The 57,671-nt window shown below is 41.4% G+C and carries 46 protein-coding genes, 1 tRNA gene and 1 riboswitch (1 of these 48 running past the window's edge); of the genes, 20 read left to right on the top strand and 27 right to left on the bottom strand.

Annotated features, from left to right (window positions below; translation table 11 throughout):
- The 5 genes from VK664_RS25605 to VK664_RS25585 form a co-directional block, all read right to left on the bottom strand.
- A protein-coding gene (locus VK664_RS25605; RefSeq protein WP_461401566.1) for an ABC transporter permease/M1 family aminopeptidase crosses the window boundary here: on the bottom strand, positions 1–1,016 show its 5' portion. It extends 2,509 nt beyond the left edge of the window; 1,016 of the gene's 3,525 nt are visible here — the first part of the coding sequence; the start codon lies at positions 1,014–1,016; its stop codon lies beyond the left edge, outside the window.
- Positions 1,009–1,905, bottom strand: a complete 897-nt coding sequence (locus VK664_RS25600) for an ABC transporter ATP-binding protein (protein WP_461401565.1) — start codon at positions 1,903–1,905, stop codon at positions 1,009–1,011. The genes VK664_RS25605 and VK664_RS25600 overlap by 8 nt, the downstream gene beginning before the upstream one ends.
- Before the next feature lie 85 nt (positions 1,906–1,990).
- The gene (locus VK664_RS25595; protein ID WP_461401564.1) at positions 1,991–2,197 is read right to left on the bottom strand and encodes a helix-turn-helix domain-containing protein; all 207 of its coding nucleotides are present in this window, start codon (positions 2,195–2,197) and stop codon (positions 1,991–1,993) included.
- Position 2,198: 1 nt separating this feature from the next.
- The gene (locus VK664_RS25590) at positions 2,199–2,729 is read right to left on the bottom strand and encodes a DUF2975 domain-containing protein (protein WP_461401563.1); all 531 of its coding nucleotides are present in this window, start codon (positions 2,727–2,729) and stop codon (positions 2,199–2,201) included.
- Positions 2,730–2,834: 105 nt separating this feature from the next.
- Positions 2,835–3,569, bottom strand: a complete 735-nt coding sequence (locus tag VK664_RS25585) for a DUF6089 family protein (protein WP_461401562.1) — start codon at positions 3,567–3,569, stop codon at positions 2,835–2,837.
- Positions 3,570–3,950: 381 nt separating this feature from the next.
- Between VK664_RS25585 and VK664_RS25580 the strand changes: the two genes are divergently transcribed.
- Complete coding sequence (locus VK664_RS25580) at positions 3,951–4,418, top strand: RDD family protein (protein ID WP_461401561.1); 468 nt, start codon at positions 3,951–3,953, stop codon at positions 4,416–4,418.
- A 23-nt stretch (positions 4,419–4,441) separates the two neighbouring features.
- On the opposite strand, the gene VK664_RS25575 is transcribed toward VK664_RS25580, so the two are convergent.
- The 4 genes from VK664_RS25575 to VK664_RS25560 form a co-directional block, all read right to left on the bottom strand.
- Positions 4,442–5,617: a dipeptidase gene (locus VK664_RS25575; protein WP_461401560.1), complete on the bottom strand. Its 1,176-nt coding sequence runs from the start codon at positions 5,615–5,617 to the stop codon at positions 4,442–4,444.
- A gap of 214 nt (positions 5,618–5,831) precedes the next feature.
- Positions 5,832–6,638, bottom strand: coding sequence for an SDR family NAD(P)-dependent oxidoreductase (locus VK664_RS25570; RefSeq protein ID WP_461401559.1), 807 nt, complete (start codon positions 6,636–6,638; stop codon positions 5,832–5,834).
- Positions 6,639–6,762: 124 nt separating this feature from the next.
- Positions 6,763–7,374 carry a 2'-5' RNA ligase family protein gene (locus tag VK664_RS25565; RefSeq protein ID WP_461401558.1) on the bottom strand — a complete coding sequence of 204 codons (612 nt, stop codon included), beginning with the start codon at positions 7,372–7,374 and terminating at the stop codon, positions 6,763–6,765.
- An 87-nt stretch (positions 7,375–7,461) separates the two neighbouring features.
- The gene (locus tag VK664_RS25560; RefSeq protein ID WP_461401557.1) at positions 7,462–7,749 is read right to left on the bottom strand and encodes a hypothetical protein; all 288 of its coding nucleotides are present in this window, start codon (positions 7,747–7,749) and stop codon (positions 7,462–7,464) included.
- Positions 7,750–7,941: 192 nt separating this feature from the next.
- Between VK664_RS25560 and VK664_RS25555 the strand changes: the two genes are divergently transcribed.
- Positions 7,942–8,715, top strand: a complete 774-nt coding sequence (locus tag VK664_RS25555; protein WP_461401556.1) for a DUF3891 family protein — start codon at positions 7,942–7,944, stop codon at positions 8,713–8,715.
- Positions 8,716–8,877: 162 nt separating this feature from the next.
- A tRNA-Cys gene (locus VK664_RS25550) sits at positions 8,878–8,948 on the top strand.
- A 4-nt stretch (positions 8,949–8,952) separates the two neighbouring features.
- Here VK664_RS25550 and VK664_RS25545 read toward each other — a convergent pair.
- Positions 8,953–9,174, bottom strand: a complete 222-nt coding sequence (locus VK664_RS25545; RefSeq protein ID WP_461401555.1) for an alpha/beta hydrolase — start codon at positions 9,172–9,174, stop codon at positions 8,953–8,955.
- Between the two features lie 284 nt (positions 9,175–9,458).
- The gene (locus VK664_RS25540) at positions 9,459–14,516 is read right to left on the bottom strand and encodes a T9SS type A sorting domain-containing protein (RefSeq protein WP_461401554.1); all 5,058 of its coding nucleotides are present in this window, start codon (positions 14,514–14,516) and stop codon (positions 9,459–9,461) included.
- A 341-nt stretch (positions 14,517–14,857) separates the two neighbouring features.
- Here VK664_RS25540 and VK664_RS25535 point away from each other — a divergent pair, with 341 nt between their 5' ends.
- Entirely contained in the window at positions 14,858–18,262 is a 3,405-nt protein-coding gene (locus tag VK664_RS25535; RefSeq protein ID WP_461401553.1) for a PQQ-dependent sugar dehydrogenase, read from the top strand.
- A 109-nt stretch (positions 18,263–18,371) separates the two neighbouring features.
- On the opposite strand, the gene VK664_RS25530 is transcribed toward VK664_RS25535, so the two are convergent.
- Both VK664_RS25530 and VK664_RS25525 read right to left on the bottom strand, forming a co-directional pair.
- Complete coding sequence (locus VK664_RS25530; protein ID WP_461401552.1) at positions 18,372–18,785, bottom strand: response regulator; 414 nt, start codon at positions 18,783–18,785, stop codon at positions 18,372–18,374.
- A 24-nt stretch (positions 18,786–18,809) separates the two neighbouring features.
- Positions 18,810–20,276 carry a sensor histidine kinase gene (locus VK664_RS25525; protein WP_461401551.1) on the bottom strand — a complete coding sequence of 489 codons (1,467 nt, stop codon included), beginning with the start codon at positions 20,274–20,276 and terminating at the stop codon, positions 18,810–18,812.
- Between the two features lie 204 nt (positions 20,277–20,480).
- Here VK664_RS25525 and VK664_RS25520 point away from each other — a divergent pair, with 204 nt between their 5' ends.
- Positions 20,481–22,208 (top strand): PQQ-dependent sugar dehydrogenase, encoded by a 1,728-nt coding sequence (locus VK664_RS25520; RefSeq protein ID WP_461401550.1) that lies wholly within the window; start codon positions 20,481–20,483, stop codon positions 22,206–22,208.
- Between the two features lie 88 nt (positions 22,209–22,296).
- On the opposite strand, the gene VK664_RS25515 is transcribed toward VK664_RS25520, so the two are convergent.
- The 5 genes from VK664_RS25515 to VK664_RS25495 all read right to left on the bottom strand — a co-directional run bounded on the left by VK664_RS25515 (position 22,297) and on the right by VK664_RS25495 (position 28,425).
- Positions 22,297–25,893, bottom strand: coding sequence for a T9SS type A sorting domain-containing protein (locus VK664_RS25515; protein WP_461401549.1), 3,597 nt, complete (start codon positions 25,891–25,893; stop codon positions 22,297–22,299).
- Between the two features lie 306 nt (positions 25,894–26,199).
- Entirely contained in the window at positions 26,200–27,138 is a 939-nt protein-coding gene (locus VK664_RS25510) for a TIGR01777 family oxidoreductase (protein ID WP_461401548.1), read from the bottom strand.
- A gap of 6 nt (positions 27,139–27,144) precedes the next feature.
- On the bottom strand, positions 27,145–27,546 hold the full coding sequence (locus tag VK664_RS25505; protein ID WP_461401547.1) for a hypothetical protein: 402 nt from the start codon (positions 27,544–27,546) through the stop codon (positions 27,145–27,147).
- 8 nt (positions 27,547–27,554) lie between these two features.
- Entirely contained in the window at positions 27,555–27,917 is a 363-nt protein-coding gene (locus tag VK664_RS25500; protein ID WP_461401546.1) for a hypothetical protein, read from the bottom strand.
- A gap of 1 nt (position 27,918) precedes the next feature.
- A complete protein-coding gene (locus VK664_RS25495; RefSeq protein ID WP_461401545.1) occupies positions 27,919–28,425 on the bottom strand; it encodes a GbsR/MarR family transcriptional regulator in 507 nt (168 codons plus the stop codon).
- Positions 28,426–28,545: 120 nt separating this feature from the next.
- Between VK664_RS25495 and VK664_RS25490 the strand changes: the two genes are divergently transcribed.
- On the top strand, positions 28,546–29,640 hold the full coding sequence (locus tag VK664_RS25490; RefSeq protein WP_461401544.1) for a DKNYY domain-containing protein: 1,095 nt from the start codon (positions 28,546–28,548) through the stop codon (positions 29,638–29,640).
- A gap of 3 nt (positions 29,641–29,643) precedes the next feature.
- Here the strand turns inward: VK664_RS25490 and VK664_RS25485 are convergent, their stop codons facing one another.
- Together VK664_RS25485 and VK664_RS25480 are read right to left on the bottom strand one after the other, a co-directional pair.
- Entirely contained in the window at positions 29,644–30,831 is a 1,188-nt protein-coding gene (locus VK664_RS25485; RefSeq protein ID WP_461401543.1) for an FG-GAP-like repeat-containing protein, read from the bottom strand.
- Between the two features lie 50 nt (positions 30,832–30,881).
- A complete protein-coding gene (locus tag VK664_RS25480; protein ID WP_461401542.1) occupies positions 30,882–31,895 on the bottom strand; it encodes a hypothetical protein in 1,014 nt (337 codons plus the stop codon).
- Positions 31,896–32,267: 372 nt separating this feature from the next.
- Here VK664_RS25480 and VK664_RS25475 point away from each other — a divergent pair, with 372 nt between their 5' ends.
- Entirely contained in the window at positions 32,268–34,649 is a 2,382-nt protein-coding gene (locus VK664_RS25475; protein WP_461401541.1) for an ABC transporter permease, read from the top strand.
- Between the two features lie 197 nt (positions 34,650–34,846).
- Here VK664_RS25475 and VK664_RS25470 read toward each other — a convergent pair whose 3' ends face one another.
- On the bottom strand, positions 34,847–35,752 hold the full coding sequence (locus tag VK664_RS25470) for a Nif3-like dinuclear metal center hexameric protein (protein WP_461401540.1): 906 nt from the start codon (positions 35,750–35,752) through the stop codon (positions 34,847–34,849).
- Positions 35,753–35,848: 96 nt separating this feature from the next.
- Here VK664_RS25470 and VK664_RS25465 point away from each other — a divergent pair, with 96 nt between their 5' ends.
- A complete protein-coding gene (locus VK664_RS25465; protein ID WP_461401539.1) occupies positions 35,849–36,493 on the top strand; it encodes a phosphatase PAP2 family protein in 645 nt (214 codons plus the stop codon).
- A gap of 80 nt (positions 36,494–36,573) precedes the next feature.
- On the opposite strand, the gene VK664_RS25460 is transcribed toward VK664_RS25465, so the two are convergent.
- Complete coding sequence (locus tag VK664_RS25460) at positions 36,574–38,979, bottom strand: sensor histidine kinase (RefSeq protein ID WP_461401538.1); 2,406 nt, start codon at positions 38,977–38,979, stop codon at positions 36,574–36,576.
- Between the two features lie 279 nt (positions 38,980–39,258).
- Positions 39,259–39,359, top strand: a riboswitch (TPP riboswitch).
- 84 nt (positions 39,360–39,443) lie between these two features.
- On the opposite strand from VK664_RS25460, the gene VK664_RS25455 reads away from it, so the two are divergent.
- From VK664_RS25455 to VK664_RS25440, 4 genes are read left to right on the top strand one after another with little or no spacing between them, the layout of a single operon-like run.
- Positions 39,444–40,160 (top strand): class I SAM-dependent methyltransferase, encoded by a 717-nt coding sequence (locus VK664_RS25455; RefSeq protein WP_461401537.1) that lies wholly within the window; start codon positions 39,444–39,446, stop codon positions 40,158–40,160.
- A gap of 13 nt (positions 40,161–40,173) precedes the next feature.
- On the top strand, positions 40,174–41,226 hold the full coding sequence (locus tag VK664_RS25450) for an AIR synthase family protein (RefSeq protein ID WP_461401536.1): 1,053 nt from the start codon (positions 40,174–40,176) through the stop codon (positions 41,224–41,226).
- Positions 41,223–41,867 (top strand): thiamine phosphate synthase, encoded by a 645-nt coding sequence (locus tag VK664_RS25445; RefSeq protein ID WP_461401535.1) that lies wholly within the window; start codon positions 41,223–41,225, stop codon positions 41,865–41,867. The genes VK664_RS25450 and VK664_RS25445 overlap by 4 nt, the downstream gene beginning before the upstream one ends.
- Positions 41,868–41,871: 4 nt before the next feature.
- Entirely contained in the window at positions 41,872–42,102 is a 231-nt protein-coding gene (locus VK664_RS25440; RefSeq protein ID WP_461401534.1) for a Trm112 family protein, read from the top strand.
- Between the two features lie 38 nt (positions 42,103–42,140).
- On the opposite strand, the gene VK664_RS25435 is transcribed toward VK664_RS25440, so the two are convergent.
- Entirely contained in the window at positions 42,141–42,497 is a 357-nt protein-coding gene (locus VK664_RS25435; protein WP_461401533.1) for a VOC family protein, read from the bottom strand.
- Between the two features lie 326 nt (positions 42,498–42,823).
- Here VK664_RS25435 and VK664_RS25430 point away from each other — a divergent pair, with 326 nt between their 5' ends.
- On the top strand, positions 42,824–44,536 hold the full coding sequence (locus VK664_RS25430) for a tetratricopeptide repeat protein (RefSeq protein WP_461401532.1): 1,713 nt from the start codon (positions 42,824–42,826) through the stop codon (positions 44,534–44,536).
- 74 nt (positions 44,537–44,610) lie between these two features.
- On the opposite strand, the gene VK664_RS25425 is transcribed toward VK664_RS25430, so the two are convergent.
- Positions 44,611–46,179, bottom strand: a complete 1,569-nt coding sequence (locus VK664_RS25425) for a CRTAC1 family protein (protein ID WP_461401531.1) — start codon at positions 46,177–46,179, stop codon at positions 44,611–44,613.
- Positions 46,180–46,371: 192 nt separating this feature from the next.
- On the bottom strand, positions 46,372–46,872 hold the full coding sequence (locus VK664_RS25420) for a hypothetical protein (protein ID WP_461401530.1): 501 nt from the start codon (positions 46,870–46,872) through the stop codon (positions 46,372–46,374).
- Between the two features lie 214 nt (positions 46,873–47,086).
- Here VK664_RS25420 and VK664_RS25415 point away from each other — a divergent pair, with 214 nt between their 5' ends.
- On the top strand, positions 47,087–48,190 hold the full coding sequence (locus tag VK664_RS25415) for a DUF2911 domain-containing protein (protein WP_461401529.1): 1,104 nt from the start codon (positions 47,087–47,089) through the stop codon (positions 48,188–48,190).
- A 121-nt stretch (positions 48,191–48,311) separates the two neighbouring features.
- Here VK664_RS25415 and VK664_RS25410 read toward each other — a convergent pair whose 3' ends face one another.
- Positions 48,312–48,875 (bottom strand): PhnA domain-containing protein, encoded by a 564-nt coding sequence (locus VK664_RS25410; RefSeq protein ID WP_461401528.1) that lies wholly within the window; start codon positions 48,873–48,875, stop codon positions 48,312–48,314.
- Between the two features lie 207 nt (positions 48,876–49,082).
- The gene (locus VK664_RS25405) at positions 49,083–49,238 is read right to left on the bottom strand and encodes a hypothetical protein (RefSeq protein ID WP_461401527.1); all 156 of its coding nucleotides are present in this window, start codon (positions 49,236–49,238) and stop codon (positions 49,083–49,085) included.
- 212 nt (positions 49,239–49,450) lie between these two features.
- On the opposite strand from VK664_RS25405, the gene VK664_RS25400 reads away from it, so the two are divergent.
- The 6 genes from VK664_RS25400 (at position 49,451) to VK664_RS25375 (ending at position 57,515) form a co-directional block, all read left to right on the top strand.
- Positions 49,451–50,896, top strand: coding sequence for a hypothetical protein (locus VK664_RS25400; protein WP_461401526.1), 1,446 nt, complete (start codon positions 49,451–49,453; stop codon positions 50,894–50,896).
- A 605-nt stretch (positions 50,897–51,501) separates the two neighbouring features.
- The gene (locus VK664_RS25395; protein ID WP_461401525.1) at positions 51,502–51,765 is read left to right on the top strand and encodes a hypothetical protein; all 264 of its coding nucleotides are present in this window, start codon (positions 51,502–51,504) and stop codon (positions 51,763–51,765) included.
- Between the two features lie 425 nt (positions 51,766–52,190).
- Positions 52,191–52,850, top strand: a complete 660-nt coding sequence (locus VK664_RS25390; RefSeq protein ID WP_461401524.1) for a DUF1579 domain-containing protein — start codon at positions 52,191–52,193, stop codon at positions 52,848–52,850.
- Positions 52,851–53,090: 240 nt separating this feature from the next.
- Positions 53,091–53,327, top strand: coding sequence for a YtxH domain-containing protein (locus VK664_RS25385; RefSeq protein ID WP_461401523.1), 237 nt, complete (start codon positions 53,091–53,093; stop codon positions 53,325–53,327).
- A 227-nt stretch (positions 53,328–53,554) separates the two neighbouring features.
- On the top strand, positions 53,555–55,915 hold the full coding sequence (locus VK664_RS25380) for an outer membrane beta-barrel protein (RefSeq protein WP_461401522.1): 2,361 nt from the start codon (positions 53,555–53,557) through the stop codon (positions 55,913–55,915).
- A gap of 412 nt (positions 55,916–56,327) precedes the next feature.
- Entirely contained in the window at positions 56,328–57,515 is a 1,188-nt protein-coding gene (locus tag VK664_RS25375; protein WP_461401521.1) for an ankyrin repeat domain-containing protein, read from the top strand.
- Positions 57,516–57,671: the final 156 nt, after the last annotated feature.

The raw sequence follows: 57,671 nt of genomic DNA, 5'->3' as shown, positions 1-57,671 counted from the left end.
ACAGATAAAATAAAGGTTAATAATATCAGTATAAGAACAAGAGGAATACCTTTCAATACCGAGCGAAGGTTCAGCTTTAGAGTACTTATGAAAACTGCAATATTGTGCCGGTATGTTTGTGTTTCAATACCTGCTGACCGATAGACAATATCCGGCCTCAAGGCTATCACCTTTGTAGACTTCTTTAACGGTTTGATTGGCTCTGTGATAAAAGAAAATCTTTTGTAGGAAAAAAGAAGCACTAAAAACGAGATAAGGCACCATATAACCCTGTTAAATAAAAAGTTTCCGCTCAATGAAAGTTGTTGTTCATTTCTTTCAACCGCTGTCCAGTATCGTGTTTGTTCAAAGAAAGCTGCCATTCCGAATGGATCCAGTTTGGCAAACAAAGACATTTGTTCAGGTGAAGCCGGGTTTGCACCCGCTATGAGTGGCGAGTTTGCATATATTGAACCAACTATGTAAAAAATATAAATACACAGGCCGGTGATATAAATGACGAGTTTATTTCGCGTTAACCAGGCTGTGCTGCAGATCAGGCTCACACAGAAAATGGCGTTTGGAACCGCAAGAGCCAATAACGGGAACAGGTAGTTAATCAGTTTGTAGCTACCGACTTTGTCTGGTGGCAATGAAGAGATGAGATGACCGACCCACAAACCCAATTCAGCCATTGCAATGCAAAAGCTTATTATGAACACCATCGCAATCACACGGGTAAGGAGATAAACATGTTTCTCAAGAGGCAATGCATATAAAACCGCAGCAAACCGGGAATCCTGTTCGCGCTGAAAAGAATGAGCCACAAGCAGGGTTGTAGCAAAGATCAGGAGTAAAGAAAAAATACCCGTTATATATGTTATCTCATAAGGAGAATTTTTATTGATGTTTGGAAAACCAATGGATGAATTTGAACCGGCTAATAACCCAATAATCAGGAAAATGATCAGATTGACATATAGCACTGGCCGACGCAAGAAAAATGACCCTTCAAATGCAAGCAATTGTTTAAACATAAGATTCGGTTTTATCCTGTTGATCTGATAAGGTGATGAAATATACATCTTCGAGGTCGGCCCTGACTGATTCAAAACCTTCACCTGGAAGGCCGCTGTTCAATACACGGATAATAAGTTTACCTGCATTAAGCCTGGAAGATATTACGCGGTGATTATCACGATACCGGGCCAGTTCAGATTTGTTAATTGTTTTGAGCCAGATTTTATTTTCCAGTTTTTGTAATAAGTCTGATGGATGACCCTTGCTTAATACGCATCCGTCTGCAATTACAGCCATATCTGTGCACAAATCTTTTACATCTTCAACAATATGGGTGGAAAGTATTACGATGATATGTTCGCCGATTTCACTCAGCAGGTTATTGAATCGGTATCTTTCTTCAGGATCGAGGCCTGCTGTGGGTTCATCAACGATGATGATTCGCGGATCACCTAATAGTGCCTGGGCAATACCGAATCGCTGGCGCATGCCACCTGAATAAGTGTTGACTGCCTTATGCTGGTGTTGCTGCAGATTTGTTTGTTCAAGCACTGATATCACCTGCTGTTTTCTTTGTGCTTTATCAACAACTCCTTTCAATACAGCTATATGGTCCAGTAGTACATAAGCAGATATCCGGGGATAAACACCAAACTCCTGCGGAAGGTATCCCAGGTTTTTCCGGATATAAAGCGGATCATCAATGATATTTACACCATTGAATTTGATGCTTCCTTCATCAGGTTTTTGCAAAGCTGCGATGGTTCGCATAAGCGATGATTTACCTGCCCCATTCGGACCCAGCAGACCAAACATGCCATTGCCGATCTCGAGGGTAACATCGTTGATAGCCCTTACCCCATTTGCGTAAGTCTTTTTAAGACCGTTGATTGTTAATATGTTCATTGTAATTTTTTCGCGATGCATTTGGTTAGGACATAGGATACCCGTTCCCGTTAGGGATAAAAAAAAATAGCGATATTGCGGTGTATTATTGTTCCCGGAACTCTATGATATCCCCGGGTTGACATTTAAGTTCCCTGCAGATTGCCTCAAGGGTGGACAACCTGATAGCCTTTATTTTCCCGGTTTTTAAAATGGAAAGGTTTACTGTAGTTAAGCCAATCTTTTCAGCCAGTTCATTCGACTTCATTTTTCTTTTTGCCAGCATTACATCCAGGTTGATTATGATAGGCATGTTATAAAGTTAAATCTTGTTCTTCCTGTAATAAAAGTCCCTGCCTGAACATCGCAGCCATGAAATAAGCAAATATTCCTATGATAAAATGAAGACAGGTGATAACAACAATATCAGCCAGCGACTCACCGATAAAAAAATAAAACAGCAGAATTGACAAAGGCACCACCAGGTTTAGTAAATAGAACCGGCTAAGATCTTTTACTGATTTAGGCGTAAATAATTTTTCCCTGCTGAATGCATAAAAAACTTTTGATAACAACCACAAGAAAATACCATAACCAAATAAAATGGCAAGCATGGTAAACATGTAAATGTTTGTGTCATCACCAATCAGGAATGGAGTTCTTGTGAATGGATAAAAAATATGAAAACTTCCCGGTTCAAATATTTCCAGTGGTACCCAGGCAGAGGGCGACAGTCTATAAGCCATAAATGCCACAAATGCATAAAGGCCGGTGGCCAGGTATAACCAGGCGGCTACCCTTGTGATATAAAATAAAATCCGTCCCAGTCGGCGAGCTGTTCCCATATTCGGTGTTTTTCAACACAAACATAAACAAATTAACGATAAACGATAATTTATTTATGTTTTATTTTTTTTTGGGATGCTGTTAGCGGGCGATTTCGTAAACATTTAAAACCTTACGACCGGGCAGCCATATTGTGATTTATTCCAGAAAGAGTAGGCGAGTCCGATTGAGTATTTGAAATATTTGTCATTCCTGTTTGGAGTACCAGACTTACTGTATCCATCAATGTAGTCGCTTGAAATATATCTGAATGAGGCCTCCGGTATTATTGAGAAACGTTCACTGATTTCGTAACGCATTCCAATACCAACCGGAATAACTGGTATTTGTGCCGGTAACGGTGTTGCAAGGTCTTCTTCAAGATCGGCGGTGACTGATGTCCCGACAAAATACTCGGGATTGTAATTACTGTAGTCACGGGTTACATTTACGAAAACTATGCCTGCACCTGCGAAGACATAAGGCTTCAACCTGCCATTGAACCTGGCTGGTATCCATATCAATGATGCCGCTAACTCATTTATACTGGTCTCAAACGCGAAATTTCTTTGTGAGCGCCATTCGGGTTTAGAAAATTTTGCATCATCTCCCTTTAATCTTCCTGTATTAAACTCTACCCTGGCCGATAGTGATGTTGTGATTTTTCGGGTAACCTGCATTCCGATTGCCAGGCCAGGCGTTTTAAATGATCCGGCATAGGAAGGGGCGAGATCACCCTGGTAAATATAGCTTCCCACATTTATACCAACTTCATATTTAAAAGGATCAACCTGTGCATTGACATCCTTTGTGGAAAAGATAATAAGCGTAGCTATAAAAATTGGGAGCTGGTAATTCATTTTTCTTACAGTTTTACAGTGACAATTGACCATATTGATACAAAAACATAATGCGCGATAATCAAATGTGTAGATGTTTACTGATCAGTAAAATGAATATTGTATTAATGGTGGTTAGATTAAATCAAAAAAGGTGCCTGTTATGGGTGGGGAGATTTTTACAACCCTGGCCCTTTGACTTTCATTGTCCAGGATGGGGTGCCTAAGACTATGTTTCGATGAATCCGGGATTTGTAACCGCGAACGGGTGGCGGGGAATGCAGTGCCGGCAAGTCTTGCTGCCTGGTATAATTAAAAAGTGAATATTACGTTATAATTACGATATCAAAAGCTATAATTGCAGTATCAAGAACTGTGAACCCTGAACCTAATCTTAGTCATATGCAAACCCAATACGAACAGCCAACCCAGGATATTCTCACACCCGAAGACTATCGCACCAGGGCTGACACAGGAAAAAGATTTTTGAATTATCTTATTGATGTGCTTGCCTTTTATGCATTAATTATCGTGGTGGGAATGTTTCTCGCACTCTCTTCACCTGCCATTGCAGAAAGCCTGGCAGAAACGGACACAGATAATTTTGCGCTGATCGACAATTTGTTTACACTTGTTCTATATGGCCTTTATATGTCTGCCGTTGAAGCGATATTTAAAGGAAAATCTTTGGGAAAGTTAATTACCAAAACACGTGCCGTAAATCTCGATGGAAGCCGCATTAGTACAAGTACCGCCTTTGCCCGTGGCTTTAGCCGGGCCGTGCCTTTTTGTGTTTTCAGTGCTTTTGGTTCGCCCTGTAATCCATGGCAGGATAAATGGACCAATACAATTGTGATTGATGAAAAATAAAGGGAGTTTAAAATAATGACAGTTTATTGCACGTTCTTTTGATTTGCTTTCAAAACCCGTAGAAAATTGCCACCCAGAATCTTGTTTATATCGCGTTTGGTGTAACCCCTTTCAACAAGAGCTTTCGTGATCAATGGATAAGTAGTGACATCGTCGAGTTGTTTAGGAGGTGCTTCAATGCCATCAAAATCAGAACCGATACCAACATAGTCGGCACCAACTAATTTTATGATGTATTCGATGTGTTGAATCAACAGGTCGAATGGTGCATGCAAAGATGCTGCTTCTTCTGCATATCTGGAAGCAATATAGTCATCCGCTAAATACTCCGGTTTACCACTTTGTCTCAGAGAATCCCATTCAGCTTTATGCTTTCCCAGGAATTCAGTTTTCTTTTTCATGAAATTACTGTCAAGGAATCCTGAGTAGAAATTAATCTGGATCACACCACCGTTTTTCGCAATAGCCCGGATCTGGTCATCCTTCAGATTTCGTTGGTGAGGGCACAATGCGTAGACGGAACTATGCGAAGCTATGATGGGTTTATTTGTGGTTTGTATCACATCAGCAAAAGTTTTTTCGCCTACATGACTGATGTCAACGATCATTCCCAACTTGTTCATTCGCTGAACAACCTGTTTACCGAGGCCGGTAAGTCCTTTTTGGGTTAAATCTTTTTTGAATGTTTCGTCAAATGCACTGGTGGCCCAGCTGGTAGAATTGTTCCAGGTCAGCGTCATATATCTTACACCACGATTATACAGGCTGTCTAATTTATTAATATCATCTTCGATCATATGACCACCTTCAACACCTGCCATCGCGGCAATTTTGTGTTGTCGTACTATCTTAGACAATTGCCGGCTGTTTGCAACCTTTACAATTTTATCAGGGTTTCTGTTAACTACTGCATCAAGAGTATCCAGCTGACGGTTTGCATATTGATATGGTTCTTTCTTATCCCCATCGCACCAGACTGAAAATAACTGGGCATCTAAACCTCCTTGTTTCCAACGGTTCAGGTCACTGTGCGTTTTGCCTTTAAGATCAGTATCTATGATCACACCCTTTTCGATATTTTGTGTAAGGATGTCATTGTGTGTGTCGATGAAGATTGCTTTCCGATGTATTTTTTGAAATGACTGTGAAGTTGCGTAATGTGATATAAAAATGCAGATCAATAAAGACAATCCTCTCATGGTATAGTTATATTTCTGTTTTGATAAAGACGCTAACGGTTATCTGCAAGTTTACAACTAAAATAGCATAGTGACAGTTAGGCCTGTAGATATCAGGCATCCAGGTTGCCGGACCCTGTAAAGTAACAGGATATATTGTTGGTCCGATTAAGGAACTGACTATGTTGTTGGCAAGTTAAGTAACTGACTATACATTGTAGGATTAAGTAACTGATTATATGGTTGGCGGGTTTTTTACGCGATAATTCAGGCTGGCAGTAGTGCCCGACGTTACGTCGATTGTAACGCCTGTAATGCTGTTAGCCATGCCGGAAGCCAGGAATACAGCAACATTTGTAATGTCTTCCATTGGTGGCAGTTTCTTGAGCATGGTATCGGCTTTCATTTTTTGAAGTACAGGTGCCATTATATCGGGGTGATTTTCTAAAGCCTCTTTGAAAACCCTGGAATCAGGAGAACCTCCTGAGCGTATATTGACAACCCTGATACCATAGATACCCAGCTCCGAAGCAAGGTTCCTGGATAAACTTTCAATAGCGCAACAGGTAGGTGCAAACCCGCCTGTATAAGGATAACCGATTCCTCCTGGAGTAGCTGTAAGGGATAAAATCACACCTGATCGTTGTTTCATCATCACTTTGCCCGCTGCAACCGAGGTAAGAAACCTGGTTTGCATGGAAATTGTTATCGGTTGTATAAAATCGGTGACTGACATGTCGACCAGGGGAATATCCTGGACCACATCGGTTCCGGTAAGATTAAAAGATATATCAACTGTACCTGCCAGTTGTACTACTTTGTTTATATGATCCCGGATAGCTATCTCGTCTGATGCGTCAACTTCGTCTGTTTCTGCCATTCCACCCGATGTCTTAATTTGTTCTGCCACTTTATTGACTGAATCAATATGCCGACCGGCTAAAAATACCCTGGCTCCGGCAGCTGCAAATGCTTTTGCAACTTCACCACCCAATGATCCACCCGCTCCGTAAATAATGGCATTTTTATTTTTTAGGATCATGTTTTTCTTTGGCTTTAGTTAAGTGAGTCGAACAGATATATCCTCAAACTTACGATTGAATATTCAATTAAATGAGTGGTGACTTACACTCACCACTTGTTGCTATAACCGGTCTTCGGGCACCTTAAAATAATTTTCCCTGGATGGAAGGCAAGGTCCTGTTCTCAAATGAGAACCTGTGGACGAGCTGCCATTTTTGGTAATGCGTAAGACGACGTAACAATATCATTTCGCTGGCAATAAAACTGCTGTTAAAGGTTGCGTCCTTATATTTCAGCCAGCTCTTTTCAAATACATCCGGCCTCAGTTTCCGGACGATGCCGATATGTGGCTGAAGCATGATCATTGGTTTTGTTTCCTTATTCACCTGCAATAGTCCCTTTGCATTGGAACGAATATTTTTAGCAAGGCTATTGATGGGCGAATTTTCATCCACTGCGATATAAATGGAGTGTGTGGGAAAGCTTCCAAAGTTTTGGAGTTTAATTTCTAATGGTGCAAAAAATGAAGCAACATACTGAAACATGTTGACTACTTTTTCCTCCATGGTTTCATATTGAAGAAATAGTGCAAGGGCGAGGCTGGGTCTTCCTTTTATTTTATGATGGGTTTCAAACGTTTTATGATAATCTTCCCTGATTTCGATTACCTCCTTCTGGAGTAAATGAGGCAGGCTAAGAATCAGGAAATATTCATAGACATCATATCCCGGCAATGCGGTGCCTTTTAGCTTCATCCGGTTCTTTAGGTCAATACAGCAAAACTTTTACCACTATACCGAAGCCAGACTTCAGTATATAAAATTCGTTGGATTCAAGCCTTATTAGTTCCATATTTGGAATGTAAGCAGTGGCCTCTTTAACATAAAACGATCATCTGCTTCTGAGTCAATATTCATCGCATTTATGGTATCTGTTTTTTCATAGTATTCTCCGGGTTCCTTTTCACTTGCCTTGATGATCCCCGAAGGCCGTTCGTAAGAATAGTTCAGGACAAAAGCATGACCAGCTTTCATATCTTCAAAGAAATGTTTATCCGGTGACTCGTTCTGTGCGGTATCTTTGAAACGGCACAATAGTATGGCCAGTTTCTGACTTCCCTGAGGTTTCATAAATTAAGGTTTAGAGGGTGATAAAAGAATTTACCAGCCAGTGGAGGTAACTGTTGTAAAGTTAATCTTCCTTTATTGGTTTACCTATACTCCAAACCGGGTGGTACCTACGGTTTTGCTAAAAAACTTCAAGCATGAACATCCGGCACCGCGGTCCGTAATTTGATTCCTTTATTCCAAAATATTTTGTACATGATCGTTAACTATTGTGAAGATGGCTGGGAGGTGATAACTCAAAGAACCCATGGAATAGTCGCAGCCCAACTTGCCTTTAACTGGCGTATCAAAGATCGGCCTGAGCGTTGGGTGGAAACGGTACTCGCGATAGCTGAACATGATGATGCAGAAAATGAACTGGATGGAGAGAGACTAGTTACTCCCGCTGGAGGGCCATTGAATTTTGACATGAAAAGTTTCGAACTCCCGCATTGCAAAAAATTAGCTTCCCTGACAATAACAAAGAGCCGTTACATTTCCCTACTTACCTCCATGCATATGGAGTTTTTGTATGGAGATGATGAGCCCGGATCCTCACAGGCAAAACAATTCCTGGATGAACAACGATCACTCCAGGCGATCTGGAGAAAAGAACTTAAACTTACCAAAGCAGAATCGATTCGGATCTACAAACTGGTTGAATGGTGTGATGCACTATCACTACTAATATGTAAAGGAGATATGCAGCCGGAAGAAAGAAGTCTCGAAATCAGCACTGGTCCTGATGACACGACTTATTATCTTACCCAGACAGAAGAAAATACTCTGACCATAAATCCATGGCCGTTTGAAGCAGATAATTTTATTGTCCGGTATGATTCAAGATTGATCAGCACAATACAATTTAATTCGTCTGAAGAGTTCAGAAAGGCTTTCCTTGAAGCATCAATAAAAGAAAAGATCTGGACGATCTCGAAAGCAGCCAAAAAAAATTCTACTGCTAAAGCCCGGAATAAGCTACAAAAATAATAGTTGGATAAATATTCCCCGTAACATGGATTATACATAATCCCCATTGAAGCAATGTTAAAAAATTTGATTGGTGGAAGAAATTAATAGTTAAGTCTACAAAAAATGTAGACTAATTAGCTATATTTGTTGAATCATAAATTGTTGTAAATAATTCAATATAGCCCTGTGGCCGAATGGTAAGGTAAAGGTCTGCAAAACCTTCTACGGCGGTTCGATTCCGTCCGGGGCGTCAATTCATGGGACACAAAAAAAACCATCCCTAAAGATGGTTTTTCTATATTTATTATTTTGCTTTTTGATTGCCTGTTTAAACCGTATTTGTCCAGGCTTGTTTGTCTGGTGATTCCCAACTGTTTTGTTCAACACGGGTAAACGCCGATGGATCAGACTCTTCCCATTTTGTTGCCAATGGTCAGCGCCCGATCCATGTAAACCCGGAATTATCAGAAATTTCATACGCTACGATTTTGTATACTCTACAGGAGGCGGTCAGTCCCGAGCCAGTAACTTCTGAAGAGACTGTTTTTCTCAGAATAACGGGATAATCATTCGCTTCCGTTATCTTGATTTCTTTTGGTTCAAAACCATTTAAACTGAAAACAAAAACGGTATCCTGATTTTCGACATCAATGTAAAATGCACCATCAGGCTGAGTACCCGATATTTTCTTTGTGCCTTTGATAGTAACTGAAAAGGGGTCGCAAAACTGCGACCCCCTTGTAAATCTTTGTTTTAAATTATTATAGTTGCACTTTGGCTATTCTTTTAATGATGACTTTATTGCCAAACTCAACTTTTAAAGTATACACTCCATTGTTCAACACACCGAAGTTTGAAATCTGGATTGGTGTAATTCCTGCATGAACATGTTCATTGGTTGTTTTCACTATACGTCCAAACTGGTCAATGATAGTTATCCTGGCATTGCCTTCAGCAGGAGTGATCAGGTCAAAGCTTACCTGTTGGTAGAATGGATTGATAAGATTCCTGATCTCAACATCAAGTTTGGCAGGGCTCAACAAAACGACCCTTGTATATTCCTGCCCATTTGCTTCTTTCACAAGCACGCGAAAATAGGTCGCTGATTTCAATATCTCAGGATCCGTGAAATAGTATCGTTCGGCTGCACTCGATGCGGTCTTTCCCCTAATGGTAGCAATGGCTTTATAACTTGAACCATCCATACTTTTTTCAACGATATATACCAGTCCGGCTTCCTCATTTGTACCTGACCAGCTAAGATTTCCAAAGTTGTTCTTCAGCCTTCCCGTAAGTGGTGTCACCCTCGTCTTCAACACATACATACAGTTGTTTACCATGATCTGGATAGTTCGGATAGCGCGGAATGAACAATTTATGTCCGATAGATTATCGGCTGAGCTCGCAACCCTTAATCTGAACTGGTTTCTATGTGTTGCTGAATCTCCCGGAACAGCTGGTCCCTGTGCTGTGTATTCATGGTTGCCGCTAACAAGCGCCGGGATTGTATTGCCTGCATATCCTGTACTCAGCCAGGTAGTACCACTATCAACACTTTTTTCCCAGATCCAGTGAGTAAAGTTGTCGTAATAACTGATTACCTGGGCAGATAAGGTCCGGCCATCGCCATAACAAATTCCCACTACTGAACTATCCGGATTTGTAATCAGTGTTGGCGAACAGGTTGCAACACCGATATCATCAATGGCCCAGTCATTACCACCACCGCCCGGTGCATTGTTCCTGATAAATATTACCATCTCTGTTTCCGTTGGCCCCGTTCGATAGGTGAATCCTTTTTTGACCCATTGCCCGGTATAAGCCATGTCACCGGTTGTATAATAATCATGACCGTTTATGTTGAAGGTGAGGTTAGGATGTACGCCTGATGAGTCACCGGGGCCTGTTGGAATATAATTAGCGGTGCGAGCGCCCACGCCATTTGAGTCAACACCACATTTGCTACATATGTTTCTAAACCATGCTGAATACTCATAAGATGTATTCGGACAAAGATTTCTTACCGTATCCTGGAAAGCAGTGTCGGCCCGGTATGCAGCATTGATCACTACCATATAGCCACCGCTCGCGCCGTTGTTGACATCCGCTGGCAGATTACCGGCCAGCGGGTCCGATGCGCCGGTGTGGTCACCAATGATGTCCCAGACATCGTAAACCCTTGTGGTACTTCCTATCGGATCATTTGGGTTGATCGAATAATTAGCCAGACTGTCGGAACTGGTGTTATTAGACACGCCATAGAAGTAGTCACCGGGTGCATTGGTCGTAAACCTTGCATAGGTATAGTTAGTGGGAACTTTGCCGGATGATTCGCGGTTTTTAGTGGTGCCGCTCCCGAATGTACCACCGTATTCAGAAAGAATTCCGTTTGTACCAATTGTATTAGTACAGATACCATAGTTCTGATAGACCATCGCCGGAGTCGGGCCGTAAGCGATAGCCACTGCTGAATTGAATGCGTCAGTTACATTGAAGTTGAATGTTCCGCCACCCAATTGCAACACCGTTGCAAACGGAACGCTGTTTACATTCACCCGGAAGGAAACCATGATTACACTACCTGGCTTATCGCCCTGTTTCATCATACCACCTGAAGTCTGGGACGCATCTTTTCCCAGGTTAATTGTTACGTTAGATCCTGAGATTGTACCGGGATCTCCATCAGCAGCATCCGTCCATTGTCTGAATATTTTTCCTTCGTTTGTCAGAATTCGTAGCGTGCCTGGGACATAGGTGGTATTAGTAGGAATAATATCATTATAGGAAGCATTGTATATCGAGTTTCCGCGCAGATTAAACACTGCTCTTATTTCAAGTTCATCGCCCGGTTCAATGGTACCGCCCCCTGCTCCTTTAGTGATATTTGCATAAGTCTTACCATAATGATAAGTGGCTAGCAGTGGAGTTGCTATACAGATATTAAAATTCCAGGTAACAACGGTTTGTGCCGTTGTCGGCTCATTGCTGTATACTCTTACATAATAAGTTTGTCCCATCGTAAAACCAACGCCGGTCGGCACGGTAGTTAAGGAATTCACCGTTGACCGATTGCAGTTAATATTTGTGAATGATCCGCAGGTGCCTTCAAGAATCTGAACTCTCAGCCCTGAAGCTGTAAGTTGTGCGCCTGCACCGGTCATACGTACCTCTTGGTAAGGTTGAGAAGCAACAAATTTGTACCATACATCCGGAGACGCAGCATTACCGCAGTCACCGGGAATACCTGGTGAGCTGTTTGCGTTCATCAGGTTCCCGACGGTATTCGCACCGCAGGTATTAGTATTACTGGGGATAAGATCGGTTGCATTCACGCAATCATCGTTTGCGGGTGCCGGCGGTTCATTTATACAGATGTTGAATCCGCTGTTTTGTGTATTGGGTATAGTTGCAGCGATAGAATAAATCCTGACATAATATGTTTGACCCGGTACCAGGTTTGCAAGGTTCCAGGTTGATCCTGTTGAGCAACCGATAGAAGTAAAACTTCCGGGTGTACCTGACAGCACCTGGATGCGTGCGCTGCCGAATGCCGAGCCAAGCCCTGAAAGGGTGATAGTAGGATTGACTCGCTGAGCTGTAAACCGGTACCAGACATCATATTTGTCGGTACCTGTACAGGCAGTACCACCAGGGATCGGGTTATACATTGCGTTGCCAACTGTACCGGTAACATTCACGCAACTTCCTATGACAGAAGTTAAATCAATAACACCGGCTGGCTCATCATTAACAGGAGTTGGAGGATCCGTTATACAAATATCAAAATTGGCATTTGCATTTGGAGTTGCCACAACACTAAGATGAGCCCTTACATAATATTGAGTTCCGATTGTAAGATTCATCGCAGCTGTAATTGTACTGGCCGCATTTACACATGACTTTGTGATAAAGGTTCCAAAACTACCTTCAAGGACTTGTATCCTTAAATTCGTGCCTAAAGCCGAGCCGGGGTTTGAAACTGTTATTATTGGATTGGTCGATTGCGCGATAAAAGTGTACCAGGCATCTGGTCCCGTAACATTACAAATTGCGGCATCCCCTGATGTTGGAATGGTATTCGCCAGGGTCCCTGTTGTGGGCGTAATACAGGTAGCTCCGGATGTCAGTGCTATTGCGCCTGTGTAATTATCATTTACCGGTGGCGGAGGATCTGTAATACATATATCGAAACCGGCATTAGCATTAGGTGTTGCACCTGAGTTGAGGTAAATTCTTATGTAATATTGTGTACCTATTGTTAGTGTTAAAGGAGCAGTCAATAATGTCGCAGCATTGTTACAGAATTTAGATGTAAAGGTGCCGAATGTTCCAGTCAGTATTTGTATACGGGCATTTCCACCGAAGCCTGATCCTATGTTTGCGACTGCAATTACCGGGTTCACCGATTGCGCTGTAAAAGTATACCATACATCGCCGGTTGTTGGCACACAAAGGGCCGGGTCACCGGAGGTAGCGCTTGCATTAGCCAGGTTCCCCGTTGTTGGTGTAATGCAGGTAGTTCCCGATGTTATTGCTATGGCGCTTGTATATGCGTCATTCACCGGTCCGGTTACATCCGTTATACAAATATCAAAACCGGCATTGGCATTTGGTGTGTTGAATGTACCGTTAAGATGTATCCTTATGTAATATTGGGTTCCAATAATTAACGATAGAGGGGAGGTCAGGGCTGAGGCCGGAGTATTACAAAATTTTGTTGTAAAACTTCCAAATGTGCCTGCGAGAACCTGTATCCTGAGATTTCCTGCGAGGCCTGCTCCAGGATTGGTAACTGCAATTACAGGGTTTACAGATTGTGCGGTAAAAGTATACCAAACGTCACCTGTTGTTATATTACAGATTGCTGCATCTCCGGGAGTCGCACTGGTATTGGCCAATGTGCCTGTTACCGGTGTAACGCATGTTGCTCCGGATGTCAGGGGTACTGCACTTGTATAAGTATCGTTTGAAGGGCCGGTTACATCTGTTATACAGAGATCAAAATTTGCGTTCGCGTTAGGGGTACTAGCAATGCCATTAAGATGTATTCTTATGTAATACTGATTGCCGATAATAAGCGACAGGTTTGTTGTTGCCAGTATTGCCGGTGTATTGCAAAATTTTGTTGTAAAGGTTCCAAAAGTGCCGGTAAGTATTTGTATCCTCGCGTTGGCGCCAAAAGCAGATCCGGGATTTGTAAAAGATATCACTGGGTTCACGGACTGTGCGGTAAATGTATACCAGACATCACCGGTCGCAACGTTGCAGATTACAGGATCGCCTGAAGTGGGACTTGCATTCGCCAGGGTTCCTGTGATGGGGCCGATGCATGTAGCGCCGGAAGTTATAGTTATCGCAGTTCCATAATTGTCATTTAACGGTGCAGTTACATCTGTAATACAAATATCAAAATTGCCCAGTGTTGTTGGAGCAGTGGCACTGGTTGAAAAAACCCGGAGATAATATGTTGTTCCGATAGTCAGTGACAAATTTGCTGTAAGTGCTGCAGTGGTAGTACCAATATATTTACTAACCATTGTACCAAAGGTTCCGGACAAGACTTGTATACCTGAAGCGGTAAAGTTGGATTCAATAGCAGATACATTTATTACAGGGTTTACTGAAGTCGCCGTAAACTGGTACCAGGCATCATAACCGGTTGGGGTATTAATCGCTGCATCTCCTGCAGTTGGTGTTGCATTTATAACTGTTCCTGCAATATTTGAACAGGTCAATCCCGGAGTAAGTATAGTTGCACCTGTATAAAGATCATTAACCGGGGCCTGGGCAGAAACAGTGAAATTGCCCAGGACTGTCATTAATAATAGGATGACTATTCTTAGTGGCCACTTCACAAGGGTCGGGTAGGTTTGCACGGATAGGTGGATTTAAGGTAGATTTGAAACAGTATAAAACCAGTTTAGACCCGGCCGCGTTGCATTAGTATTTTTACTGTCGATTGGGGTTTTTTACTATTGCATGAGTCAAAACACATATTAGTTTTACATTGCAATTAATAACGGGTATAAGAGAATAATATTATATTTCGCGAAATAAACCAGTAGCTGAATAAATAAATATCCTTAGATGATTTAGGAATATATACAATCTTATTTTATCTGTTCACGTTATTAAGTTCACGAATCCTTTAACCCAACCTATGAAACACCCATTCATTCTGGCGCTAGCGTTATTATTATGTTCAGTTTCAACTATTGCGCAAGTACCTGTCAACGATCTTTGTGCAAATGCTACCACATTAACATTAGCTCCAGATTGTTCTCCTACGGCAGGTTCCCTTTATAATACTACTAACACCACAACAACAGGAACAGGTAACTGCGGTAGTAAAGCAGATGTTTGGTACCGTGTTACCGTCCCAGCTCTTACGAGATCGATGTCTATTACTGTTACTTTGACATCGACCAATACTCCTTTAACTACCAGTAATACATATATTGAGATGCTGAATAATAACAGTTGTCCGACCGCGGGTACACATTCAGGTGGCTGTAACAATATTTCATCCCCCAGGACATACCCGGTAAATGCAAGCACAACTTATATGTTCAGAATCTACACAACAAATAATATTACAAGCTCACCGGCGAACGCCTATAATTTTAATGTCTGCGTAACTGCGAACGATAATTGTACAACCGCGAGTACCGTTCCACCAGGCTCTACATTGGATGGATCCTTGAGAGGAGCATCGGCCACGACCGGAATACCTACCGGCTGTACTGGTGCACCGGATGATGATGTATGGTATAAGTTTAACCCAGTACTTGATTATGCAACGATTTCTCTCAGTAATATTGGTGCTGACCTTAATTCTGCGGGACCAAGGATGCAATTGTTTAGGGGAACCTGTGCTTCTTTAACTTCAGTTGCATGCGGGAGTACAACCATAAATGTAACCGGTTTGTCAACTACGGAAACCTATTACTGCAGGGTATATTCAAATTCTACAGGCCAGAGCGGTACCAACTATGGTTTCAGATTTTCTGTGATGCCGTCTGCCCTTACCAGGGTTACAGGAAGCAGAATGAACGAAGTCTATAACCAGCAGATAATTTCCTCACCTCAATTGTTAGCAGATCCATGGGAAGTAACCTACGGTCCCGATAATCATTTATGGATAACGGAATCAAAAGGCTATAAGGTTTATAGGGTTAATCCGGTAACGGGTACCAGGGATACAATTTTAGATATTTCGCAAAACAGTACCACCAGTCCGGATGTAAATTTCAGGTGTCAGTTCAACAATGGAAGCGGTGCTCAGGGAGGACTTGCAGGCATGGCCCTTCATCCGAAATTCCTTGATGCAACGGCACCTCAAAATTATGTTTATTTATCTTATGTCTATAGCATGACCAGCTCCACAGTATTTACAAATCGCCTTGTGAGATTTGAATATGATCCAGCTACTAAGAAATTGTTGTCACCAGTTTCATTATGTGACACGCTTCCAGGGAGCAGTGACCATAACTCGCAGAGAATGATAATTGCCCCAGTGGGAGGAGTTGATTATTTATTTTATGCGGAGGGTGATATGGGTGCAGGTCAGTTTGGAAATGCCACGCGTACACAAAATGCTCAGAATATCTTTTCATATGAAGGTAAAATTCTTCGTTTTAACCTCGAACCCGACGGAGATGCCGGTGCAAGAGATCAGTGGATCCCCAGCACCGGTTCCGGACATGCAACTAACCCATACAATGCAACTGTGGGCAGACAACATGCCGTCTGGGCAATTGGTATTCGTAATAACCAGGGCTTTGTTTATGATCCCATTCTCAACAAACTTTATGGATCGTCACACGGTCCTTTCAGTGATGATGAAATTAATGTAATCGAGAGAGGCAAAAATTATGGACATCCGATAGTTATTGGTTATGCCGATGGAAATGCAAATGGAACCACGGCCGGCGCATCACCGGGAATGAATCCAGCTTATCCGTCATCATGTCCTGATATAGTTGATGAGGTGGTAACGGCAGCATCTTTACCAAATTATAAAGAACCTTTGTTTTCTGCTTATCCGAATTCACTGGTGTTCCCTACTCTGAAAGGTCTATGGGATCAGATGCCGGTATCAAACAATGGAATATGGCCATCAGAAGGATGGTCAGGTTTGGATTTCTACACAAACACGGTGATACCCGGCTGGAAAAGATCACTGGTAGCTTCATCTCTTAAATGGGGGCGGCTTGTGAGAATAAGGCTGGATAAAACAGGCGACAGTGCCGCATATAAAAGTCGCGCAAATAACACATTTAAACAAGATACAGTAAGTTATTTCGGAAGTATCAACAGGTTTAGAGACCTCGCCTTTGCACCCAACGGCAAGGACATTTACGTGATAATGGACAGATCGACCTCAACCTCTGGACCCAGTGCCTTATACCCGGTTGTTCCGGCATGCCAGGGCTGCCTTCAGAAATACAGTTTCCTGGGATATGAAGACCTCGCAGGTCAGAGTTCCATTGATACTTCAATCGATGTGACAGACGGAATAGTGAATACCTGCAACACCGGTACTACCGTGATTATTGATGATTCAAACAAAAGTCTTTGGGTTCCCATAACCGGTCCTGATGGAAACATCATGGCAGAAATTTTCCCGAACAATCAGAATCTGGGAACGGTTACTTCTTCGTTTTATAAAAATTCTGGTGCTTTGAGAACGAGGAATGGTTCAAGCTATGCAGACAGGAATGTTACGATCACACCGCAAAACCCACCATCCGGAATGGTTAAAGTGAGGATCTATCTGAGCAAAAAAGAATACCAGGATTTCGATGCTAACGCTTTAAGCGGTATCACGGGACTTTCAGATCTCCGCATCCATAAAAACAGTGATCCATGTCAGAATGCCATTGCAGCAGCGACTTCTATCATCAACCCTACTTTTAAAGTAGAACATGGAGATAGTGCTTATGTATTGCAGGCTGATATATTAGGTTTCTCAACATTTTATATTGGCTCAACTAACGTGTTGTTACCGCTTACTTCGCTCAACTTCAACGGAAAGTATAAGGATGATATTTCTTACCTGAACTGGGAAACTTCAAATGAATCAAATACTGATCATTTTGAAGTGGAGCGCAATACAGGTGAGGGTACTTATACAAGCATCGGAACAGTAGAAGCCAAAGGAAATGGCAGTGGAAAAACCAGGTACACACTAAATGATAATGAAGCTTCAAAGCTTGGCACATCAAGATTATATTACCGTTTAAAGATCACAGACAAAGATGGTTCATATACTTATTCCAATGTTGTGGTTGTAGATATACCCGGTACTTTCATTACCCGTATCTCTATCTTCCCGAACCCTGCTGATAAACAAACAACCGTGCTGATCTCATCACCGGAAGAACAAAAAATTACATGGCAGCTTGTTGATGTTACTGGTCGCAGCGTCATAGCTAAGGATGCGGTTCTTAAGAAAGGTGAGAACAGGATAGTGATAGATCTGAACAACCTGAGAACAGGAGTTTACTTCCTGCAGGTGAAGGGACAGTTTGTAAATGCACAGGAGAAAATCCAAAAGCTGTAACCAGATCAGACCTGATACGAACCAATAAATAATATATATACTTCAAATAAAAGATCCGCCATTTCCGGTGGATCTTTTATTTGAAGCTTATGTAGCCGGTTCAAAAGCCCTAATTATTTATCAGGTCTATCATGAGATTAAAAGAATCCATGGAGCCCGAATTATTTATCTTGAAAGGCTTCACGATATAGCCTGATATTCCAAGCCTGTTCACTGCATCCCGGTCCACATCTTCATCAGAAGTTGTAATAATAAAGCATTTTAAATGTTTCCATTTTTCAGTAGCTCGCACTATGCTTAAAAACTCCAGGCCATTCATTTTTGGCATGTTGATGTCTATCAAAACAAAGTCAGGTAATTGTTCCATCTCAGGCGTTCCTTCCTTGTTAAGTAATTCGATTGCTTCTTCACCATTTTTTGCAACGAAAAGTGAATAAAGAATATTCAGTTTATCCAAAGCTCTTTTTAGATCCATCATGTCTAGCCGGTCATCCTCGACGAGCAAAATATTCCTGATTTTCATACGTTCATTTTTATTTTTCCTGATTCACTTTTTCCAGGTAAATGAAAAGATTGATCCTCTGCCGGGTTTTGAATTTAATTTGATTTGTTCTTTCCTTGCATCAATTATCTTTTGCACAATTGCCAGGCCCACACCGGTGCTTTCGAAAGTATCTCTTTCCCTTAGTGTTTGAAAAATCTTAAATATTTTGGCTTGATGACCGGCTGCAATTCCAGGTCCGTCATCTTCTACAAAAAATTCATAGTAAGAAGGATATTCTTTGCTGTAGATCAATACCCTGCCATTTTTTTTATCGTGATATTTTATAGCATTGTTTACCAGGTTTGAAAAAACCTGGAATAAAGGAATTTTCTGTGTTAACAAATTTGGTAAATGCCTGTCTATTTCGATTGAAATGCCAGGATCTGATGTTTGTGCCTCTACTATTTCGGTAACCAGGTCATGTACCTTTACATGTTCAATTTCATTTGATTCCGTACCAGTTCTTGCATAGGAAAGTATTCCTTTTATCAGGTTTTCAGCTCTGATTAAGCGTCCATGGATTAGCTGCAGATACTCGTGCACTTTTGGAGGTAACTCATTACCATGATCTTCTTCAATCCAGGACACCACATTTCCTATTCCGCGCAGGGGCGCTTTCAGGTCATGCGAAACGATATGGGCGAACTGATCCAACTCCTCATTTTTTCTTTTTAATAATGCGAAATTTTCAGCGAGTACTTCAGCCATATTATTTAACGATGTTGAGAGGTGGCTCAACTCATCATTTTTATTATCCTTCATATGAACTACATAGTTGCCACTGGAAATGGTCCTCGCCATTCCGACCATTTTCAATATTCTTTTTGATAGATTATATGCAAGGGTTCCGGCTATAAGAAAACCCCCAATGATAGAAATGAGGGTGAGCCAGAAAGAAATTCTCCGGGTTGAACGTATGGAATCTGTCAGTATTTCTTTTTGAACTTCCCGCCTGGCGTATTCTTCATTGATGAAACTCCGGAGATCAGCCTGCAGCCTTTTGAATACGGGGCTTTCACCTGAAAGCTCTGCTATATCTTTATTCAACCTGACTGTATCTGCTTTTAATTTTCCGGTTATCTTTCGTCGGATAATGTCAGCAAACAAAGCTGAGTATTCTTTCACCCATTTATGATCCAGCTCCCTGATAGCCGCAAGCCTGTCCTGCTGCCTCGCGTCATCAAGTAAAGTATTAATCTCTTTGAAAATGCTATCGTTTTCATATGTAGTACTTTGAAAAGTCTCGTACAGGGATTTATCTTTAGTGAGAAGATATCCTCTGCCAACACCTACCAGGTTTAATATATTTCTATGATACCTGTTGCCTTCCCTTACAATAGTTGCAGAACGGGCCAGGAAGTCTGTCTTTTCCTGCACCTCATTATATTGATTGTAGTTTATTAAGGTTGTGATAGAAAACAACAGCAGGATAAATAAAAAACTCAAAAGAATCAGATAAGATATTTTCATATAGGTCTTTCTTCTATTGGGTGTGAATTTGATTCGCAGGTTTTTTCAGCTACAAAGGGACAAATCTAAGATAAGTTGTCTATCAATCATGGATTTTGATCGGGGGTTTACCGGATACATAGCTTAAATAAGTCTTGCCGAAAGCTTTAGTAAATTGTGCTAATAAGTTTACATTTATAAAAGCACTAAACTAAAATCATATCTGTGTTTAAATCATTTGTTAAGTATGGCCTGCTTGCCATGCTGGTATTCCATTTTCTCAGCGCTTTCCCGCAGGCGGTTTCGCTCACGTATTCGAAGGATAAAACGGTGATTGCCCATGGGCAGTCCATATTTCAGCAAAAATGTGCAGCCTGTCATAATTTTAAACAACAGGGTATTGGGCCTAATCTGTCCGGCATTACTTCGGCAATGCCTGCCAAATGGATATCTGATTTTATTCATAACTCGCAACAGTTGGTAAAAAAAGGGGACAAGAGAGCCGTGGCAATTTTTAATAAATATAAAGTGCCAATGCCTTCTAATGCCGACCTGGATGCCACTGATATGAATGCGTTGCTTTCCTTTATTGATACCCATAAAAAGTCACTTGCCGATCAGGCCAGACTCGATAAAACCGCGGTTGGCCTCGGTCCTGTTAAAGTTGATCCCCTGCCGGCAAGGATCATAAAATCGAACCTGGTTTTGCAACTGGAAGAAGTTATGACCGCGCCTCCAAGTGCCGACAAAGTCCCTACGGCGCGGATAAACCAGATGACCGTATTGAAGGGTGAAAAGGAGAGGGTGTTTCTCGCTGACCTCCGTGGCAAACTTTATTTATTCCGGCATAACACCATGCAGGAGGTTATGGATATAAGTAAATTGAAACCGGCGTTTATACATACACCTGGACTTGCCAGTGGTTTGGGAAGCTATGCTTTTCACCCTGGGTTTAATACTAACGGCCTTCTATATACGACCCATACTGAAAAAGCCGGATCAGCATTAGCTGATTTTCGATATCATGATTCAATACGGGTTGCACTGCAGTGGGTAGTTACTGAATGGAAAGTTGACAGCCCTTTATCTGATACTTTTGTTTGCAAGGGAAGGGAATTGTTCAGGATTAATATGCCTGTTGAAATCCATGGCATGCAACAAATTGTATTTAATCAACTGGCTACCCGCGATTCAGCTGATTATGGTTTATTATATATTGGCATAGGTGACGGAGGTTCAGCCGAAAATGGACTTTCATACCTTTGTAATTCCAACACCAAATTATGGAGTTCAGTGTTGCGTATAGATCCTGCCGGGAATAACAGCGCGAATAAAAAATATGGAATTCCATCGATCAATCCTTATGCCAATGATAAGGTTCCAGGAGCTGCCGGCGAAATATTCGCAAGAGGCTTTCGGAACCCCAACCGGATCTCATGGTCACCGGATGGAAAGATGCTGATCTCTGATATTGGCTTAAATAATATTGAAGAACTAAATATTGGATTTGCCGGGGCTGATTATGGCTGGCCCGCGAGAGAAGGTACATTTCTGCTGAACTATAAGGGCCGGATGAATGTAGTTTATACATTACCGGCAGGGAAATCAAAATTCATAAACCCGGTTGTTCAATACGATCATGATGAAGGCAATGCTATTTCCGCCGGCTTTGTTTATACCGGTTCTATTCCACTGCTAAAAGATAAATATGTGTTTGGCGATATCGTCAGGGGCCGTGTATTTTATGTAGAGAACAGTTCATTAGTGCCCGGTAAGCAGGCTAACATCAAAGAGTTCAACCTGGTATTTGATGATAAACCATCTACTTTTTTAGAAGTCACCAAAAACAGCAAAGCGGATCTGCGTATTGGAATCGGGGAAAATGATGAAATGTATCTTTTTACGAAGACCGATGGCAAAATCTGGATCGTCAGGGATTGCAGGGCGAAATAAAAATCCCGGATGAAGAATCGTCCGGGATTTACATAAGCCTTTAAAAGAATGGTTTACAATTTTCTTTTTCAGGCCTGAATTCAGAAATTTATTTATTGAGCTTTATTACTCTTTTCGATTTTACTCCATCGTCGGATATTACCTGCAAAATATAACTACCACCGGTGAGTGAGCCCAGGTTATTTACTTTAACTTTATTCGATCCTTTCGCAAATGTTTGCCTGAATGACTTTATTGTTCTTCCATGAGCATCGTTGATTACTATCGTTGCTACCGTGTTCTGCGGAGTATTAAAGTTAAACGAAAGATGATCATAGAATGGATTCGTTACCGAAATAAAACCAAAGCTTGCATCCGAAGTCTTCAACAATTCTATGTTGCTTATTTTTTTGTTACCGGGTTCTTTAACAATGATGCGGTAATAAGCTGAGCCATTTACCAATTCGGGATCTATAAATGAATAGGAGTGCCTGTATTCAATTCCATTCACCGTTCCAATTGTAAAGAATTGCTTCCCATCAAGGCTTTTTTGAACATCAAAACTGGTTTGTGCAGTTTCATTGCTGGTTTGCCATTTTAGGTTAGCTTGTTTACCAACCAGCGAAGCATTAAATGATAGCAAGTCTGTTTTTAGAACCCACTGACAATTATTTACCATTACAATTATCCTGGCGCTATTGAAAAATGCACAGCCACCATAAAGGTTGGCCGCACTGGTTGCCACGCGAATGCGGTATTGAACCAGGTGATGTGCTGAATCCGCAATAAATGAAGGGAAGGATGCATTGTAAACATGATTTCCTCCGACTGGTACGGGCGATCCGACACCCATGGCGAGGGTATCTACAAAGGTTGCACCATTGTCATGACTTACCTGCCACTGATAATATACATAGTTATCAAAGAAGCTGATCACATCGCAGTTCATATCAACCTGGTCACCAAAACACTGGTTTGTATTTCCAACGGGAACAAGGTTTAGATCTGGGGTACAGGTTGCCACACTGATATCATCTAACACCCAATCGTTTCCACCACCACCTTGCGAGTTGTTACGAATAGCAAAACTTGCTGAGGTTTGGGATGGACCGGTACGAAATACGAAACCTTTCTTCTGCCATCCTAATGTATCAATTTCACCGGTGCTGTAATAATCAAGTCCGTTTAATGAAAATGAAAGGTTTGGATAAACCCCCGGATAACCGGCAGCCGGCGCCGTAACGGTACCGGTGAACTGTGCTCCAACCGAATCAACTCCGCAGGTAGCACAAATATTCCGGAACCAGGCCGAAAATTCATAGTAGGTGTCAGGGCAAAGATTGGTTAGGGTTTGGCTGTATACTTCTGATGCCACATAGTCCGCATTGACCATCAGCATATAACCAGAACTTGTTAAAGAATCAGGTGGTAGATTTCCAATGGCGTTATTGGTACCTGTATGGTCTCCATCAATATACCAGTGTCCATACATTCTCTGATTACAACTAAATAAGTGATCAAAAGGCCAGAGTCCGCAAGCTGGCTGCCTGTTTGCATTCTTGTTTGTACTTTGTCGCGGGCTCATATTTTTTACGAGGGCATAGCGACCATCTCCAACTGGCATATAAGGACTCATATCATTCACAAAACTGTAACCGTTTATTGGAATTGCCAGGTCATTTGGGCGGTTTAGGGTAGATCCTGAACCAAAAGTGCCGCCAAATTCTGCAGCATTGTTTACACCAATACTATTTGTACAAAGTGAAAGTGGATCGCTGATAAGAAGTTTGTAAGGAGTAGCAGTCAAGACAACATCTCCGGAGCCAGCATTGTAAATAAAGCGTGCAGGCTTTAAGGATATTGTATCACCAACAGCTCCACTAACAACTACGCGGTATGCTGTTGCAAACAATAATCCTCCACCACCTCTTGGGAAATTTCCACTTCCGCCACCCAACCCGGTTCCTGTAGCAGAAGCAAATTCAGTGTAAGTATTATTTACAGGAATGCCCGGGTTACTGGTTCCAAACCCGAGATTCATTCGAATATTGTATTGACCCGCCGCAGGCGAAGCTGTGTAGGTACCAGCATCATCACCTGATCCCAGCGTATAGCTCTTGTAAGTCAGTCCTTCATTTGTAATTACTTTTAACCGGTCTGTTGGACCCGTCAACATGGTGGTATTTGAAGGTATACTGTCAACAAAGCGTAACCTGCTAATACTGGATCCAGCGGCATGGTGTATGGTCATCCTGATCTCGAGTGTATCGCCTACCCGCACCACACCGCCGGTAGTTTTCTGGGTTATGTTTACATAACTGTTACCAAAACGCACTGCCGGTAAGTTCGGATTGGTAACACAGATATTAAATCTTGCATTGCCATTAGGTGCGGGAGCGGTTGTAGAATAAACCCTCACATAATATGAAGTGCCAGGTGTTAAAGTATTTGCAACAAGTGGATTGGTGCCACAAAGTACCGAGGTGAACGATCCGCAGTTACCTGAAAGAATTTCAATCCGCGGATTTAGAAAGCTGGTGCCGATGGCTGAAAGTGTCACAGTCTCGGTTGCAGTAACTGCTGTAAACTTATACCAGATATCATATGCATTTGGTGAAGCGCAGGTTCCACCCAATGGCTGAGGCGAAGGAGTGGCTATTGCCATGTTACCTGCGACGTTTGCGCAACTACTGCCAACAGATAAATTGACGGCGCCTGAACAGTCATCATTTGCAGGAGGAACAGTGGTTACAGGATCAACGATACAAATATCGAAACCTGCATTACCACCAGCGGGAGCAACCGGCGGGGTTACACTGGTTGTATAAACTCTTATCCAATATGCTGTACCCGGGGTTAAAAAATTCGCCATTATAGTCGTGGTGCCGCAATAATAAGACGTGAATCCAGCAGTACAACTGGTTGCCGATAAAAGCTGCATTTCAGGGTTGATGAAACCTGCACCAATATTTGACAGGGAAATTGTCGGATTAGTAGTATTGGCCACGAACCGATACCATACATCATAATTAGCACCCGACGCACAATTCGGAGCGGCAATCGTTGCAGCAGAAACTGTTGATCCATACATATTTCCTCTCGTATTTACACAACTTGTAGAAGCAGTGAGAAGTATCGCATTAGCGCATAAATTATTAGCCGGCACCGGATCCTGGATGCAGATATCAAAAGCCCAAGTGCCTACCGTACCTGCACCAACACTGTTGCCGCTTGTAAATACTCTCACAAGATAAGTTACTCCAATGGTCAATGCCGTGGAAGGAGTGAGAGACATATTATCCGCACCGGTTCCACTGGCACAACCATATGAACTCGCATTTAGCGTAGCAGCCACACAGGATGTAGTATTGAAAATCTGCAACCGGGCATTACTATTATCCAAATTGCTGCCCATGTTATCCAGCCTAATAACAGGTAATGTACTTTGAGCCACAAAAGAATACCATACGTCAGGAGAAGCTGAAATTCCACAAAATGCACTAATGCCTGCTGTTGATGTTGCTGATCCACTGGTATGTCTCAGGCCACCAGCAATATTCGAACAGACTGTTCCTGAAGTTAACAGCGTAGGAGTGGTACAAGCATCATTTCCAGGCTGTGCCATAGCCGGTATAGACAACAAAAAAAATACAATAGGGAATAAAAGACCTTTAAAACAGGATCTTACGAATTTAACGGGGTTCATAGAATGGGCTTAAGGGTTTTCATTGATATCGAGATCCAAATTAATATTAGGATCGCATGTTTGCAATAGTATATATACTAAATTTTGGAGGGATCGTAAGCGCTGAGAATCAGCTACATTTCTATTTTTTTCCCATACCGGGAAATATTTTGTTGCAAATTCCCGGATATTCATCGTAATAAGCCCCTGATGAAAACACTATCAAAATATGTTGTATCCGGAATTATTTGGTAATTGTCATTTATAATAGCTGACGGCATCATCTCAAATAATTCTATCATCCATCCTTAAGCGCTGATTTTAATATTAATATTCTTTTAGTGCCAGTGTTTCCTTTTTCTTCTCCGGAGCTGGCTTACCGTGAATGATATTTTGAAGAGCAGGTTTTATCGTTGGATATTTAAATATATAACCTGACTGCAACAGTTTTCCAGGAACCACCCAGCGACTTTTTAAAATAAGTTCCGTTTCAGTTTTGATGATTATCGCTCCGATTTTAAGTAACCAGGCAGGTGAGGGGAGGCCGAACTTAGTGCCTGTAACTTCCCTGAGAGTACTCATTAACTGCTTGTTGGAAACCGGGTCAGGGGCTGAGCAATTATACACTCCATGTAATTCCTTTTGTTGTTTTAAAAAAAGACAAATTTGAAACAGATCTTCAATATGGATCCAGCTGAACTTCTGCCTGCCATTCCCTTGTTGTCCGCCGAGGCCATACCTGACAAGGTTCATAAATGGTTTCATCACACCACCTTCCTTTCCAAGCACAATTGCCATTCGCAAAGCTACTTGCCTGGTACCTGGCAAATCAAAGCTGAAGAATGTCTTTTCCCAACTGTTTGCCACATCAACTGAAAACCCGCTACCGATTTCTCCATTATCTTCTGTCATAGGCCTGTCTTCGGCATGCCGGTATATCGTGGCTGTACTGGAATTGATCCATAGTTCAGGAGGATTTTTGCATGTTAAGAGTGCATCACCAAGAATTTTTGTTGTTTCAATCCGGGAATTCAATATCTCTTTTTTGTTCTGCTCATTGTACCTGCAATCAACAGATTTTCCGGCGAGGTTTATTAGTAAGCCGGCGTTTTCAAGAACGCCGGCAATTTTGATTGTACTTCCCCAGTTCAGATTATTTTTTCCCCGGGAAATTATTATTACTTCATGACCCATTGCGCGGAACCCCGCTGCCAGGTATTTCCCGATGAAGCCTGTGCCGCCCGCTATTACAACTTTAGCTTTCATAAAGTTTTATTTATTGGGGAGTATTATGTTTTGACTTGCTAAATGTTCGTTGTGTTTTTGTTTTGAGACTTTTTTACCGCGGAAAAATAAATACAGGTTGAAAAATAACATGATGCCGAGGTAGATACTAAAACCACCAATTTTGGAACTGAGTGTTTCGATGGTACCCTGCAAACCCGTTAACTCATCATAGATCTGCATGATATAAAGTGCAAAACCAATATTCAACAGATAGAAACCGATCTTAAAAAGTGAGTTGGTGGCCCTGGCTATCTCTTCACGGCCAAAGAAAATATCACGCATAAAAACAAGGCCGTTACGAAAAAGTGTATGCGCAACAAACCAGGTTAACAACAAGGCTACAGGCAGGTAAATAAGATAAGCGGTGACAATGTACTGGTTGCTCATGATTGAAACTATTTAGTTGTTATAAATAAAGATTTATGTTTTGATAAAAAGTAGATCATTCCCATATTGAAATAATGTGTGATCGATAAAATAAATATCAGTATACCTGTGTTGTAAGAAACACTTGAAATAAAACGCTGAAGATTTAATCCCTTTTCCCAATGTTGAAGGGTTACAAAAGCATAGCCGATATTGAAAAGATAGTAGGCAATCAAAAGGATATTGTTCACAGTATCTGTCAGAGCCGAATCATGATCAAAAAGTGAGAGTATAAATATCCGCCCGTTCTTATGAAATAATCTACCTACATAAACGATAATAAAAATCATTAAAACCAGGTAAGCCAGATAGGCCGCGATATTGTAATTCATGTTATGAGAACATTTTGAGCATTTTCATTAATAATTCCCCTTGCTGCGAAATAAAGAGCTTATCTGCCAGCTTGCTTATCTGCTGGGTAAAGGCGTTAAGGTCTTTGATCTGTTTTGAAAATTCAACTTCTTCCGGCGATTTGCCCAGGTCCTTTTCAGAAGCTATTTCCTTTAGTAAATCAACTACCGGGTTTAATTCACGTTGTTTACGAACATTCCCAATCTTCACTGACCATTTCCAGACATTTTTTTCAGCAATAAAATATTCCTTGCGATCGCCGGCTATTGCTTTTTTGTAGATAATACCCCAGTCAAGCAGTTGACGGATACTCATGTTCACATTTCCCCTCGAAATCTTTAGTTCCTCCATGATTTCATCAGTCGATAAAGGGGCAGGAGCAATGAGCAATAAAGCCTGTATCTGAGCAATAGATTTATTAACTCCCCATTGACTTCCAAGGTTTCCCCAGGTTTCTATAAACTTTACTTTGGCTTCCGGATATTTCATGATGTAAATCTATATAGAATATTTCGAACTTTCAATATTTATTGAAAGTTTATTTTATTGGAAAAATAGGATTAAGCTTCCGTTGCATTATCTTGCTAGTAATTAAAAGATATGTTCAGGATGTTAAGATTGATCTTTAAGGCTCTTTTATTGTTAACAGGTGCCTTGTCTTTCTCGAGATGCGGCTCAGGATACAAACAAAAAGATGGCAAAACTTTTTATAATGGTGAGGAGATATCAGGTAAGGATCTTACTGTATTGAATAAGGCGTTTGCTAAAAATGATTCAGCAGTTTATTATAAGGGAAAAATTATTGATGGTGCAGACATTGCTTCGTTTGAGGCAATCGATGAAAATTACGCAAAGGATAAAAACAGGGTTTATTTTTGTGAGGAACGAAGGGAAGGGCAAACCTATTTCACCACAAAAAAAACAACAAACAATATTGTAGAGGGAGCAGACCCGGCAACATTTGAAAGTATCGGCGGAGGTTATGCCAAAGACAAATCACTCGCTTATCTTGAGGGCGAGCCGTTTAAAGTTAAAGACATTGCCTCTTTTAAAGGCATCAGCTTGTATTTCTCCAGCGATGAAGCCCAGGTTTATTTTCATGGAAAACCGGTACCTGGCAGCGACGGTAATTCTTTTGAGATCATCAACAACCATTATGCTAAAGACAATAAACAGGTTTATTATTATGGCTATCCCTCCGATGTAAAAAATAATATTTACACGATCCCTTGCAATCATGATGATTTTAACCTGCTGGAATATCCTTATTCAACAGATGGGAAATCAGTTTTTTTTGAAAACCTGTTGATCAACCAGGCAAACCCTGGTAATTTTACAATATTAAATGCCGGTTTTTCTAAAGACAGTCAATCTGTGTTTTTTGAAATAAAACAGATCAAGGGCGCGGATGCTTCTTCATTTCATTTGATAGAACAGGACGCGATGAATACGCAGGAATTTTATTTTGCCAGGGATAGCCGTTCAATTTACTTTAAAAGCAAAAAATTAAACAATGTAGATCCTGTATCTTTTAAGGTCATAGGATTGGGCTATGCACTCGACTATAATGCGGTGTATTACATGGATACAATTGTAAATGGTGCAGATCCGAAAACATTTGAAGTATATGCTCATGGGTATGGGGAAACGGATGCAAAAGATGGGAAACATGAGTACCTGGAGGGGCAACGTGTAAAAATTTAGGATTTATTTTTTCACAGTTCCTTCGTTCCAATAGATTACTACATTGCGTGTTGAACGGCCGGATGCAATGATATCAACTTTTCCATCTCCATTTAAATCCGCTGCCTGTACGTCTTCCACCGCAATTCCGCCTTCATCGAGCCAGTAAGATTTCCATTCAGATTTGGAGTTAGTTCTTGCATAAATTTTAAGACCGGTTTTTCCGTTGCTATTTGGCTGTCGCCATCCGGCAAGCACCTGGTCGTTTCCAAGGTTCAGAAAATCTCCGGCAGCTATTCCATGTCCCTCGTTAAAGGTACTATCCAATATTGTTCTGTTAAACCTGTCGTTTATCTTTTCGTAAACCACCAAGCTGTTTCCATGCATCGGTTCTATTGTGGATATGAAAGGTGAAGCTGTAGTTAAATTGCCAAGGCTAATTTCCCCTGCACTGTTATTCATCAGGTTAACTCCTGGTGAAACCGGGAGGCTGTTTGTACCCAGGTTTAGTGGTTTCAGAAACCGGACCCCTTCTTTAGATGCAATGTAAACTGCAGTTGTTACACCAGTCTTATCAGGTTCAGGAATAAAATTGTGAGTAAGATGAAGTGTAGAGTCAAGCAAAGTCAAGGGCCAGTTACTAGTACCATCTCCATTAAACTGATAAGCCAATATTTTCACGCCCCTTCCTTCGCCCTGTTTATTTCCTCTTCCATGTAGTGGTGCAACCACAAGATAAAATTTACCATCTCCGGACTTTATCCATTTCATCCTGTGCACAGTTGGTTCATGATGAAGTTTCACCGGTTGCCATAAGCCATTAATTTCGGCTGGTCTTTTCAAATAAAACACTGCCCCGGATTTAGCATCGTCAGCTGTTTCTCCCGGGTTCCACTGCGCTCCGACAGCAATCTCCACCTTCCCATCGCCATCTATATCTGCAGCAGCAACGCATACATTGTCGCTTTCAGTAAGATTTTCTGCAATCACCGTTTTTTCCCAGTTACCATTGCGATACCAGACAACTTGTTTTTTATCTGCTAAAATAATATCTGGTTTTTTGTCCCCATCCACATCACCGATGGCCAGCCCATATCCTATGGAGATTTTATCATCGACAACCTGCCTGCGGAACCGGGGCATGTTCTCCTGTGCAAATACCTGTGTCAGCATTTGCAAGCTGAGAAAAAGAAAAGGAATAAAATATCTCATACTAAAAGTTAGGTAAATACCATCAAAGACGAATGGCTTTATGCAATTAATCATTTAGCAAATTTTGATTTTGTTTTACGGTACATAGTATACCCGGCAATTGCCATAGCAATTACTGCCGCAATAAAAAGCGGATTGCGAAATAATGGCCATGGAGGTTCCCGCCACCAGGGCACATCAACAATTTTCATACATAATCCATCATAATCATACATGAGTTCGCCTCCACCAGCGCCTGGCGGAGCAGGCGTCCGGATAACCTTCAATGGCGTTGTTATTTTAAAAGCATCCAGGTATCCTTTGAAGTTGATATATGCATTTGTCACCGTAAATCTTATTCCACCACTACCGTCAATAAATCCGCCAGTTGTGTTTATTATTTTTGCATCTTTATATTTGTCCGCAGCGAGAAGTTGTGTTAGTGTAAAATGGTTGTCAGGAAACGTCACCGGGTCGGGATTGGTCAGATTCCAGAAACCATCAAAAGCCTTCCATTCCTGCCATCTGTCGAAATTGACCGGGGTGGGCAAAAGGGTATTCTGCCTTGGCTGTTTAATAGGTTCAAAGTTTATATTGTTATCATGGATGGGATCCCATTTATCATCCCCGTTAACATCGATTTGCAGACTGAGTATCGGTGCAGCCGGGGGCAAACGTGTTCCGGATGAAGTGGAAGGCTCAGTATAGGTACTATATTTTAATTGAGAAATATCTTTAAGGAAAACTCCGTCATAAGCATTGTTTCTTAACTGGATGCGGGCAAGGGAAGGATCAATCGAGACTGAAGCCAGGTTCGTATCCAATTCTGAGAGAGGGAGACTAAAGTAAACAGCCCCTGGTCTCAGGGGAAATGGCGTATTCACTTTGGGACGACAGACTATAGATATGAGATCGGTAGCATTTTTCGAAACTTCTCCGGAGGGCATTTTGTTGACCTGGCCTTTTTCCCAACCATTATCTGCAAAATCATTGACATTGACAAGGATGACTTTCTGGGCGTCAACAACTTCGCCAAGAATCAGAAAACAAAAGAGGGCTGGTATTCTGAAGATGTTCCGGTTCATATTTGTAACAATTTGCCATGATTACAATCATATGATAATCCCGCCTCACTATACAAACATAAACTTTAACTCAATCCACCAGGGTATTAAATAATATTCATTCTTTACTTGCAATCTGGCCTGGACACAAGCTTGAAATTTGAGGTTAAACATCAATTAATCTCAACTTGTCTAGCCTGGTTGACCAGAAATATAAATCGAACGGTTTTTGTATCAAAACCGGACAGTCGCCTTGATAGTGTTTTCATAATAGATTGGCATTTTAGCAGTTGCTAATCCGGCCCTGCTTTTGAACAAGGGTTTGATGGTTTCTAAGGGCGACAAAATAATGTTACCCAATCCAAAAATTTCCCTTCTAAACAACCTTAAAATATGCTAAGAAATTATTTCAAAACAGCCTGGCGCAACCTTGTTAAAAGCAAAGGATCATCATTCATCAATATCAGCGGTCTCTCAGTTGGTATGGCCGTCGCAATGCTTATTGGTTTATGGATCTGGGATGAATTAAGGTTTGATAAATACCATAATAATTATGATCGGATCGTCCAGGTGATGCAACATCAGAATTTTAACGGCGAAGTCGGTACCCAAACTGCAAATCCTGCCCAGATGGCTGAAGAGATCCGCCGGCTTTACAGCAATGATTTTAAATATGTATTGCAATCGTCCTGGAACTTTAATCATGCACTGACTTATGGCGAAAAGATTTTTCTGAAACCGGGGAGTTATTTTGAACCGCAGGTAACGGAAATGCTCACACTCAAAATGCTTAGTGGTTCGAGATCCGGACTCAAAGAAATGAATTCAATATTGCTTTCATCCACTATTGCAAAAGCCATATTTGGTGACAAAGATCCTATGGGACAGATGATCAAAGTTGACAATAAAGTCAACGTTAAGGTTACCGGGGTCTACGAAGATCTGCCCAATAATACCTCCTTCAGAGAACTGCAGTTTATAATGCCCTGGGATCTTTACCTGAGCCAGAACGAATGGATCAGAAAGATGACAAACCCATGGGGATCTAATTATACCCAGACTTTCGCGCAACTTGCAGACAATGCCAACCTTGGTGTTGTAAACAGGAAGATCAGGGATGTCAAAATGAACAAGGTAGGTGCTGAAGAAAAAAGATATAAGCCAGTTGTCTTCCTTCACCCGATGAGCAAATGGCATTTGAACTCGGAGTTTAAACAAGGCATCAATACAGGGGGGCAGATAGAAAATGTCTGGCTCTTTGGTATAATAGGATTTTTTGTCCTCTTACTGGCTTGTATAAATTTCATGAACTTAAGTACGGCAAGGTCTGAAAAGAGGGCAAAAGAAGTAGGCATCAGGAAAGCAATCGGATCCGAAAGAAAACAACTGATCATCCAGTTCTTCAGCGAATCGGTACTGATTGCTGCTATCGCTTTCATTATATCAGTGGTTCTGGTGGTTCTCATATTACCTGCATTTAATAATGTCGCAGAAAAGAAGATTTCCATTTTATGGGATAGCCCTTTATTCTGGCTGGTTGGTATAGCATTCAGCCTGCTCACGGGTCTTGTTGCCGGCGTTTATCCTGCACTATATTTGTCTTCTTTTCAACCGATAAAAGTATTAAAGGGAACTTTCAGGGTCGGTCGTTATGCCTCAATACCGCGGAAAGTACTGGTTGTGTTACAGTTTACGATCTCGATGGTATTAATTATCGGGACCGTTGTCGTTTACCAGCAAATCTCGGTCGGGCAAAACCGGCCCATTGGTTATAACAGGGATGGACTTGTAACTCATAGCATAACTGAAGAAATGCATAAGCATTTCGAAACGATCAGAACCGAATTGAAAAACGGTGGAGCAATTGTAGAAATGACTGAGTCGGGTAGTCCTACTACCGGTGTCTGGAATACAAATGGCGGATTTGACTGGGAAGGCAAGGACCCAAACCAGGCAGTGGATTTTCCAAATAATGGGGTTACCCATGAATATGGCAAAACTATCGGATGGAAGATCAAAGAAGGCAGGGATTTTTCACGGGATTTTGCCACTGATACTTCCGCATTTATATTGAATGAATCAGCTGTCGCATTCATCGGATTAAAGGATCCTGTAGGCAAGATCATTCGTTGGGAGGATAAGCCATTTACAGTAGTAGGAGTAGTGAGTGATCTGTTGGTTGAATCTCCTTACAAGCCAGTAAGGGCGGCAATGTTTCATGTTTCCCCTGAGCAACAAAATATATTCATCATCCGCCTGAATCCGCGCGCCAGCGCAAAATCAGCATTATCAAAAATAGAGGCTGTGCTAAAGAAACATGATCCGGCTTCACCCTTTAAGGCAGATTTCGTTGATGAAGAATTTGCAAGAAAGTTTGGCAATGAAAAACGGATTGGCCAACTCTCGACTTTTTTTGCAATACTTGCCGTTTTCATATCATGCCTTGGTTTGTTTGGGCTAGCTTCATTTGTAGCAGAGCAACGTGTAAAAGAAATAGGTATCCGTAAAGTGCTGGGCGCATCTGTTCCCAACATCTGGCAACTATTGTCAAAGGATTTTATTTTTCTTGTAATCATATCCTGCTTTATAGCAATCCCCGTGGCATTTTATTATATGACTTCGTGGCTGGAAAAGTATGATTACCGTGCATCTGTTTCATGGTGGGTGTTCGCGCTCGCAGCCATTGGTGCTTTGGTTATCACGTTGATTACAGTTAGCTACCAGGCTATAAAGGCAGCTATCGCAAATCCAATTAAGAGTTTGAGAACGGAATGATCTGAAATCTGAATTATAGACTTCTCTTATGCTCTGTGCAAAATTTGAAATCTGAATTATGTACTTCTCTTATGCTCTGTGCAAAAGTGATAGCATGGAATTTTGATTTTGTCTGAGTCGGAATTCTCTCTTATCATCATATGTAGAGGCATGAGTTTGAAAAATCCTGAAAACTTAATGGCTTAAACAATCGGAACTTATCTAAACGATAAACTATTGCCGGCAGGCAGATGTGTGGTCTTAATGGCAGGAACTTTTTCCCTGAACCATCTGGCCATAAAAAGCGATCCGGGTTCCTCGCTGGCAGCATGACCGAGTACAACCAGGGCCAGCTTATCGCCCTTCGCCCGCGCATCGCGAACATATTCTGCGGTCTCCCATTCTGAAACTTCCCCGCAAACCAGGACATCCGGTTTGTGGTTGTGAATATTGCGGATCTGGGACATACCCCCTGCTGCACCGGGCATCAATAGCACCCTTCCGCAGGGCTGGCTAAGATTCCCGATATATCTTAAAGCTGGGACACCCAGCTTTTTCTTTGCATGGTCAATAAGGTCCTTCAGGGAGAGTACGGGATTTAATGAGAAAACAGGTTGATTGGCATTGCCAAAGTCGCTCCATCCAAGCTGATCAACTACCTGCTTTCTTACTCCATCGGTAGCAAGGCTATGCACATAATCATGATTCCGCCATACAGCGATATTGTGCTCCTTTAATAACGCTGCCTTGTATTGATAAACATCGTCATCTTCGAGCCACTTTGTTTGATCCTGGTGGTTATAAAATGTTGGCTCATGTGCAACTATGAAGTTGGCTTTTAATGAAACCGCCTTTCGTATCACTTCAATAGTGGCAAACATAGTAGTTACAATGCCGGTTACCACTATGTCCCTGTTTCCTGATTTCAGCGTGTCTACGGTGTTTGCAAATGGTGCATCAGGTATCTCTTTTATAAACAAATCCATTATTTGCCCTACTGTCAGGGCATTTGTCTGCACACCAGCAGCCAGGATAATAAGCGGGTCAGACATGATGAGGGCAGAGCCCAGGACAGATGCACCGTTAACTATAAATTTTCTCCGGTTCAACGAGTTGGTATTCATTTGTAAAATTGAGGTTTGTTCAAATTTAATGAATCTACTACTTTAGTTGTGAGTTGTGAGTGGTGAGTTAGTTGTCCACTTACCACTGACTTAATCATGGCTTTTCAAATTTCTTTGCAACGGCACAGATTTATGCATACGTTTCGCGTTGTTGTGCTCTTGTTTTTAACATCCTTCAGTCAACCAGTGCAGGCCCAAAACTGGGACATCAATATTGTTAAAGCAATCAATCCCGAGAATCCGGACTCTAAGTTTTTCAGATTGACTAGTTCATCTGTCTATGTTATCGGGATCGCAGCGCCGGTGAGTTTATTTACCGCAGGAATGATTACACGGGACTCCATGATAAAACGGCAATCCTATGAAATGGTTGCAGCGGCTCTTATTGAGCTAGCGGTAACTGGAAGTTTAAAAAACATTATAAACCGTCGGCGGCCGGTGGAGAAGTATCCATTTGATGTGTTTCCCTATGATAGCTACAGTGGTAAATCAATTCCGTCAGGGCATACTTCCATGGCCTTTGCCACAGCCACTAGTCTTTCGCTGCAATTCAGAAAATGGTATGTTGTCATACCGTCTTGTCTCTGGGCAACCTCGGTAGGATACTCACGTATTTACCTGGGAGTTCATTATCCATCGGATGTAATCGCGGGCGCGGTGGTGGGTGCGGGTAGTGCTTATCTTGCACACTGGTTAAATCGCAAAATTTTTCAAAACCGCGATCGTTTTAAGCACCGCTAACACCGGGGAGGGATTTTTTCAGAATAATAACAACTTCAAAAATGATTTCCCATGAAAAATCTCCAGGCAGTTCACAAGCCCTATAACAAAAATGATGCGTTTATCGTACAACCCCTACCGGGCTCGGAATCCAACAATACTTTTCCGTTGAAAGTTGTAGCACGATTGATGATATTGGTGAGTCCGATTCCGGCTCGCTTTTGATTTAAATCAAAACCAATCCCGTTATCCGAGATTTTCAATTCCAGTCGCTCTGCATTCTGTTGGATAACTATTTCTACCACAGAAGCCTTAGAATATTTCAGGATATTGTTGAGTTGTTCCTGTATAATCCGGTAAATTGATATTTTAAGGGCCTCGCTAAGTTTGTGTTCTAGTATGGAACTTAATTGTAGTCTTGGTTCCATGTTGGCAAACTTGATATTTTCTACCAGTTGCTCAATTGATTCCGTCAACGTAAAGTCTCCAAGCGATGGCGGGACCAATGATTTGGATATTTTTCTAAGCTCTTCTATACTGTCATCTATTACATTTATGCTTTTTCTAAGAATAGTTTCATCCTTCTGGGGATTTGTCTGATAAGCGGAAAGACAAAGCCTGGCGGTAGCCAGCATTTGATTTACATTATCATGAAGTTCTTTTCCAAGTTCACCACGTTCTTTTTCCTGGGCCTCAATAGTGGCCTTGGTTATATCAATCTGACGGTTCACTTTTTCTTTTGTAAGCTCATCCTGTAACTGTAAAGTCCTGGATATATCATGTGCGATCACCAGGTAGGCATCCGTGTCTTTATAGATTATCGGGTGCACAAATACTTCTGCAATAAGCGTCTCTCCATTTTTTTTAACATGTGTTACCAGCCTGTTCTTAAAGTCATTACACTTCCTATTCTGGCGGATGACTTCCAGTTCTTTCCTGTTATCCGGTAATCGGAGATCGAAAGCGGTCATTTGCAAAAATTCCTCCCTGGAATAACCATAGTGAGAAACTGCCATATCGTTTACTTCCAGGTAACCCAGGTTTTTCCTGTCAACCACCCACTTAGCAATAGGGCTGTCATTAAACAATGAGCGGTAAAGCTGTTCGGAATTTCTTATTATTTGTTCGGCGATTTTAATTTCGGTAATATCAAAATGTGAAACAACGGCGCCGGAATTAATTCCAAACACCGGCCTCACTATTAAATAGAACCATTTCTGGCCGGAGGGAGTTTTGCAGGCATATTCCAAAACAAATTGGTCGATCCTGCCTGCAATTACATCTCTTATGGCAGCAGCTATTTTTTTGCCGGCTTGTGGCGACAATAGTTTTGCTTTTTCCGCCACTACTATATAATTGATCGATTCAGTATAGCAATTTCCTGTTAATTCATTTTGATCTGAAGACTTACTCCAGGCTTCATTTACATCAATGATGTTACCTTTTTCATCAAGCAGGGCAATTCTCGCAGTTAATGAATTGAGTATGGCGGTCCTTTGGATGGTTGCTTTTTTCAGATTCTCCTCCGCCTTAAATTCTTCTGTAACGTCCCGGTAGTTAAGAACAAAGGCGTTTATCAAAGGCTCCCGGAGCATGTTTGTTACAATTGAACTGATCCATCTCCATTCCCCGTTTTTATGCCTTAAGCGGTAGGTGAGTTGTCTTGTTTCGCCATACAAAGTCTGCAGATCATTTAATACCGCATTAATCGCCTGTACATCATCCGGATGATAAAGTACTGCTGGATGCGTTACCAACAATTCGTCCCTGGTATATCCAAGAATGTTTGACACTGACGGTGATACATAACTAATTTTGCTATCGGCGCCAAACAAAGCAATCCCATTGTGACTTTTTTCGATAAGTACCTCAAAGCGGGTTTCGTTTGAATGCAGTTTATTTTCTTGTATTTTTTCAAGCGTAATATCACGGGCAAAACATGTAACGCCTATTACCGAAGAACCGTCATAGATGGGATTGATAGACATATCAAAATAAAGTACTTCGCCCTCATGAGAAAACTCATGTACCAGGCGCTGTGCCTTCCCGGCGAAAGATTCCTTATACAAGGTCTCCCAATTTAAAATCTGCGAAGGATCTGAAGAATTCAGCACATCCTGAACGCTATCACCGGGATTTACATCCATCCCATATATATCTTTAATTGTATTGCGTAACCGCGAATTCAATACCAGGTACCGGTGTGACCTATCAATGCTCCATACATACCCGTCAAAGTTTTCCACCATCGCATTGAGGTTCGCCTGTGCCTGCCTGATATCCTGGTCTTTTTTCGTAAACTGCAACCTGATATTGGCTTCGATAAGTTCACCATTTGCTTTTTTCAATGCTTCATTTTCACGCGAAAGCTTGTCTATCACAGACTGAATAGCTCTGGTAGGTGCATCCGATTCATGTTTCGGTTCACTATCATATACCAGATGCCGACCTGCTAAAGGATTGGCATTGTTATGGTTCGCATTTTGATTATCGACGGGCTTTTTCAAGATATCTTTTGGTTTCTAACGTTCTAATATAGCCGCACCAGGAAATATGCTGCAATAACTGCGCTCAGCACGGATTAATTTCAATTTAAATATATTTAATTATCCATTTAAGCGTTTACTCTTATAGCGTACTACAAGTTACGATGAGGAATAGCCATGCCCAAAGGAAATAGCTACTAACATTATTAAAGTAGCTGATTCCACTTATTGAAATCTTTAAAAGATAATGCCAGCCTCCGGGTTAATACATAACACATAAAAAAAACACTTAAATTGCTTCAATCTTGCACGGGGTGCTTTTAATAATAATTTAAAGGCTGAGATAATACCCGTTACCTGATCCGGATAATACCGGCGTAGGGATGCAAAGGCCAGTTATTTTCAGTTCAACTGTTTTATAAAAGCCTTGTTTCCTGCACCATAATTCCGGCAGGAAACAAGGCTTTACTTTTTAAAACATAACAATGGAACTGCAGAAAAATAATTTCAGCCAGGTAACCCGGGGATTGATAAAATGGCAGGGTCGGAAAGAATGGTTCTTCAACAGGGAGCATACAGATACATATGAACAATGGTATGAAGGCCGTTATAAAAGAGCCGAATTGTGGCAAAAGAAGGTAATGGGACAGTTGCTCAAATGCGATACCAGGGTAAAAGAACTACTCGAATTTGGTTGCGGCACCACCAGGTTTACGCGGTGGTGGAATCAGATTGGTATTGATGCGACCGGAGCAGATATTTCACCTTTTATGCTCGGACAGGGCGTGCATCTTTTTAATGGTGACCTGGTGAACGCCGATTCACACCATATGCCTTTTAAAGACGATACATTTGATGCCGTTGCCTTCATAACCACCTTTGAGTATTATATTAATCCCGTTAAGGTTATACAGGAAGCTGCAAGAGTAGCCAGATCTGGCATTGCCTTTGGAATGATGAACCGTAACTCTCCCAAATTTATACGACGTAAAATACAACAGGCTTTCGGCAAAAATCCATTCTATATTACGGCCACCTTTTATACTCCCGGGCTGCTGATTCAACAGATAGATATTGCATTAAAAGGACGCGCTTATAGTCTTGAATGGACCTGTACTGGTCTGCCAAAATGGTTTCCTGTACAACAATGGAGTGTTCCTGTTGGTGATTTCTTTGGATTGTATATAAAGTTTCTTGATTGATTAAAACTGCGCTATGTTTTTGTCGGGTAAAATTGAAAACGAGGCTTTTGAAGAAGTTATTCTAAAACACTGTGGCTTTCAGCGAAATGAAGTGTCTACCGGGCCAGGCTTTGGTATAGATGTATCGGTTATTGATCTGCCCGGACAAATGGCGATGGCGCTGACCAGTGACCCGTTATCGTTAATTCCTTCCCTGGGCTTGCAGGAATCGGCCTGGTTATCGGTTCACCTGATGGCCAATGATATGGCAACTACCGGCTTTGCGCCTATGTATGTTCAGATGGTATTGAATCTGCCAGTTAGTCTAAGTAAACATGATTTTAAAATTTACTGGCATTTTGTACACAAATACTGCCACGAAGCGGGTATTTCGATAACAGGCGGACATACAGGTGGCATTGAAGGACAGCGATCTACTATTGCAGGAGGTGGAACCATGTTGCTTACAGCGCCAAAAGAAAAGATCAGGATAAGTAAAAATGCGCAAGCAGGTAACGTCATAATTCTAACCAAGGAATGTGGAATATCATCAGCTGCCATACTTGCTATGAGTTTCCCCGAAACAGTGAAAAATAAACTGGGTAAAGAAATTTATGATGAAGGTTGCAGACTCTTTTATCAAACATCCTCATTAAAGGACGGATTAGTTGCGGCTGATAATAACAGCAATTTTACAGAAGTTACCGCTATGCATGATGTCACCGAAGGCGGTGTACTGGGAGCCGTATATGAAATGGCAATAGCGTCGGGAAACGGAGTTTGGGTTGACAATAACAATTTGCCTGCCGGTAGTACGACACAGAAAATTTGTAATCTGTTTGAACTTGACCACCGCTTTTGTATTGGGGCAGGCGCCATGATCATTGCTGCAGAAAAAGAAAAGGCACAAAATGTTTTACAGCGTTTACAACAAAATAATATCAGCGCCACAGTAATAGGTGAGTTTAAAGAAAAACAATTTGGCTATAAGCTGATTGAGGATTTAGTTAAAAAGCCAATGCCTTATTTCAGTAAGGATCCGTACTGGGACGCATTTTTTTTAGCATGTAACAAAGGTCTGAAATGAAAAATTCAAGAAAGCCGGAAGGCGGGGTATACCTGGTAATAGATCCTTCAATACAGAAAGACCTTCTTGTCACGAGACTGGAGGCAGCATTACAAGGCGGTATCAGTGCAGTTCAGATATGGAACCGCTGGAGCGTTACGTCTGGTAAATCTGAAATAATTACAACGATCTGCAGCCTTTGCAAACCGTATTACGTACCGGCATTCATCAATGAAGATTATTTATTGTTGCAGACACATCCTGCACTTGATGGAATTCATTTCGACAAAATACCGCATGATTATCCAGCTATTAAAAGATTGGTAGGTAGAAGCTTTAGCGCCGGCATAACCTGTGGTAACGATTTCAACATAATCGATTGGGCCATGAGAAATGAACTGGATTATGTCTCGTTTTGCTCTATGTTTCCTTCATCTTCTGCCGGTAGCTGTGAAATTGTAACACCATCTATAATTCAAAAAACGAAGCAGCTTACAGATATGACGGTTTATATTTCCGGAGGAATCACACCTGAAAATATCCAATTGCTTAAACAGACTATTTCTTTTGATGGGGTGGCCGTTATTGGTGGAATATTAAAAAGTAATGATCCACTGCTCGCAACACGGGCATATTTAAAAGCCTTAAGTGAAAAAATATAGAAATATGAAGCAAAAAACAATTGAAAAACTTTGCTGCCCTTTTGATAAACATGATTTATCATTAGAGATATTCATAAAAGATCTGGAGGGCGATATTCTGAAAGGAATTTTACATTGCGCCGGCTGCAATCGTTTCTATCCCATAGTACATGGCATACCCATTATGACACCAGATGAATACCGCGAATTTCAACTGGAAAAAAAGCTGATTGAAAACAATGACGATTATAAATGATGGTAATAAATGACGGTTATATTTACTTCACTTTGCAGTTACCTGCGTTCGTGTAAACTTAAACGGTTACCATCCGGATCCTTCAATGCTGCGAACTGTCCCCACGGAGTTGTATCAATCGGGCCAGCTACTATACCCTTTGCAGCCAGTGCTGCAATTTCTCCTTTGATATCATCGGTTTGAATGACCAGGCCATCAATGCATCCCGGGGGCATGTTTTTGAACCAGGTAACCAATGTAATAGAAACTGCACTATCCGGAAATCCGAGTTGTATCCATTGTTTGCCTTCTTCAAATGGAGCTTCGACCATTAATTCAAATCCAAGGTTGAGGTAAAATTCTTTCGCCCGCGCCTGATCGGTAACCGGAATGGAAATGATTTCAATTGCTTTCATATCTCATAATTATTTTTAAAGGTCATATGGAACGCCCAAGGGAATTTCACTATGTGTCAAAAGACTGTAAATGGGCGTTTCATATGTGCATAATTTATTTTAAAGGTCATATAGAATGCTCCGCCGGGGATCCACAACGAGTTCGGAAAATAGCAAGACTACTCATTTAGTCTGAAATACGGTTGCGGTGCAATTTAACATCCAGAAGTTAGTCAAAATTTCACTAATACACCAGCAAATTTCTTACATTCGGCAAGACAGATTAGTTGCAACCTCAAGCCGATCCTGCAGGCTTTTATAAATAGTTTAAAACATAACCAACATTTATGAAAGGAATATTACCATGGGTCTATTCTTTTTTTTGCTGCCTTCTCTTTTTGATTTTTGCCGCCTGCAAGGAAAAAAATGAACAGCCTTCAACCGAGGCTATTACCGCTCTCAATCTCAAACGCGGTGAATTGATTGCCTGTGGTAGCCCGGACAAACAATTTGGTACAGTAGGTTTTGTGTCTTCCTGTTCACCCGAAGTAAAAAAAGACTTTGAACTTGGTGTAGCCCTTTTGCATTCTTTTGAATACGATGAATCAGAAAAGGTCTTTGCCAGGATTATCGACCAGCAACCTGACTGCGCAATGGCCTATTGGGGCGTGGCTATGTCTAACTACCATACTTTATGGGCTCCGCCTACTGAAGCTGAGCTCAAAAAGGGCAGCAAAGCAATTGGGATGGCAGCCACCATTTCTGCAAAAACAAAAAGAGAGGAGGATTATATCAATGCAGTGTCGACCTTCTATAATGGTTGGGAAAAAATTGATCATCCAACACGGTTTGCCAGGTTTGAAAAGGCAATGGAAAAATTATACAGTGCGCATCCTGATGATAAGGAAGCTGCTATATTTTATGCCTTAATACTAACGGCAGCCGCTGATCCAACCGATAAATCTTTCACAAAACAAAAAAAGGCAGCGGCTATGCTTAAAGAGTTGTATGTTATTCAACCTGATCATCCGGGCATCATACATTATATCATTCATAGCTACGATTATCCCCAGCTCGCGGAACTCGCCCTGCCGGAAGCCCGTAAATATGCTGCTATTGCGCCCTCATCGGCGCATGCCCAACATATGCCTTCTCATATTTTCACACGTCTCGGTTTATGGGACGAAGATATAAAATCAAATCTCGCAGCATCCGCATCGGCTAAATGTTATGCTGAAACCTCCGGCATTCAGGGCCACTGGGACGAAGAGCTACATACACTTGACTACCTCGTCTATGCCTACCTTCAGCAAGGTGATAATAAGTCTGCTATGCAGCAGTGGGAGTACCTGAAATCCATCGATAAGGTATCACCGGTAAATTTTAAGGTGGCATATGCATTTGCGGCTATCCCTTCCCGTTATGTGCTTGAAAACCGGTTGTGGAAAGAAGCCACTAATCTTGAATTGCATCCTGCAGATCTTGAATGGGAAAAATATCCCTGGCAAAAGTCTATATACCATTTCGCGAGGGCGCTTGGCTTCGCCAATACAGCCAATCCTGATTCAGCGAGAGCAGAACTGAAAAAGATGGGTATTTTACGCGACAAACTTCTTGAACAAAAAGATGTGTATAAGGCCAACCAGGTTCATATCCAGATGAAATCAGCAGAAGCATGGACAGCACTTAAAACCGGTAAAAGAGAAGAAGCACTGAGATTGATGACTGAAGCCGCTGACATGGAAGACAAAACTCAGAAGCATGCAGTAACCCCGGGTGAAGTGTTGCCTGCAAGAGAACTATTGGGAGATCTGCTAATGGAATTGAATGAACCCCAGAAAGCGCTGGTTGCTTATGAGGCGAGTTTAGTGGAACATCCAGGGCGCTTCAATGGACTTTATTCCTCCGGGCGGGCAGCTGAGCTATCAAACCAGGTTGCTAAAAGAGATAAATATTTCCGGCAGTTACTAAAAATCTCTGAACCCGTTAATTCAGACAGGGCTGAACTCGCCGATGTAAGACTGGCATTAAAACATGAATCAACTTTGCACAAACAATAGCATTAGTATCAACAACGAAAATAAAAACTGTTGACCAGTGTATTTATACCGGCCTTTATATTTATGCTGGTTTATTACTGGTTTTCCTGCAAGATTATCTTTTGATTTGTTTTTACATTTTTTTGAACAAGCTTTCCTGCTCCGTTCGGTAGTATAACTTCTATATCAACTGAATTTATCTTTCCGATACCAAAATGGGCAATCGCAGTTTGCCCCGAGGCATATCCGTATCCAACGCTGATATCCTGGCAGCCCAATAATGCGCTTGCCTGGCCTGTTTTTCCTGCCTGGTAAACTTTGATCTTTGACCCTATACCCATCCTGTTAACCTTTTTTGTGCCCTTGACCTGAACCTTTAACCAATTACCGCTTATTGTTTCATTGTGCAGTAAAATAGACGGGAGTTCAGGCCACCAGCTTGGCAGGAACATATCTAATCTTCCATCATTATCATAATCCCCTGTAGGTCCGGCCGCGGAGTATATAATCTTTTTTTCTTTCAATACTTTCGCAAAAAATACTCCTGTCTGACCCTTGAGGGCTTTATCTTCTGCTGTCGGAAAATCATTGACCGCCATAATTTCTTCTCTGAACCGGGGTAATCCGTTCACCTGTCCTGTTTGTCGGAATATGAGTGGATAAACTTTGCCATCCTTAAATTTCACGACACTTGTGTATATATCCGGCAAACCATCATTGTCAAAATCCTGGATCTCCACATGAGGTGCCTTTAATGGAATGGGGTTAAGGCCAACTGATTTTGTTACTTCTTCAAATGAAAGTCTACCATCTTTCGACAGTTTGTTTATAAAAAGCCTGAGGGGTTGCGGGTTGACCCAGGGCTCTTCAAAATGCGGACCCATTACAATGTCCATTAAGCCATCCCTGTTAACATCTCCAAAGCTAACACCACAAACCATATTGTCGCCCCCGGAACCTGGCCATTCAAACAATTTCCTTGTGCCGGGAGCTTCATAAAAATGACCTTTTTTATCATTTATAAAAAGCAGGTTTCCGCCATTATTTGCAGCAATAAACAGATCCGGCCAACTGTCATTATTCAGATCAGATGAAGCAACACCATATCCTGGTATACCTGCAGGTATACCTGCAGAGACCGTAACGTCTTCAAACTGTAATTTACCTTTGTTCCTGAACAGGCGCGAGCTCCGGGTAGCTGATCCATTGTAACCCGTTAGCGGATCTTCACCGGAAAGGATGTCAGGAAGTCCATCCCCGTTATAATCCAGGATGGTGACACTTCTGCCTCCGAAAGCCTGAGGGCATGCTTCATTATCTGCGGATATATTCTTAAAGATTCCCTGTCCCTTGTTTTCGAACAAGGTATTGCCTTTAACTTTTTTGTCTTGCTGTGGCATAGATCCCATATAAATATCCAGATCGCCATCATTGTCAAGGTCTGCAAATACAATCCCGGTTGTACGACCTGAAAGATTCAATGATGTTTGTTGATCCCTGCTGAATTTGCCATTCTTGTTTCGAAACAGCATATTGCGCTTACCATCCTTATCAAAAGTTCCAACATAAAGATCTATCCAACCATCACCCTCTGCATCTCCCCAGGCAGCTCCATGTCCATAAATACCTGCTAAGGCCGGTAACAAACCTGCGCTTTGTGTCACATTTTTAAAGATAAACGGGTAATTATTTGTTTGAGAGAGAGCTGAGGTCAATAATTGGGCATAGAATATTATTACAGAGATGATTGTTTTTGCACAATAATCTTTTCCTGCTGCAGATATTAAATACATAGTGTATACACCTCCTTAGTTAATATTCAATAAGATTTAATATTCGATAACATTATTGTCCGACTAAAGTCGGGTCATAGATATAGGCCGGCTGCTGAACGCAAAATCACGAGGTATGGACTGCGACTTACTTGTTAGTTTTGAAAACCCGATAATGGCCGATGTGATCAGAATCAACGAACCCAGTACCAGCCACCGTTGTTTCCCGGTTATATAATTTTTAGGGGTTAAGGGTACTTCCGTGTTAAGTTCTTCCCTCAGAGACAAAATGTCTGCGACAGGTTTCGCTCTTATTTGTTGTTTGTACACGTGCCAGTTTTCATAACTAAGAAAAGTTGCCAGCGCATTTAATGTAGAAAGTGTTGGAGCGGAGTCGTATTTCACTCTACCCCAAATGCGCTTTAAGGTACTGACGCTAAGAGACACGCCAGTCTCAGTAGCAATCATTTCACTGAGCCGCCCGAAGTCTTGCGTTGCCCAATTTGCACAGCTGCCCCAGCCAATTTTCTGTTCAATCAGGTGCAGACAAGTAGAGATCTCTTCATTTTCAGTTTGTGATGTCAAGGTTGTGAATCAAAGGTTTATATACGTGAACAAAGTTGAACAAAACTTGGATGGAATTGAACTGGCTTACTAATGTGAGTTCCTGAATCTTTGATCTATACTTTAACTACACTAAAGAATTACACTAAAGTACAAATCATAATCGAGAGTTAATTCATACCTGACAATGTTAACTTCCTCGCATTTTATAACCTGATAAATATTTTCAAAATCCATGCGAATATTATTTTTTATTATCCTGATCACTGCTTTTGATCCGCTTACTTACGGCCAAATAACGCTTCCGTCCGATCGTAATAAGAAGGCTTCTGTTTCCGAATATGTAGGTATCACCCTTGTTAAAGTTGAATACTCGAGGCCGTTGGTGGACGGGCGTGAAGGCAAAATCTGGGGCGGCGTAGTTCATAACGGCTTTGCTGACCTGCATTATGGTACCAGCAAATCGTCCCCATGGCGGGCGGGCGCTAATGAAAACACTACCATTGAGTTTAGCGCTGAGGTTGCAGTTGAAGGTAAAGCGATTCCTGCTGGAAAGTATGGATTTTTTGTGGCAATGGGGCCGGACCGTGCAACGCTTGTTTTTTCCAGATTCAATACTGCCTGGGGAAGTTTTTATTATGACGCAAAGGATGACGCCTTACGTGTTGAAGTCACGGTTGAAAAGGGATCTGCCAATGTTGAAAGGCTCAAGTATGAATTTAATGGACCAACTGACAGCTCTGTGATACTTTCGTTAAACTGGGAAAAAGTTAAGATTCCTTTCAGAATATCTGTCGACCTGCACCAACGCCAGATCGAAGCCTTTCGAAGGGAGTTTAACTCCGGAATGTTCTATCGATACTGGCAAAATATGCATACAGCAGCGAATTATTGTCTTGTAAACAACATAAACCTTGATGAAGCGCTGATCTGGGCTGACCGTTCTGTTAACACTTTTTTTGGAGAAGCGAATTTTCTGACCTTATCGACCTATGCAGAATTATTGAAAAAATTTAATCGTGTTGCTGAAGCGGATTCGCTGATGAAAAAAGCTATCCCGATGGGTACCGCGCTGCAACTGGTTATGTATGGAATTAGTTTGAACATGATGCAGTTGCACCAGGAAGCTTTCAACATTTTCAAAATCAGTCATGATAAGAACCCTAATGCCGACTATTCAAACCTCGGAATGGTTATGGGTTATTATTTTCTAGGTAAGAAAAAAGAAGCAATCAGTGCTGCCGAGAATGGCAGGCGGGTTACCACTGATCCCCGATGGAAGACCCAGTTCGAGTCTTTCATTGCAGACTTGAATTCAGGGAAAGAAATGTTTAAATAATCATTAATATAACCTGAAAGTTTTTCTTATCGCTTTCCAGGAATGGCGGAAAGATCAGCCCAACTCTGTTAATCAATAGAAGCCGTCAATCGGATTCACATCAACTGAGTTTTGGAAAGGGCTATGACTTCCGGACGAATTTGGTAAGTATAACGATTGTCTGCTCGTTGATTTTTCCTTCTATCTGATCGGTGTTATCCGGAACCAATCGTATTTTTCTTACTATGGTTCCCTTTGGTGCCATAAAGTTGGCGCCCTTTACATTCAGCCCTTGGGTTAACACAATGGTGTCGCCATTGCTGAGTTCCGCCCCATTGCTATCCTTATGCACTTCGCTGACATGGAAAGCATTCATAGCCCAATTAATTACTTTCTCATCCAGTTCTACCGAAGTCAATATTTCATTCGCCCATTCCTGGTCATCATACTGTTTGAGAATGCGGTAGCTAAGGGCCTGTACACTAGGTTCTACATTCCAGATACTGCCACCAAGGACTTGCCAGTGAGCAGCAGCTTCTTTGCTAGCTAATGCTTCAACACAGGTATTGCACAAAGCAACTTCATTTTCGATTGCGTCATTGTTCTTTGGACTTACAGCATAGGCCATTTCCGCGGTTTCTGTCGTGCAGAGTTCACATAGTCCATTGCTTCTCTCGTTGAGTTTAACCGTTATTGAATTGCTCATTTCGCAAAGATATTTTTTTAACAGGTCCTTTCCTCAATCTGTTCAAAGTATTGCACCACATTTTGTTCCGTGTTGAGACGCAAAATTACATCGGAACCAGATAGCTGATGACGCAACATTTGATAAACCTTGATAGAATTTTTCAACGCCACTAGCAATGATTGTCTGTCATAATCGGGAATAGGCGCAATTAGTTCCTGCAGATCTTCACCCACCTGTTGAGTTTCCACTTTCCGCGCTTCTTTTGGAAGGTTGTTGTTTTTTTGCTCCGTGCCAATGCTTGATGCCGGTAAGAACGTTCAATACTTCTCCCTCCTGTAATATGCGTAAAGGTTTGCCTTCGGCACGTCGTATACGCTGCAATTGGTTTTTTCGTCTGCTGCCACCAGCAGTATTTTATAACCCGACTTTAGTCGGACAATAATGATTCAATAAGATTAAAATTCCGATATGATATAAACTTCCATATGATTAAATCTGGTGTCATTTATTCATCGATCGGATCAATAAAATTAATAATCGTAAGTTTAATCGCCGGATAAATAAATATTGAGCTTTTTATATCCGAAATGAGTATGAAATACATCAATCTGAAAGTATTAATTATTTATTGTTTTTTAACGGGATCCGTTTCTGCGCAAACGGCAGGTGATGCACAACAACAACCGAAGGAATCCGCAGAGCAACAATATCTCAGAAGTAAAAAAGATAGTCGCTATTCGCTTGACTGGCCGCCCCGATTACCTGGAGGAAACGCAGTAGTGACTGACAAATCTGCCAAGTTTTTAATTAAACCCGCAAATCTAAAACTCGCTGAAGGAGTTGTTATCGGCAAAACAGAGCCGGAGATCGATTTCCTTTATCTCCCGGGGCAGATATTCCCCGGCAAACTATGGTCAGTTTGGGGTGATGGCTCAGCTTACGGAACAAAATATTATACAAGTATAGGTGATCATGATGCTCCGCGGGGAGAAGGACATGTCTATGAATACGATTCAAAAACCAGGAAAATACGGTTGTTGATGAACGTTAGGAAGTTCCTTGAAGAACCGGGCCGCATGCCTCCGGGCATGGATTACATTCCAGGCAAAATACATGGCAGGGTAGACAGGGGTTCAGATGGATGGATATATTTCTCAACACATAGAGGATCGACAAATGATAATACTACCGATGCCCGTGGTTTTAAAGGTGATAATATTTACAGGGTCGATCCGGTTAGCGGCAAAAAAGAAATCGTGGTTTCATATCCTATGGCTAAACACACCATACCAGCCAGTGTTCTGGATCCACAGCGTATGATATTTTATGGGGGAACCAATCCGGGCAATGATGCAAAGGATAAAGGAATATGGTTTATAGCTTACGATGTTAAGAATAAAAAAATGTTGAAAAAAGCTCCAAATGGTTTTGACCGTTATGCCATCTGGTCCGCAAGCTCAGGTTGTGTTTATTGGAAACCGTTGGCAGAAACAAAGACTGGAGATTTGAAACAGGGAAAAAGTGGTTATAAATATGATCCCAGGACAAATACCATCAGCAGCGTGGCAGAGGTTCCGGTAGTTCGTGCTTGTACAGGAGAAACAAAAGCTGGAATTGTTTATGGATTTACACAGGATAACGGTGATCTGTGGGCATTTGATACAAAGAAAGAAAAACTGACAACTATCGGACCGGCTATGGTTGGGGCTCATAACTATGTTACTTCGGTAGATCTTGATCCGGTTACTGAAAGATATATTTATTATGTACCAGGCGCACATGGTGGTGCCGAGATTGATGGAACACCAGTTATTCAGTATGATCTAAAAACAAAAAAACGAAAGATCATTGCATTTATAAGTAGTTTCTATAAAGAGAAGTATCAATATACGCCAGATGGAACTTTTAGTTCTGCCATAAGTCCCGACGGTAGTATTTTGTACATCACCTGGAATGGCATGCGTGTATCAAACACCAAAGGTTGGAACACCGCCTCGATGACAGCCATCCATATACCCCAGTCAGAAAGATTACCTTAGTCTTAATACATGAAGAGTTTTTAAAACTTGAAGACGAAAATCAATAACATCGAGAAATCAAAATGTCATCAAGAAATCAAAATAACAGCAGAAAATAAAAATAACATCATAATAAAACTCCCGTTCATGAAAAGTTTGAATACTTTAAAATTGATTGTGCGGTACCAGGTATCCGGAACTATCTTGGTTTTGGTGGACATGGGCTCCTCGTATTTGATATTTTAAACAATCACCGGTTTGTTAAACGCATCAAAACACAAGGACTGGATAAAAATGGTATTCCCTCAAACGTTAAGGGGGTTGCCGTAAGTTTAAGCCTCAACAGCATTTTTATCAGTACTTTGGATAAAGTACAACGCATCGATTTAAATACTGAAAAAATAGTCTGGGAAAAAAGCTATCAAGGTGGTACTGATAGGATGTCTATTTCTCCAGATGGAAAAACTATGTACCTGCCTTCTCTCTAAAAAACTTTCTGGAATGTTGTTGACTGCGAATCCGGAGACATTATCGCACCTAAAATTGAAGTTGTTGGCCGCGCACATAACACGCTTTACGGACCATCGGGAACACAGGTTTATCTTGCTGATATAGCTTCGCCTTTATTGCATGTTGCTGATAACAAAAGCCACAAGGTTGTAAAAAAAGTAGGTCCATTTGGAAATGGTATACGTCCATTCACGATTAATAGTGATGAATCACTTGTTTTCGTTACGGTAGACAGTTTACTCGGATTTGAAGTCGGTGATCTTAAAACCGGGAAAAAATTAGCAAGGATTGTAGTGGAGGGATGGAACACCGGTCCGGTAAGAAGACATGGCAATCCAAGTCATGGTATCGGGCTGACCGCGGATGAAAAAGAACTTTAGGTCTGCGATGGCTTCAATATGAGGCTCCATATTTTTAACGCTTTTCCGCCGTATCAGCAATTAACTACCATACCGTTGCAGGACATGCCAGGATGAGTCACATTTAGTCTCGACGGAAAATATGCATATCCATCAAGCGGAGAAGTGATAGAGGTAAAGACGAGGAAAATCATTTGTACGCTGCAGGACGAGTTTAATAACAATGTCGCAAGCGAAAAAATGCTTGAAGTTCAAATTAAAGGTGGAAAAGCCATCAGAATTGCTGATCAGTTTGGAATAGGCCGGGCCCGGAATACTGTGTTCAACACAACCGCAAGTAATTGATTTTCTGAAGGGTCGGAAATTGCTGCTAAATTGTCCAAATAACAGTTTGGTGGTGAAGCTTGTATGTTCAGTAAAAATTTTACATTTGGTAAAATTTTTATATGAAAAAGTTAGCATTCGTCATTTTAATGGCATCTGTTGTTGCTGTCAGCTGTACCGATGAGAAAGCAGCTGATCCTATAAGTACCGCACCAGCAGACAGTGCAAGTACTTCCAAAGCCAAAACCGAAGTTGCCTGGATACCGGTCGATTCAGCAACTGAGATGAAAGCCTGGATGGAATATGCAACTCCGGGTGAAGCTCACAAGACTCTTGCGAAAACAACAGGTACCTGGATAGGTGAAAATACCACCTGGATGGGGAATGGCGCTCCTCCAACCATGAGCAAGTCCACCATGGTGAATAAAATGATTATGGATGGCCGATACCAGCTTTCCACTTTCAAAGGTGATATGATGGGTATGCCCTTCGAAGGAATGTCCATTGCAGGTTATGACAATCACCAGAAAAAATACTTCAGCACCTGGATTGATAATATGGGAACAGGCTTCCTGAAAATGGAAGGTGAGCTGGATGGAACTTCTAAAAAAATAAACTACACCGGCAAAATGATAAACCCGGCAAATGGCCTTGAGTGTGAAATGAGGGAAGTATATACTATGATTGACGATAACAATGGCCTTATGGAATTGTATGGCCCCGATTCCAAAACCGGGAAGGAATATAAGACGATGGAAATCAAACTGACAAGGAAAAAGTAAATCCAGAACCCGTTTATTGGGTAATTGCAGATTCAGCTTAAGAGGTAACATCAACTGCAAATTGATAACCATTCAGGTTTATCATATCGTTATGTTTCAATGTTTCCCCATGCAATCTTTAATTTCCACATATGAGGACTGGTTTATAGCCAAAATAAAGGAGTTTAGCTGAGCATAATATTTATTGTTTAAGTATCAACTTTAACTCTAAAAATTAACTTTAACTCTAAAAAAAAATTTATGGCAAAGTTTCTTACTGGCATCCTGGCCGGAATTGCAATCGGTCTGATGATAGCACCAGATAAAGGTTCAAAAACCAGGCAGAAAATTACAGATGCTTTGAACGACTTGCTGGGAGAAGCTAAAAACCAGATGAATTCATCGGGTGACCAGTTCAAAGATCAGTTTAACGGCCCGGACAATACATACAACCGCGATCCGGAGCCACCTGTGGCTAAAATTAGCACCGACTTTTAATTAGTTGTGAGTGGTGAGTTGTGAGTTGTGAGTGGTGAGTGGTGAGTTTGAAATACTTCAACTCCACACTCACTCATAACTCAACTCACCACTCACCACTCACCACTGAATTTCGATCCGTCTTTCGTCAAGGAAATAGCGCCGGATGTCTAATTTTCTTCGTCTTTTTTATACTACGGGATAGATTTGATCATTCCATATGGAACACTCCATATGGAAAATGATCAATGAAACCTGTATTTATTATATTATTACTCTTTACCTGTTTATCAGTGGCGGGTCAAAGCATCAGCGGAAAGTTGGTGGATTCTCTTAGTCGCCAGCCAGCAGCTTCAGCTACCATTACTCTATATTCAAGCGACTCTTTATTAAAACAAACAGTGATATCCGACAGCCTCGGTATTTATCATTTTAAAAATATTCAAACCGGCACTTATATACTCAGCTACACAATGGTCGGGTATAGTTCAAAATCATTTCCACTTATAGTTAAAGATACCGGATCAATTCTTGTGGACGATGTTCTTCTCGCGATCGATCGTAATCTGCTACAGGCAGTAACGGTGACTGGAAAAAGACCGGTTCTGGAAAATAAGAACGATGGCATCATTTATAATGCAATTAATGATATAGCGATGGCAGGCGCCAGTGCTGCTGACCTGCTTAAACGAATTCCTGTACTTAATGTTGACCAGAACGGAAATGTGAGCATAACAGGAAAAATGAGTTTACGGGTTTTTATCGATAACAAACCATCGGATATATATGGGAGCTCAGTTGCGGATGCTCTTAAGCAAATCCCCGCAGAAGAAATAGAAAAGGTAGAAGTGATCACCAGCCCTTCTGCAAAATATGAAGCGGAGGGTGCGGATGCAGTAATTCTTATCACCACAAAAAAGAGCCGGCTTAACGGAAAAAATGGAAACCTGAGAACATTGATCAAAACATTTAACAGGGAATTATCGGCTGGTTTGAAAGTGCGGAAGAACAGTATTTCATATGGACTCGACGGTGGATTTTACAGTAACTATTTCAAATTCAAAGAAGAGGCGGTGAGAGAAGACCTGGATGCGCTTAGTCCAACTACTTTGGTCCAGGATACACGCCGCCGCAATGAATACTGGTCATATTACCTGGGATTTAATCTTACAAAAATGCTGGATTCACTAAAATCTTTTTCGGTTGGCTATAGGTTCAGGGATGGTAAGTTTAATAATAAAACCTCAACCTATAATGACTTCGCAGTTAAGGGCGTGTCATATTCTCAGTATTCAAGAGATATCGATCTTAACAGTAGTAATACCGGGCATAGTATAAATTCGGGGTACACTGCCAAGTCTGCGAATAAAAAAAATGAATTGAATCTGCTGGGATATTTCTTTACCTATAAAGGCACAGAAGACTATGACCTTAACCAGACAAGAAATGCACTGATTGACTACAACGAGATTAGTAGGGGATGGATGGACAACCGGGAGCTGTCAATACAGGCTGATGATATTTATAAATTTAGCGATAAAACTAAGATAGAGACAGGCGCAAGGGCAGTTTTTCGCTATTTCGGCTCGGCGAATAATCTTGATGTTTACAGTTTTTCCGATGATGACTATAGAAGAGATGAATTAAGATCCAATGATTTTAGCTACCACCGCGCTATCTATGCAGCTTATCTTAATTATAGTTTTACGGTTAAGAAATGGGAAATCAGGGCTGGTGGCCGTTTTGAGCTGACAACTTTGAATGCTGATTTTAAAGACAAGTCTTTAGCTATTCCTGGCTACAATAATTTTATTCCGGATTTTCTTATTAACAGGAAAATTGGTGAGCGCAATTCCATAAGGCTTAGTTACAAAAAAAACATTCTGAGACCTTATCTATATCAGCTTAACCCCAATGTCAATTACACAGATTCATTAAATATCAGCTATGGGAATCCTGACCTTGTTCCAGCTATTCAGCATGGTTTTCAATTGGTTCATAGTTTTACAAAACAGCCATGGTTCTGGAGCAATACTTTGTTTCTGAACAGCACCAGGAATAATGTTGAAAGTATCAGGTTAATCAGACCGGGCGGAATCATGGAAACTACTTATCAGAATATTGGAAAATATATGGATCTGGGGATAATGACAAGTTTAGCGTTAAACCGGCAGACTGGATTTGGTTTCAACATTTCAGGGAATCTGCGATACGTGAAGCTGAGCAGCGAGGCATTGCAACAATCTTCCGAGGGTTTTACCTATGGTACCAATATTAATATTTCTTACCGCTTCAATAGCAGCTTTGGAATAGAGGGTAATGCACGCCTGAACTCAAGAACTATTTACCTGCAAGGCTATGAAACAAGGTGGAAACAGCATGGTATTTCCATCAATAAAAAATTCTTCCGTGACAAACTAAACATTACAGCAGGTTCAGACGATTTTTTTGTAAAGTATCAAAAAGTCAAATCCGTGACAAAGTCAGGCACCCTTGTGCAGTCCTCATCTTCCCGTTATCCGTCAAGAATATTCAGGATCGGCGTCACTTACTCATTTGGAAAAAAAGATTTAGTTGTACATCAGGCAAGATCCGCAGAAGAATTATGAATTATGAGTGATGAGTTATGAGTGAAGTGGTGAGTGGTGAGTTGTGAGTGGTGAGTTGTGAGTGAATTGGTTTAAATTTCACTCATTAACTCACAACAAACCAGTCGTGAATACAAAGGTTTAATGTTTCAAAAGAGAGAGATATATTCTGGATTAGAAAATAAATTTAAGTGACGATACCGTGGTACCGACTGAACTGTACAAATGTCACCAACATTTCTTAAATTTGAAATAAGAGGTGCTTTACATTTCACAATTTCTTGTTTCATTTCATAATTCATAACCCATAATTCATAATTTTCTTAAAGTTTCTACCTGGCATGGCAATCTGGATGAAGCGGAAAGGCTTCTTTCAGCTGACCCCGTTTTGGCCAATGCAAATATTTTTACAGCGGCTGTTACGGGTAATATTATGGCAGTTCAAAAGTTTCTTGCCGATGACCCTGAAAATGCGAAAGCCATTGCTGAACCCTATGGTGGTACCGCTCTGGTTTATCTTTGCTTATCGAAATATCTTCGTTTACAAAATCAACTTAGTGACAATTTTCTCGGGGCAGCATCTGCACTGCTTGAAGCAGGGGCCGATGCCAATGCCGGGTTTTTGACTAAGGGTGAATTTCCGGAATTTGAATCAGCCTTATACGGAGCAGCTGGAGTGGCTCACCATGCAAAACTCACAAAGCTGTTGTTGACATATGGTGCAGACCCAAATGATGGTGAAGTGGTTTATCATTCAGCTGAAACGCATGACCCGGAGTTACTCAAAGTGCTGGTCGAAAGTGGAAAGCTGACCAAGGAAAGCCTTTCACTTATGCTTATCCGAAAACACGACTGGCACGACACGGCAGGAGTAAAATATTTGCTGGAACACGGAGCCGACCCCAACTTATCCTGGGGTAAAGGTGTATATGCTATACATCATGCACTATCGAGAAGTAATGCTTTACATGCTATCAGGTTGTTATTGGAATATGGGGCTGATACCAGCGTTTCCAGTGCAGGACAAAACGCTGTCGTTCATGCAGCAAGGGAGGGCCGCAGCGATGTATTGGCTTTATTCCGTGAGAAAGGGATTAACACTGAAACCGAAGGAGTTGATAAACTTATTGCTGCCTGTGCAGCAGGAGACCAACATGCAGTAGAAGTTATTATCACCAGTTTTCCTGAGTATTTGGAAGAAATAAAAACTATAGGTGGTGAACTTCTATCAAGATTTACGCTGAATGGAAATGCACCGGGTGTTAAGCAATTACTTGATATTGGTATTGATGAGAATACTCCTTATCTGCATGGCGATGGATATTTTGATATACCTCAAGGCAGTCTTGCAATACATGTAGCGGCCTGGCTGGGCCGGCCTTATATGGTAAAACTTTTAATTGAGCATGGTGCTCACATTGATATCCCTGACGGAAATGGACAAACCCCGCTTGCTCTTGCGGTTCGTGCCTGCATAAATTCATACTGGACCGAGAGACGATCTCCCGACTCTGTCGCAGCACTCATCAAAGCCGGAGCTTCAGTTAAGAACATTATTTTTCCTACGGGCTACGATGAAGTGGATGAATTATTGAAAAAAGAAGGTTTGAATGAGTTATGAATTATGAGTTATGAATCAATGTCGTTTAGTTAAGCCCTAAAGCTGTTTATATTCCATAGATGGTGGTTTCTTCTGTTTATGCTTTCGTTTAAACTTTCGTCCCGGTCTCACTATCTCGCATGTCCTTAATAATACATCATCCATCGCCGCAAGAGC

The organism is Flavitalea sp. (assembly GCF_035489435.1).
Taxonomy (GTDB): Bacteria; Bacteroidota; Bacteroidia; order Chitinophagales; family Chitinophagaceae; genus DATHKG01.
The sequence above is the reverse complement of the archived record's forward strand: the minus strand, read 5'-3'. Positions and strand labels throughout refer to the sequence as shown.

Bases quoted from the DNA above. Each gene is read 5' to 3' on its own strand.
- VK664_RS25495 (WP_461401545.1), bottom strand. From the start codon at position 28,425: ATGAAATATCCGGAAGCCAAAGTAAAGTTTATAGAAACCTGGGGAAAC.
- VK664_RS25415 (WP_461401529.1), top strand. From the start codon at position 47,087: ATGCGAATATTATTTTTTATTATCCTGATCACTGCTTTTGATCCGCTT.
- VK664_RS25580 (WP_461401561.1), top strand. From the start codon at position 3,951: ATGCAAACCCAATACGAACAGCCAACCCAGGATATTCTCACACCCGAA.
- VK664_RS25375 (WP_461401521.1), top strand. From the start codon at position 56,328: ATGGCAGTTCAAAAGTTTCTTGCCGATGACCCTGAAAATGCGAAAGCC.
- VK664_RS25465 (WP_461401539.1), top strand. From the start codon at position 35,849: ATGGCTTTTCAAATTTCTTTGCAACGGCACAGATTTATGCATACGTTT.
- VK664_RS25490 (WP_461401544.1), top strand. From the start codon at position 28,546: ATGTTAAGATTGATCTTTAAGGCTCTTTTATTGTTAACAGGTGCCTTG.
- VK664_RS25440 (WP_461401534.1), top strand. From the start codon at position 41,872: ATGAAGCAAAAAACAATTGAAAAACTTTGCTGCCCTTTTGATAAACAT.
- VK664_RS25470 (WP_461401540.1), bottom strand. From the start codon at position 35,752: ATGAATACCAACTCGTTGAACCGGAGAAAATTTATAGTTAACGGTGCA.
- VK664_RS25435 (WP_461401533.1), bottom strand. From the start codon at position 42,497: ATGAAAGCAATTGAAATCATTTCCATTCCGGTTACCGATCAGGCGCGG.
- VK664_RS25565 (WP_461401558.1), bottom strand. From the start codon at position 7,374: ATGAAGCTAAAAGGCACCGCATTGCCGGGATATGATGTCTATGAATAT.
- VK664_RS25530 (WP_461401552.1), bottom strand. From the start codon at position 18,785: ATGAAAATCAGGAATATTTTGCTCGTCGAGGATGACCGGCTAGACATG.
- VK664_RS25450 (WP_461401536.1), top strand. From the start codon at position 40,174: ATGTTTTTGTCGGGTAAAATTGAAAACGAGGCTTTTGAAGAAGTTATT.
- VK664_RS25400 (WP_461401526.1), top strand. From the start codon at position 49,451: ATGAAATACATCAATCTGAAAGTATTAATTATTTATTGTTTTTTAACG.
- VK664_RS25545 (WP_461401555.1), bottom strand. From the start codon at position 9,174: ATGAAATTTCTGATAATTCCGGGTTTACATGGATCGGGCGCTGACCAT.
- VK664_RS25585 (WP_461401562.1), bottom strand. From the start codon at position 3,569: ATGAATTACCAGCTCCCAATTTTTATAGCTACGCTTATTATCTTTTCC.
- VK664_RS25575 (WP_461401560.1), bottom strand. From the start codon at position 5,617: ATGAGAGGATTGTCTTTATTGATCTGCATTTTTATATCACATTACGCA.
- VK664_RS25560 (WP_461401557.1), bottom strand. From the start codon at position 7,749: ATGAAACCTCAGGGAAGTCAGAAACTGGCCATACTATTGTGCCGTTTC.
- VK664_RS25505 (WP_461401547.1), bottom strand. From the start codon at position 27,546: ATGAGCAACCAGTACATTGTCACCGCTTATCTTATTTACCTGCCTGTA.
- VK664_RS25480 (WP_461401542.1), bottom strand. From the start codon at position 31,895: ATGAACCGGAACATCTTCAGAATACCAGCCCTCTTTTGTTTTCTGATT.
- VK664_RS25555 (WP_461401556.1), top strand. From the start codon at position 7,942: ATGATCGTTAACTATTGTGAAGATGGCTGGGAGGTGATAACTCAAAGA.
- VK664_RS25475 (WP_461401541.1), top strand. From the start codon at position 32,268: ATGCTAAGAAATTATTTCAAAACAGCCTGGCGCAACCTTGTTAAAAGC.
- VK664_RS25540 (WP_461401554.1), bottom strand. From the start codon at position 14,516: ATGACAGTCCTGGGCAATTTCACTGTTTCTGCCCAGGCCCCGGTTAAT.
- VK664_RS25485 (WP_461401543.1), bottom strand. From the start codon at position 30,831: ATGAGATATTTTATTCCTTTTCTTTTTCTCAGCTTGCAAATGCTGACA.
- VK664_RS25525 (WP_461401551.1), bottom strand. From the start codon at position 20,276: ATGAAAATATCTTATCTGATTCTTTTGAGTTTTTTATTTATCCTGCTG.
- VK664_RS25390 (WP_461401524.1), top strand. From the start codon at position 52,191: ATGAAAAAGTTAGCATTCGTCATTTTAATGGCATCTGTTGTTGCTGTC.
- VK664_RS25515 (WP_461401549.1), bottom strand. From the start codon at position 25,893: ATGAACCCCGTTAAATTCGTAAGATCCTGTTTTAAAGGTCTTTTATTC.
- VK664_RS25380 (WP_461401522.1), top strand. From the start codon at position 53,555: ATGAAACCTGTATTTATTATATTATTACTCTTTACCTGTTTATCAGTG.
- VK664_RS25500 (WP_461401546.1), bottom strand. From the start codon at position 27,917: ATGAATTACAATATCGCGGCCTATCTGGCTTACCTGGTTTTAATGATT.
- VK664_RS25410 (WP_461401528.1), bottom strand. From the start codon at position 48,875: ATGAGCAATTCAATAACGGTTAAACTCAACGAGAGAAGCAATGGACTA.
- VK664_RS25600 (WP_461401565.1), bottom strand. From the start codon at position 1,905: ATGAACATATTAACAATCAACGGTCTTAAAAAGACTTACGCAAATGGG.
- VK664_RS25430 (WP_461401532.1), top strand. From the start codon at position 42,824: ATGAAAGGAATATTACCATGGGTCTATTCTTTTTTTTGCTGCCTTCTC.
- VK664_RS25455 (WP_461401537.1), top strand. From the start codon at position 39,444: ATGGAACTGCAGAAAAATAATTTCAGCCAGGTAACCCGGGGATTGATA.
- VK664_RS25445 (WP_461401535.1), top strand. From the start codon at position 41,223: ATGAAAAATTCAAGAAAGCCGGAAGGCGGGGTATACCTGGTAATAGAT.
- VK664_RS25535 (WP_461401553.1), top strand. From the start codon at position 14,858: ATGAAACACCCATTCATTCTGGCGCTAGCGTTATTATTATGTTCAGTT.
- VK664_RS25570 (WP_461401559.1), bottom strand. From the start codon at position 6,638: ATGATCCTAAAAAATAAAAATGCCATTATTTACGGAGCGGGTGGATCA.
- VK664_RS25385 (WP_461401523.1), top strand. From the start codon at position 53,091: ATGGCAAAGTTTCTTACTGGCATCCTGGCCGGAATTGCAATCGGTCTG.
- VK664_RS25510 (WP_461401548.1), bottom strand. From the start codon at position 27,138: ATGAAAGCTAAAGTTGTAATAGCGGGCGGCACAGGCTTCATCGGGAAA.
- VK664_RS25595 (WP_461401564.1), bottom strand. From the start codon at position 2,197: ATGCCTATCATAATCAACCTGGATGTAATGCTGGCAAAAAGAAAAATG.
- VK664_RS25590 (WP_461401563.1), bottom strand. From the start codon at position 2,729: ATGGGAACAGCTCGCCGACTGGGACGGATTTTATTTTATATCACAAGG.